A 40,844-nucleotide genomic window follows, 5' to 3' on the forward strand; every position below is an offset into this window, starting at 1 on the left:
CATGCGTGAGGCACCAACCACCGCTTCGCGCTCACTTTTAGCTGAGGCACCTCGCGTGGCTGAAGCCGCTAGACCCAAGCTCCGAACAGCCCGCGTACGGTTGCCAAGACTCGGCAGCGCATCGGCGGCTCCCGACAGGCACTCACGGTGCGAGCTGGACATGGCCCCGTGGTGGAGACCCGGGTGAAGGGTCCTCTGGCTGGGGCGAAGGGTCATCTGGTTGCGGATCCGGTCCATCCTGGTGCGGAGCGGGTCCCTCCTGCCGGGGCGGGGATGGCCGTTCTTCGGACGGCGGTGGTGGCGCGACCCGGGGACGACTCGGCTCGATCGCCGGTTCCGGGATTGGCGGCGGCTCGGGCGCTGGGATCTCTCCCGAAGCAGCGTGGGTGTCAGCGCCCGATTCCCGACGGAACATGCCCCCGATGGTCGCGGCCGGCTTCGACACATCGTTTGCCGAGGACGCTGCATCGTGCGCGTCGGCAATGACTTGGCGCACGTCCGTCGTCGTCCACGCCGGTACAGCGCCGACCACACTCGCGGCGGTAGTGACCAGGGCGGCGGTGACAGCGCAGCGGGCGGGTGAGTGCAGCTTAGGTATTTTCATCGCCGTAGACGCCAGCCTGCCCTTGTGCTTCGATGCAGTCATGCAATCCTGTCCGACCTGGCGCCAGTGGGTTGCAACCGGTCATCGATCTTTTCTGCCTCACCCTATAACCGGCACACCGCGCACCAAGAAACTGCTCCGACCGTAGCTGCGCCGATGTCCACCGGTATCGGGCGTCTCGCGGGCGTTCTGGTCAGCGCCCCGCTCCTGCTGACCGCCGCAACTGTGTGTGGCGGCGCGGCACGCGCCGACCCGGACCAGGACGAGCGGTTCCTGGCGTTGCTCGATGAGGAACAGATCCCCGCCGCCGACAACGTGCCGGGACTCATCGCGCGAGCCCACGAAATTTGTCGTGAACTCGATGACGGCACTTCGTTTTACACCATTGCACGCGAAGAGATGAACACTATGTACGGGGACAATCCGTCCTTGCGCCTCGTTCCGGCCCGCGTGACCAAAACCGTGGTCAGGTTCGTCGCCGCATCAGTCGACGTCTACTGTCCGAACCACCAAGACATGCTTCCCTAGTGCGCCGATTCGACCGGCCACCGTGCGACCTCTGGTCGCGGCGTTCGCCGACGAAGCAGCACCGGACGTGTTCACTGGGAACCGGCCATCCGTTCATGTCCTGATCAGGTTCTTGTTGCCACGGCGTCACTCGGAGACATCAAGATCCTCCTGACACTGCGACCGTCGCCCCCAACGCTGCGCTCGGTCGGCAGAGTTCGGTCGACAAAAGGGGACGCCAGTGCTGGACTACGCGGCGCAACCGCCGGAGATCACTTCGACCCTGGTGTACTCAGGCCCGGGATCGGGGTCGATGATGGCCGCCGCAAGCGCGTGGGACGCGCTTGCCGAGCAGTTGAATTCGTTTGCCCAAGGCTACTCTTCGGTGATTACGGCCTTGCAGGATCAGGCGTGGACGGGTCCAGCCTCGACGGCGATGGCCGAGGCGGCTGCACCCTATGCCGCCTGGGCGACCGCGACCGCGGCGCAAGCCGAGGCGACGGCCAACCAGGCTCGGGCGGCGGCGGCCGCCTACGAGACGGCGCATGCGACGGTCGTGCCGCCGGCGTTGGTGGCGGCCAATCGCACCCAGTTGATGCAGTTGATCGCGACCAACCTCTTGGGTCAGAACACGACACAGATTGCGGCCGTCGAGGCGGACTACGAACAGATGTGGGCCCAAGACGCCCAAGCGATGTACGGCTACGCCACCTCGGCGGCGACGGCGACGAAGCTCACACCGTTCACGGCGCCGCCGCAGACCACCAACCCGGCCGGCCAATCGGCCCAGGCCGCCACCACCACCGCTCAGGCCGCCGGATCGGGCGCTTCACACGTCAGCACCCTGTCACAGGTTATTTCGTCGGTGCCACAACAGCTCTCGGCAGCAGCTGCACCGTCCTCAGGCACGACGCCGATTTTCGGCATCCCAGTGCCGACCTCGCTAGTGACCAGCATCGGAGACTTCAACACCATCAGCGGACCGGTGAGTTTCGGGGCGGCGTTAACTCGTACCGCCGCCAACTCCAGCGCCGCCGGAATGATCATCGGCCGGCTTCTGGCCGACGGCTACATGTACGCGCCGCTGGTCGGGCTGACCGGCGCGACGTCAACCACCACAGGGCTGACGGCAGGGCTGGCCGGGGCGGCATCGCCGGTGGCAGGTGTGTCGAACGCGGTGCTGGCCAGCGCGGGCCAGGCGGCGGCGATGGGGCCGCTGTCCGTGCCTCCGGCCTGGGCGAGTGCGACTCCGGTGGCTGCCGCCAGCGAACAGCCGCTGTGGCTCTCGGAGACCGAAGCGGCGTGGGAGGCCGACCCGGCGGCGAACATGGCCGGCGCACAACCCACGGCGGGTGTGGGACCGATGGCGGGGATGGCCGGCGCGGCCGCGGCCGGCATGCTCGCGCGTCCCGTGGTGAGCAATATCTTGCGGGTCGCGCCCCGGCGCTTCAAGATGCCCCGTCCCAACTCCGGTGGATAGGCCCTGCCTGCTACCGCCGCTCCATTGTTTTTCAACTGTTTTTCAACGACCAACAGGACCACTCATGCTGGATTTTGGGGCGCTGCCGCCCGAGGTCAATTCGGGCAGAATGTACGCGGGTCCGGGATCGGGGCCGATGATGGCGGCCGCGACGGCCTGGGACGGGCTGGCCGCGCACCTGGAATTGTTCGCGGCTAGCTACGTATCGGAGTTGTCGGCTCTGCAAGGACAACTGTGGTCGGGGCCTGCCTCGGACGCGATGGTCACGGCGGCGGCACCCTATGTCACGTGGGTGAGCGCGGCCGCTGCGCGCGCCGAGAAGACGGCTAACCAGGCGCGGGCGGCGGCGGCCGCCTATGAGACGGCGTTCGCGATGACGGTTCCCCCGCCGGTCATCGAGGCCAATCGGGCGTTGCTCATGACGCTGGTCGCTACCAACTTCTTCGGGCAGAACACGCCGGCGATCGCGGCGACCGAAGCCCATTACGCCGAGATGTGGGCTCAAGACGCCGCCGCCATGTACACCTACGCCGCATCGTCACTGCCGGCGGCAGCCTCGCTGACGCCGTTCGAGGCGCCGCCGCAGACCACCAATCCCGCCGGGCAACCGGCCCAAACCGCTGCGCCAGGTCAGACGGCCGGCACCGCGGCGCAGGCGACCTTGGGGCACGCGCTGGCGGCCGCGTCACACCCTGCCGCTGGCTCCTCTGCTACGTCCACATCGACGTCGGGATTATCGCAATACTTTTACTACATCGACAGTTTTCAATCCTGGCAATATTTTGCCAACCTTTTCCACGAGGCGATCGGTGCGCAATACTACAATTACGGCGTTACCTTTGGCGATCAAAGCGTTTTCAACACGAGTTATCTACTTTTCGGCAACCATCTTTTCCTGCCCCGGAATCCGCCCGCTCTGCTGGGCGATGGCGTGTTCGCGAGTTCGACAAGCACAACCGGCGGGCCGGTGCTCGCCCATACCGGCAGAGCAGCCTCAGTGGGGACATCGGGGGGGACGTTGTCGGTTCCGCAGGGCTGGACCGCGGCAACGCCGCCGGCGAACGCGGGTTACCTGGCCCAGCCGCCGGAACCGCAGTCACCGCAAACAGGTCAGCGTCCCGTTCCCGCGCAACTGGTCAGCGCAACCTCGGCCGCACCCGCCACGGACCAGCCGCCGCTGGGCCTGGGACCGATGGGCGGCGCGGCGCAGCACCAGGGCGGCAATCCCGTCTTCCGTATGCAGGATCGCCGCTTCCGAATGCCCCGGCCCGCGGCCGGCGGATAGCATCAGAAAGGTAATGCGAATGCTGGATTTCGGGCTCTTTCCGCCGGAGATCACCTCGGCCAAGATTTATACGGGACCCGGGGCGGAACCGATGATGGTGGCTGCCTCGGCCTGGGACGCGCTTGCCGCCGAATTGGATTCGTTCGCGAAAGGTTACTCTGTCACGGTTTCGAGCTTGCAGGACGAGGGTTGGCTAGGTCCGGCTTCGAATGCGATGGCTGCTGCGGCTGCGCCGTTTGCCCAGTGGGCGGCCACCACGGCGGGACGAGCGCAGCAGGCGGCCGGCCAGGCCCGGCTGGCGGCAGCCGCCTTCGAAGCCGCACATGCGGCGGTCGTGCCGCCGCCGCTGATAGCGGCCAACCGCACCCAGTTGCTAACTCTGGTGCGGACCAACATCTTGGGTCAGAACACGGCCCAGATCGCGGCAACCGAGGCCGCCTACGACGCGATGTGGGTGCAAGACGCCGCAGCGATGTACGGCTATGCCACGTCGGCGTCGACAGCGACGAGGCTGGCGCCGTTCACCGGGCCGCCGCCCACCACCAACTCCGCCGCCGCGCCCGCGGCGGCCAGCGCCCCCGCGGCCGTAGCAGCTACGCAATCCGTCCTGTCACAGTTCCTTTCGTCAGTGCCGCAGTTGCTCTCGTCCGCGCCGAGTGCGAGCACATCAGCACCGATCGGTATACCGATACCGAAGGCATTGATCACCTACTTCACCAATCTCAACTACATCCAACGAATTCCGGACATCTATGGGCTGGTGCAAGCTCGTAACGTGGGAGCTATGGGTGACGCCATCATCCTCGGCGTCAAGTTCGTTTCCGATGGCGCTCTTTTCTCACCGCCCCCCGCGCTGGCGGGCGCGACATCGCCGGCCGCGACGGTCTCGCCGACCGTTCTGGCTGCTGCAACTGCCGACACCACCGCCAGCAGGGCGGTACTGGCCGGCGTGGGCGAGGCGACCCCGGTCGGGCGGTTGTCGGTGCCCGCAGCCTGGGCGCACGCGACCCCGGCCGCCGCCGCGACCCAGCAGTGGCTGGCAGCGGGGGCCGCGGAGTCCTGGGATGCGGCTCCGAGGTTCCACACCGCCGGCACCGGACCGGCGGCGGCCATGGCGCCGATGGCGGCGGCGGCCGGCGCGGGCGCGGCCCGTAAGGTAATGCGTCCCAGTGTCAGTGCCATCTTGCAGGTCACGCCGCCCCGCTACAAGATGCCGCGGCTTCCTTTCGGTGGCTAGGAGCGTGGGTCAGTAACACGCCGGGCGGGATGGGCGGTTTATCGGCCGGTAGCACGCGATGACGGGGTGTGCCTGATGATCTCGCGGGCCGTTCGAAGTTGAGCCCGTCAAGTGGGTAGGATTCTGCGGCCGCGAAGCCGCCAGTGGACACGAGCACCTGCACCTGTCGAGAATCCACGCCGCGTACACCGAGGGGCGCGGCGGGCCTGCCGTGGGGCCGCGAGTATGCATCCCCGGCGTCGAGTGTGTATTCCGGGCGGCGACACGCCGACGGCCGTCACCCTCAGCGCACAGTGAAACTCGATCATGGTCTGCGCGCACCACCAGACCCGCACAAACTCTCACTGACCCACGCCGCTGGGTGCCCAGACGGCTGGTTCTGCCGTGACCGCGGTGTCGGTCATGGCGGAGCGACGATCACCAACCTGAGCTATTGGGGCAGTACAACGCTCGTGCGACCGCCACGAAGTGAGCGCCCTTGAGAAGGGGCAAGCCGGGGTAGGTGTCTCTGACTACGTCCACGGCTTCGCGTATGCTGTGGCCCTCTTGGATATAGGCGCAGACTGCTCTGGCGGTGTTGGGCGCCTCGGGACCGCTCGAGTAGTCGATGCCCAGGCCGTCGAGGGAGCGAAGGAAGGTATCGTCTGTCGCGCTGTCGATGTACTTATACGGATCGGCCGGCTCGGCGCCCGCCAGCGCGGCCATGCCGACCACAGCTGATGCCCAGGCTGACATCACGAGCAGTTTGGCTGCGCGCGACCCCACCCGTAAGCGCGAACGGGGCTGGCGAAGTGCTGCCTTTCCCGGCAGCGAGTCCGCGATCGGCATCGCTCATCTCCTCACAATTCGAATGCCTGAATGTCGTGGTGTTGACTGGCGGCACAACGGATTTCCAGCTGTGCCGACTTAGCATTAAGTTAGCTGTCTCGGCCGGATCCGGATAGACTCATGCACTGGTCTTTGCAAGTGTTTTAAGCCAATTCATCTACTGCACCCCCTGTTTACTAATCGTTCACTTCCGCGTGGATAGACGGTGCGCTGCCGTCGGCCATCAAGCGCTGCAGGTGTTGCGGATGCGCCCGGCGGACCAAATCGCCGCACGCTCTGCCGTCGGTCCAAGACCATTGCTACTAACAGGCGAATGAGGCAACGATGTCAGCGGCTGGAGCAGTCCGGGCGGAAGCGAATCGGGTTCCGGCCCACAAACTCATCCCATGGGGGTCTTCAACGGCGGCCGCTGCCCGGCGGATCGGTAACGTCATATGGTCGACCTCCGGATATCCCGGCGGCGCCAGGTGGTCGAGCAGCCGGGTGAAGTCATTCTCTAGACAACGCGCATACCGTCCCGAGAAGGCCCTGGTGACCACGGTCGTGGCGAACTGCGGGTTTTGCAGCGCCGCGTGGTGCGTGGCGTTGGTGCCGGCTTCCTCGGCCAGCAGCAACGCGGTGCCGACCTGGGCGGCCACCGCTCCCCGACGCAAGACCTCAACGACATCGGCTTGCGTACTCAGGCCGCCGGCGGCGATGAGCGGCACCTGATGCACGGCGCCGATACAGTCCAACAGCTCGCCGAGCGATTCCGTGCCGGGTTCCTGGTCCGGCGCGAATGTGCCGCGATGACCACCGGCTTCCGGTGCCTGCACAACCAAACCGTCCGCACCCGCGGCAATGGCCACGCTGGCCTCGTAGGCCGACGTCACCGTAACGAACAACAACATGCCCAGCGCGCCCAGCCGCCGGAACGCATTGACGGTGTCCCAAACGTGAAAGACACCACTTCGGGTCGCACATCCGCGACCGCTTCGAGCTTGCGCTTCCAGTCGTCGTCGTCACCGAAGCGCGGCTGGCCCACTTCCACCTGGTAGTGCTGAGCAAGCGGATCGAGTTGCTCGGCGTAGTGGTTCAGTTGCACGATGTCTGCAGCGCTGTGTTGCGGCACAAAAAGGTTTGCCCCGATGGGACCATTCGTCTCGGCACGCGCGGCGGCCATGTCGTCGACGAACTGTTCCGCACTCAGGTATCCACCCGCCACGAACCCCATGCCGCCCGCGTTGCTGACTGCGGCCGCCAGCGTCGGCGTCCCCGGACCACCAGCCATGGGCGCACCGACGATGGGAACCTCGAGATCCCAAAACCCCAAAACCACTTTGCTACCCCCCATCGCCCGAAGTTGTTGCCGTATCATGCTTTTCCGCAGGGCTCAGGCCCAGGGCAGTCGCACCGAAAAGCAAACACACCATGTCGAGGTGGTCGATGTTGCCGGCCACCGAACCGTGCACTCAGGCCGCCTCGACGCTGAGACATTCAACCAGCTGACCGCGTCATCGTGTTCATGAACGGGCAACAGGTAGAAATGTCAGTAGATCCCGATATGGGTTTGTGCTTTATGCTTACCGTGACACTCTTTCGAAACCGGGAGACACTATGCGCCCAGCAAAGCTGCTACTGGCTATGACCTGCACGACGACTTTGATCGGCACGGCCAACACCGCCTACGCCGACAGCGGCAACGATGACGCTTTTCTGGAAGCGCTCAACGAAGTCGGAATCGAATACCCGAACGCGGATCAAGTGATTTCCAGCGGCAAGGCCGTCTGCTCCTACATCATTGCCGGGCGACACACCGAAAACGAAACCATTGAAATGGTGGCAGAACAAAACCCCAAACTCTCGCCGGTTCAGGCCATTCAATTTGTGAATCTCGCCCGCGGCGCCTACTGCCCGCTGCCGCCCATGGGCGGTGGCGGCGGCGGCTAGCCCGCGCAGCCGGGGGTTATGACTGCTCGCCGCCCGTGACGGACTGCTCGCCACCAGTGGCGGTCTGATCGACAGCGGCGATGGGCTGATTGCAGTACGTCGCCCGGGCGATCGCCACGAAATGGGAGGCGTGCGTCATCGACAAATCGGGGTTGGCGTTTTTGAGCCCGCGGGCAGCCTGCGCCGAGGTGTGTCCGTCTGCAATGTAGGCGCACACCTCGCGGGCGGCGGCTACGGCTGCCGGCGGATTCGGAAACTCGATCCCAGCCTGGCCGAGCGCATTGAGAAAAGCCGAGTCGTCGGCGTGGGCCGGTGCGGGCCCGCCAATAAAGGCAGCGATTGCGGCTGCGGCCAACAACGGTTTGACGAATGCCATTGTCATAGTTCCCTCCATAACGACGTGTATCCGGTTCGCTCCCTGGCAGCGAACACAATGTTCTCGTGAAAAAGTCCCACGGTGCTTAACCCTTGGCGTCAGCAGCAGCTAACTGAGCGGGGCAGTATGTCTCGCCGGAGATCACCACGAATTGAAGCGCGTTATTCACCGATAGGTGGTGATTGCGGATCTTCAGGGCGCGGGCGATAACGTTTGCCGGGCGACCCTCCGCGAGATAGCCACAGATACCCTTGCCTGCGGATATGGCATCCTGCGCATCGGCGTACTCGATGCCGGCTCGATCGAGCTCATCGAGGAAAACGGCGTCGGTGCCGTCGGCATGAGCAGGCGCGGCCAGGCCGATCGCCGTCACTACACCGGCTGCGGTCAACAACCATCTCAAATGCTTCATAGTTCCGGCAGCGTTGTCGGCCCTGGTTAACTACGTCTGAACACACGCCCACCTGAGAGTGAACGCTGATCGTCAGCTTCGTGCGCTGCGCGCCACCTGTTCACCGGCTGCTACCAGCACCGACGCCGGTTTGCCAGGTGAGAGCGCCGGCGTCGGCCGGTCGGCCGATCGCACCTAACTGTTCACTTTCGCGGCGGGTTTCGACCATCCGTCCTTAACCTTCGGTTAACCATGGCGGGTTTATATCGACGCATATCGATATAAGGTCGCCGCGGGCTTTAGACACCCGATCTGACAACTGGAGGCTTGAGATGAGAACTGACGAGACGGCGAGGGCGTTCCCGAAAATCCGCCGCACCACCCAAGTATCAGCCGGGTAGCACCGGATCGAACCAAACTGAACGGATCTGACGTGAGAACAGGAGATCGCAATGTTTCTTGACTACAGCTTGTTGCCGCCGGAGATCAACTCGGGACGGATGTATGCCGGTCCCGGAGCGGGATCGCTCGTGACCGCCGCGGCGGCCTGGGACACGCTGTCCGCCGAGTTGCACTCCGCGGCGGGTCAATACAGTTCGGTGATCTCCGGATTGACCGCCGCACGGTGGACCGGCCCGTCGGCGACGGCGATGGCGGCCGCCGCCCAGACGTATGTGACCTGGTTGCACAACACCGCGGCGCTGGCCGAACAGACAGCCGTCCAAGCCAAAGCGGCCGCGAGCGCCCACGCGACCGCGCTGGCCGCCCACGTGCCCCCGCCGGCGATCGCCGCCAACCGGTCCTTGTTGGCGGCGCTCGTCGCGCACAACTACTTCGGGCAATACACCGCGGCGATCGGGGAGACCGAGCGCCAGTACGCCCAGATGTGGGCCCAAGACGCTGCCGCGATGCACGGCTATGCCCGCTCGTCGGCGGCCGCGTCGGGACTCACCCCGTTCAGCCAGCCCACGCAGAACACCAACCCGGCCGGGCAGGCCGCCCAGTCCGTCGCGGTCTCCCAGGCCACCGGCAACAGCGCCGGGTCGAGCCTGCCGTCGTGGCTGCAACAGATACTCGGAAACGGTGATCTCGTTAACGGGGACGGCTTGCTCAACCAGACGGCCGGGTATGGGGCACAAGCGTTCGGCAACGGCACCGCCTCCTGGGCCGACATGGCGAATGCGCTCAGCAACGCCAACAACGGGGTCGGTTTGTTGACCTGGGTTGCCGAAAACCCCGCGGGCCTGGCCGAAACGCTCAACCCGCCGTTCGTGGGTCCGGCGGCGCTGAGCTTCGGCGGTGGGGCGCTGCGCGCCGCGGGGGCGGCCGGGGCGGCCGCGAGCGCAGGCCAGGCCCTCAAGATCGGCGCGTTGTCGGTGCCGCCGGGCTGGGCGATGCCCGCCTCGGCGATCACTCCCGCGTCCTTCACCCTGCCGGTCAGCACTGCGCCCGCCGCCCCGGCCGTCGTCGGAGGCTTTCCGGGCGGAGCATTCGGCGAGACCATGCTGGGCACCCTGGCCGGCCGGGGTCTCGGTGGCGCGACGGCCCGGGCGGTCACGCGTCGCCGCAGCGTGGTGTCCCGTTCACCCGTGGGCGGCTGAGCACCCCATGGATTTCGGATTGCTTCCACCGGAGGTCAACTCCGCGCGGATGTACACCGGCCCCGGGGCGGGGCCGATGCTGGCGGCCGCCGCGTCCTGGGACGCGCTGGCGGCCGAACTGGAGTCGGCCGCGGCCGGTTACGCCTCGGTGGTCTCCGAGCTGACCGGCGTGGCGTGGACCGGTCCGGCGTCGGCGGCGATGGCGGGCGCGGCCGCACCGTTCGTCGAGTGGTTGCAGACCAGCTCCGCCCAGGCCGAGCGGACCGCGATGCAGGCCAAGGCGGCCGCGGCGGCCTACGAGGCCGCGTTTACCGCCACCGTGCCGCCACCGGTGATCGCCGCCAACCGGGCATTGCTGGCGACCCTCGTCGCCACGAATTTCTTCGGGCAGAACACCCCCGCGATCATGGCCACCGAAGCGCACTACGCCGAGATGTGGGCCCAAGACGCCGCCGCGATGTACACCTACGCCGGCGCCTCGTCGTCGGCGAGCACGCTGCCGCCGTTCCGCGAGCCGCCACCGACCACCAACCCGGCCGGGCTGCACGCCCAGGCCCATACGGTCGCCCAGGCTGCCGCCAGCACCGCGACCCACGGCCAGACCCTCGCGTCGCTCTGGTCGAAGCTGATGGCGTTTCTAGACACGCCTGAGGGCGGTCTCACCGTCCAGGGCCTGGGTTGGATCAACCAGGCGTCGGCAGACGGCCCGTCCGGCAGCTTAGGCGCCTTCACGGCGTTCTACACCATCGGCACGATCGCGTTCGGTTATTTCCGTGAAGGCCTGGTGCGCGGCGGGCTCGCCGGCTACACCTGGTTCGAAGGTCTGGGCGGGTGGAACAACCTGTTCGGCGTCGGCGGGGCGCTCGGTGGCCTGGGTAAAACAGCCATGCTCGGGCCGGGCGTGGCCCCGCTCTTGCCCGACGCGGGCATGGGTCAGGCACTCTCGATCGGAGCGCTGTCGGTGCCGCCCAGCTGGGCCACCGCCGCAGGCGCCGAACCGGTGGCGCTGTCGCTGACGGCCAGCGGCACCGGCGCCGCCCCGACAGCCGCCGTCGCTCTGCCACCGGGCATGACGATGCAAGAGGCGATGATGGGCACGATGTCCGGGCGGGGCGCGGTCTCCGGCGTAGCGGACAATCACGACGAGGATCGCGACGGCAAGAACCGGAACGGCAAAAACGACAAGGAAAAAGAAGGGGAGCGGCCGGCCGCTGCCCTGGTCATGGCCAGCGGCTGGCTGGCGGCAACCCTGGCCTACAACTCCCGCAGACGGGCGGAGCCCGCACCGGACCCGCTACCGCTCCCGCCGCAATGGCAAGAGGAGTTGGCCGCAGGCCAGTCCGCCTGGGGATAATGGCACGGTGCGCCTACGATTGCCACTCGTGGCCGGCGCGGTGTCGGGTGCCGGGCTGCTGCTGGCCGCAACGGCCGGCGCCGCCGATCCGGTCCAGCTGAAAAGCCGAATGGGCAACTGGTGTTTGGACGCCCCGAACGGGACCAACACGGCAACCGTGGTCAATGCCTGCAACGGGTCGAAATCGCAGCTCTGGGTTTTCGGCCCGGCCGGTCACCTGCAGAGCGTGGCCTTTGGGCAGTGCGTCACGATCAGCAACCCGGCCGATGACACATCGGTGGTTCTTGCTCCCTGCCAAAGCGATGCCGCCAACCAGCACTGGGATCGCCAGCCCACCGGCCAGATCACCAGCGCACTCGGCCCGTGCCTCAACATCGCCGGCGGCGTGGCGCAACCGGAGAATCCGGTGATCGCCTACCACTGCATCGCCGACGTCGACGACGAGCAGTGGGACACCGTCTCGTGACCGGCCTGGCCGGGCACGCTCGCCTCACGTCGATGCGCCGGTGTCTTTGGCGCCGCCGGATTGGGGCAGCAGCGACGCCAGCGCCGAACCGGTGATCCGCCGAAACGCCCGCCGCGGCCGGCTCGCGTCGAGGATCGCCACCTCGAGATTGGCCACCCCGAGGCTGGGCTGGCCCCCGTTGGAACTACCGGAGCCGTCGCCGCTACCGGCCTTGAGCGCGGCGACCGCGACACGCACCGCGTCGCCCAGATCTGCGTTCTCGGTGTAGGAGTCCTTGAGCGCGGTAACGACCGGTTCGGTCGTGCCGCCCATCACCACGAAATGGGGCTCGTCGTTGATCGAGCCGTCGTAGGTGATCCGGTACAGCTCGGGCGGTTTGGTTTCGCCGTAGTGGGCTACCTCGGCCACACACAGCTCGACCTCATAGGGTTTGGCCTGCTCGGTGAAGATGGTGCCCAGCGCCTGGGCGTACGCGTTGGCCAACTGCCGGCCGGTGACGTCGCGGCGGTCATAGGCGTAGCCGCGGGTGTCGGCGAACTGGATCCCGCTGCGGCGCAGGTTGTCGAACTCGTTGTACTTGCCCGCCGCGGCGAAGCCCACCCGGTCGTAGAGCTCGCTGATCTTCTGCAGCGACCGCGACGGATTCTCGGCGACGAACAACACCCCGCCGGCATAGGCCAGCGCCACCAGGCTCTTGCCCCGGGCGATGCCCTTGCGGGCGATCTCGGCGCGCTCGCGCATCGCCTGCTCCGGCGAGATGAAATACGGGAAACTCATGAGTCAGCCCGCCTGCCCGCCGGGCCGAATGTGTCGGCGCGGGAGCGACTTTCGATGACTTGCCGGGCCAACTCGGCGATACGCTGCTCGGGCACGTCCGCCGCGCCGTGCGCATCGATGGCCACCGCTGTGGGGAAAATGCCGCGGACCAGATCCGGCCCGCCGGTGGCCGAATCGTCGTCGGCCGCGTCGTAGAGCGCCTCGAGCGCGATCCGCAGCGCCGAATCGGCGTCGCTCACCTGCGAATACAGCTTCTTCATCGACGACTTGGCAAAGACCGACCCAGAACCCACCGACTGGTAGCCCTCTTCCTCGAGATTCCACCCGCCGGCCGCGTCGAATGACACGATCCGGCCGGCTTTTTCCGGGTCGGCGTCATCGAGGTCGTAGCCCACCAGCAGCGGCAGCGCCACCAATCCCTGCATCGCGGCGCCCAGATTGCCGCGCACCATGATCGCCAGGCGGTTGACCTTGCCGGCGAAGGTCAGCGGCACGCCCTCCAGCTTCTCGTAGTGCTCGAGTTCGACGGCGTAGAGCCGGGCGAATTCCACGGCGATCGCCGCGGTGCCGGCGATCCCGGTCGCGGTGTAGTCGTCGGTGATGTAGACCTTGCGCACGTCGCGGCCGGCGATCACGTTGCCCTGCGTCGAGCGTCGGTCACCGGCGATCAGGACCCCGCCGGGGTATTTCAGCGCGACGATGGTCGTGCCGTGCGGCAGCTGATCGCCGAGACCGCCGGCGACCGTCGGCAACAGCTCGGGCGCGGTCCGCCGCAGAAAATCGGCGAACGAGGACAGGTCAGCCCCAGTAAGCGGTAGTGGCGAAATTGCTGAATTGATGGCCCGGCGATCACGAAACGGCCAGGTCACTGGCCGCCCTTTTGGACATACGCCCGCACGAAGTCCTCGGCGTTCTCTTCGAGAACGTCATCGATCTCGTCGAGCAGATCGTCGGTTTCCTCGGCCAGCTTCTCGCGACGCTCCTGGCCGGCGGCCACGCCGGCGGTCAGGTCGTCGTCATCGCCGCCGCCGCCACCGCGCTTGGTCTGCTCCTGAGCCATCGCTGCCTCCTGCTTGCTCATCGGCGGCACACACCCACCCGCCGCTCGTCCTAGCCTACCGGTCGATGCCGGTTTTCCCCGCCCCCAGGTCGGCGGCGCCCGCTCAGGTCGTCAGTTGTTCCACCAGTTCGACGGCGCTGTCCACCGAGTCCAGCAGCGCACCGACGTGGGCTTTGCTGCCCCGCAGCGGCTCCAGCGTGGGAATACGCACCAGCGAGTCCCCGCCCAAGTCGAAGATCACCGAGTCCCAGCTGGCCGCCGCGATGTCAGCCCCGAACCGGCGCAGACACTCGCCGCGGAAGTAGGCCCGGGTGTCGGTCGGCGGGTTGTCCACCGCGGAGAGCACCTGCTGTTCGCTGACCAGCCGTTTCATCGAGCCGCGGGCGACCAGCCGGTTGTAGAGGCCTTTGTCGAGCCGCACATCGGAATATTGCAGGTCGACCAGATGCAGCCGCGGCGCCGACCAACTCAGGTTCTCCCGGTGCCGGAACCCCTCCAGCAGCCGCAGCTTGGCCGGCCAGTCCAGCAACTCGGCGCACTCCATCGGGTCACGCTCGAGCAGGTCGAGCACATGCGCCCAGGTCTCGACGATATCGGCGGCGCGCGGGTCGGGGTCGCGGCTGTCGACCAACTTGGCCACCCGGTCCAGGTAAGCCCGTTGCAGCGCCAGAGCGGTCATTTCCCGGCCGTCGGCCAGCGCGACCGTCGTGCGCAGCGACGGGTCGCGGCTGATGGCGTGCACGGCATGCACCGGGCGGGCCAGCGCCAGGTCGGTCAGGTCCAGGTTGTGGTGGGGACCCTCCTCGATCAGGTCGAGCACCAGCGCGGTGGTGCCGAGCTTGAGGTAGGTCGACGTTTCGGCCAGGTTGGCATCGCCGATGATGACGTGCAGCCGCCGATACCGGTCGGCGTCGGCGTGCGGCTCGTCGCGGGTGTTGATGATGCCCCGCTTGAGCGTGGTCTCCAGACCGACCTCGACCTCGATGTAGTCGGCGCGCTGAGAGAGCTGAAACCCCGGCTCGTCACCGGCGGGCCCGATGCCGACCCGGCCCGCGCCCGTGATCACCTGGCGCGACACCAGAAACGAGGTGAGCCCGGCGATGACGGCCGAAAACGGCGTCTGGCGGCTCATCAGGTAGTTCTCGTGCGCGCCGTAGGAGGCGCCCTTGCCGTCGACGTTGTTCTTGTACAACTGCAGCTTGACAGCGCCGGGCACGCTGGCCACGTGGCGGGCGGCGGCCTCCATCACCCGCTCGCCGGCTTTGTCCCAGATCACCGCGTCGAGCGGGTCGGTGCACTCCGGCGCGGAGTACTCCGGGTGCGCATGGTCGACATAGAGCCGGGCCCCGTTGGTCAGGATCATGTTGGCCGCACCCACCTCGTCGGCGTCGACCACCGGCGGCGGGCCGGCCGAGCGACTCAAGTCGAACCCCCGCGCGTCGCGCAGCGGCGACTCCACCTCGTAGTCCCAGCGAGTACGCTTGGCGCGCTGGATACCAGTGGCGGCCGCGTAGGCCAAGACCGCCTGGGTCGACGTCAGGATCGGGTTCGCGGTCGGGTCCGACGGCGAGGAAATGCCGTATTCGACCTCAGTCCCGATAATCCGTTGCATAACTTCAAGCCTAGGCGCGCGCCGCGGCGCGCAGATTTCGGCGCGAACGCGCCGCGGCGGCGCTCAACCGACTCAGAGATACTGGCCCAGATTGGACTCGGTGTCGATGGCCCGGCTGGTACTCGAGCTCTTGCCGGTGACCAGGGTGCGGATGTAGACGATCCGCTCGCCCTTCTTGCCCGAGATCCGCGCCCAGTCGTCGGGATTGGTGGTGTTGGGCAGGTCCTCGTTCTCGGCGAACTCGTCGACGATCGAATCGAGCAGATGCTGGATGCGCAGACCGGGCTGGCCGGTTTCCAGCACCGATTTGATCGCGTTCTTCTTGGCCCGGTCCACCACGTTTTGGATCATGGCCCCGGAATTGAAGTCCTTGAAGTACATCACTTCCTTGTCGCCGTTGGCGTAGGTGACTTCCAGGAACCGGTTGTCGTCGATCTCGGCGTACATCCGGTCGACGACCTTCTCGATCATCGCCTTGATGCAGGCGGCGCGGTCGCCGTCGAACTCGGCCAGATCGTCGGCGTGCACCGGCAGGTCTTCGGTCAGGTACTTGGAGAATATGTCCTGGGCCGACTCGGCGTCCGGGCGCTCGATCTTGATCTTGACGTCGAGGCGGCCGGGCCGCAAGATCGCCGGGTCGATCATGTCCTCGCGGTTGGAGGCGCCGATCACGATGACGTTTTCCAGCCCCTCCACCCCGTCGATCTCACTGAGCAGCTGCGGGACGACCGTCGTCTCGACGTCCGAGCTCACCCCGGTGCCGCGGGTGCGGAAGATCGAGTCCATCTCGTCGAAGAACACGATCACCGGCGTGCCCTCGGAGGCCTTCTCACGGGCCCGCTGAAAGATCAACCGGATGTGACGCTCGGTCTCGCCGACGAACTTGTTGAGCAGCTCGGGGCCCTTGATGTTGAGGAAGTAGGACTTCGCCTCGCGGGAGTCGTCGCCGCGCACCTCGGCCATCTTCTTGGCCAGCGAGTTGGCCACCGCCTTGGCGATCAACGTCTTGCCGCAGCCGGGCGGGCCGTACAGCAGCACCCCCTTGGGTGGGCGCAGCGCGTATTCCTTGTAGAGCTCCTTGTGCAGGAACGGCAGCTCCACCGCGTCGCGAATCTGCTCGATCTGCCGGCCCAGCCCGCCGATGTCGTCGTAGCTGACGTCGGGCACCTCTTCGAGCACCAGATCCTCGACCTCGGCCTTGGGGATGCGTTCGAACGCGTACCCGGCCTTGGTGTCGACCAGCAGCGAATCACCGGGGCGCAGCTTGCGCGGCCGGGTGTCGTCGTGCGAGGAGTCCGACTTGCCGTCGGGCAGGTTCTCGGCGACCAACGGCTCGGCCAGCCAGACGATGCGCTCCTCGTCGGCATGCCCGACCACGAGGGCACGGTGACCGTCGGCCAGGATCTCGCGCAGCGTCGAGATCTCCCCGACCGATTCGTAGCTTCCGGCCTCGACGACCGTCAGCGCCTCGTTAAGCCGCACCGTTTGACCTTTTTTCAGCGCGGCGACGTCGATATTCGGCGAGCAGGTGAGACGCATCTTGCGACCCGAGGTGAACACGTCGACAGTGCCGTCGTCATGCGCGGCCAACAGCACGCCGTAGCCGCTGGGCGGCTGCCCGAGGCGGTCGACCTCTTCGCGCAGCGCCAACAGTTGCTGGCGGGCTTCCTTGAGGGTTTCCATTAATTTTGAATTACGTGCGGCCAGCGAGTCGATTCGGGCCTCGAGTTGGTGCACATCGCGAGCGCTGCGGACAGGGTTCTGCGGACCTGCAGCATGCTCCAGCTGCTCGCGCAGCATCGCCGCTTCCCGCCGCAACTCTTCCAACTCGGCGACATCCTCGCTGGACAGGCCCGTGTCGCGGCGGGTTTCGAACGCTTCACGCTCTGACTCACCCATGTTGCGCTCCTTTCCCACGCCGAAGCGTGGCACCGCGGATACTCCAACGCTACCGGCGATTTCGGATTCGTGCGGGAACTACAAACAGCACCCGCCTAAGCCGTGGCTACCATTGACGCCGAATCGGTCGAGTCGACAGGACAGCTATGAGCGCGAAATCCCCCGCCGGGTGGGTGGCGGCCGGCGATCTTGGATGCACCGCCGTTGGTCGAGAGCGGGCTGGAGGGCCGCCTCGCGCGACACGGCCGCCGGCCGCGGGCGTCCACTATGTCGAACATCACACAGGCGCCGGCCAGGCGAAACCTGGCAGCGGGCTGACGTCGCCGATGTCTGGACAGCTTGTCTCAGCACTGATCGCCGCCGCGGTGGTAGCGCTTGGAGTATCGGGGTGTTCGAAGGGCGCTCTGTCGGCTGCTGCGTCCCCGCCGCCCGCGCCGGCCGCTGCTCCGATTGCCCCGGTCGCGCCCGCGCCGCCGCCGCCGGAAGTCCTCACCGACGTGCTGTACCGGCTCGCCGACCCCGCCGTCCCGGGCACCGCGAAGCTGAGCCTCATCGAAGGTGCCACCCTTGACAACGCCGCAGTACTGGACAGGTTTGCCACGGCGCTGCGCGACGGGGGCTACGCGCCGATGACGTTCACGGCACGCGATGTCGCCTGGTCGGATCGGCACCCGGCCCACGCGGTAGCCACCGTCGATGTCAGCACACCCAACCCCGCCGTGAGCACGTTCACCTTCCCGATGGAGTTCAAGGCCCACCACGGGGGCTGGCAGCTCTCGCAACAGACCGCCGAGCTGCTGCTGGCGTTCCCGGCCGGGCCACCCGTCCGCTAGCCGCCCGGATGTGGATCGGTTGGCTCGAGTTCGACCTGCTGTTCGGTGACGTGCGCTCGCTGAAGCAAAAGCGGTCGCTGGTGCGCCCGGTGGTCGCCGAGTTGCAGCGCAAGTTCGGTGTCGCGGCCGCCGAGAGCGGGTTCCACGACCGTTACCGGCGGGCCGGCATCGGGGTGGCCGTCGTGTCGGCCGATCGCGGCCACGCCGTCGAGGTGTTGGACGCGGCCGAGCGGCTGATGGCCGCACATCCGGAGTTCGAACTGCTCTCGGTGCGTCGCGGGCTGCACCGCAGTGACGACTACTGAGCGGGCTGGCGTTTGCGGCGTAGCAGGGTCGGCGCGACGGTACCCGGAGCCAGCCGGCGCGCCGACACCAAAAACCCGGTGTGGCCCCGCATCGTGTGCTGCGGCCGCACGGCCAGCCCCACGACGTTCCAGCCGCGCACCAGGGTCTCCCAGGCCCGCGGCTCGGTCCAGCACTGCTGGTCGCGCAGCGCCTCCACGGTCGTGGACAGCTGAGTGACCGTCGCCAGGTAGATGATCAGCACCCCGCCGGCCACCAGCACCCGTGCCACCGCGTCCAGCACGTCCCACGGCGCCAGCATGTCGAGCACGACGCGGTCGATCGAATCGTCGGCCAGATCGCAATCCGCCAGGTCACCCAGAACCAGTCGCCAGTTCTGCGGCGGGTGGCCGACAAAGGCCGCCACGTTGCGGCGGGCGTGTTCGGCATGGTCGGCGCGAGTCTCGTAGGAAATCACCTGCCCGTCGCGGCCCACCGCGCGCAGCAGCGAGCAGGTCAGGGCACCCGATCCGGCGCCGGCCTCCAGGACGCGGGCGCCCGGAAAGATGTCCCCCTCGTGCACGATCTGGGCGGCGTCTTTGGGATAGACCACCTGGGCCCCCCGCGGCATCGACATGACGTAGTCGACCAGCAGCGGCCGCAGCACCAAAAACGGGTTTCCGCTGCCGGACTTCACCACGCTGCCCTCAGGCAGGCCGATCATCGCGTCGTGGGCGATCACGCCGCGATGGGTGTGAAACTCCGCACCCGCTGTGAGCACCACCGTGTAGTGCCGGCCCTTGGCGTCGGTGAGCTGGACACGGTCACCGACGGCTAACGGCCCGGGTGCTGACACAGTCGATTAGCCTGCCAGCCGACGCGCCGGGGCCGCTGCGCGGGGTTGTCGGAGCGCGCTTCTAGGCTGCCGGTATGAGCAGCGTGGCCGAGGACGTCAACCGACCGGCGTTGTCCCCGTCGCGGGCCGCCGACTTCAAACAGTGCCCGCTGCTGTACCGGTTCCGGGCCATCGACCGGCTACCGGAGCCGCCGTCGGCTGCGCAGCTGCGCGGCTCGGTGGTGCATGCCACGCTGGAGCAGCTCTATGCCCTGCCGGCCGCCCAGCGCATCCCCGAGACCGCGCGGGCGCTGGCGGGCCCGGCGTTCGAGCAGCTGCTGGCCGGGGAGCCTGCGTTGGCCGCCGGCTTGGATCCGCAGCAGCGCACCCAGCTGCTCGACGAGGCTCGGGCGTTGCTGTCGGGCTACTACCGGCTGGAAGATCCGACCCGGTTCGATCCGCAAAGCTGCGAACAGCGCGTCGAAGTAGAACTGGCCGACGGGACGCTGCTGCGCGGCTTCATCGACCGGATCGACGTCGCGCCCACCGGAGAGCTCCGCGTGGTCGACTACAAGACCGGCAAGGCACCGCTGGAGGCACGAGCCTTCGCCGAGTTCAAGGCGCTGTTCCAGCTGAAGTTCTACGCGGTGGCGCTGCTGCGCTCTCGCGACGTGCTGCCCACCCGGCTACGGCTCATTTACCTGGCCGACGGCCAGCTGCTCGACTACTCCCCCGATCATGACGAGCTGCTGCGTTTCGAGAAGACGTTGATGGCGATCTGGCGGGCCATCCAGGCGGCGGGCGAAACCGGTGACTTCCGGCCCCGCCCCTCGAAGCTCTGCGACTGGTGTCCGCACCAGCCGTGTTGCCCTGCCTCCGGCGGCACCGCACCGCCCTACCCCGGGTGGCCGACGCAGCTGCGTCCGCCCGGTGACTCACCCGCCTGACCGGCGGAACCCCGGCGCATGCCGCTAAACGTACGGTCACACAACCGCGGTCATCGCGGCGACGGCGAACCCACCCAGCACCGCCACCATGTCCTCGAGCAGCGCGATCGGCAAGTCGTGGCCGCCGCGCGCGGCGGTCAACCGGGTCCGGGCCGTGTGCCCGCCCCAGGTGCCCGAAGCCGCGCCGATCACGCCGGCGCCCAGTCCGCCCCAGGGGTAGCCCCATGCGGTGCCGACGACGGCGCCGGCGAATGCGCCCACGACGAGCCGGGTGAGGAACGACCCGGTGGCGACCCGGCCGGGCGTCACGGGCAGTTTGTCGGCGACCAGCTCGAGCACCGCCAGCGCGGTGAGGACGGTGACCAGCAGCGGATGGTCGAGCCACGACACCCACGTGCCGCGCAGGTTGATCCAGTGCAGCAGCGCTGCCCATGCGATCACGGCGGGGGCCGTCGCCGAGCGCAAGCCGGCGACGACGCCGATCAGCAGCGCGAGCAACAGGACGAGCAAATGCGTCATGGCGGCCTTCCGGGCAATCGGATCACTCGGGACGCTAACACGGCCGCCACGCCCGCCGGGATCAGAACCGGCAGAACCTGATCTCCGAAGCCAAGATGGCCTTGGCGCCGATCGCCGCGAGCCGGTCCATGGTCGCGTTGACGTCGCGGCGCGGCACCAGCGCCCGAACCGCCACCCAATCCGGTTCGGCGAGCGGGGCGATGGTCGGTGACTCCAGCCCCGGGGTGATCGCCGTGGCGGCGTCGAGCACCGAACGCGGGCAATCGTAGTCGAGCATCAAGTATTGCTGGCCGAACACTACGCCCTGCACCCGGGCGACCAACTGTTCACGAGCAGCTTTGGATTCGTCCGCCGCCGAGCCGGCCCGTTCGACCAGCACCGCCTCCGAGTCGCACAACGGCTCACCGAACGCGACGAGGTTGTGCAGGCTCAGGGTCCGGCCCGAGCCCACCACGTCGGCGATCGCGTCGGCCACGCCCAGCTGCACCGAGATCTCCACCGCGCCGTCGAGACGGATTACAGTGGCGTCAATCCCTCTGGTCGCCAGATCTTTTCGTACCAAGTTCGGGTAGGCGGTGGCGATCCGGCGCCCGGTCAAATCGGCCACGGTCCAGTCCCGGCCGACGGGCGCCGCGTACCGGAAACTCGACGACCCGAAGCCCAGCGCCAACCGTTCGGCCACCGGCGCTTGCGATTCGCGGGCAAGATCACGCCCGGTGATTCCGAAGTCGAGCTCCCCGGAGCCCACATAGATGGCAATGTCTTTGGGCCGCAGAAAGAAAAACTCGACGTCGTTGACCGGGTCGAGGACGGTCAGATCCTTGGGATCGGTGCGACGGCGGTACCCGGCCTCGGCGAGGATCTCGGCGGCCGGTTCACTTAATGCACCCTTGTTGGGCACCGCGACGCGCAGCATCTAGAGCTTCCGATACACGTCGTCGAGTGTGAGTCCGCGAAAGATCATCAGTACCTGCGTCCAGTACAGCAATTGGCTGATCTCCTCGGCGAGCGCGTCGTCGGTTTCGTGTTCGGCGGCCAGCCATACCTCCCCCGCCTCCTCCAGGATCTTCTTGCCCAGCGCGTGCACTCCGCCGTCCAGTGCGGCCACGGTAGCACTGCCGGAGGGCCGGGTGCGGGCACGTTCGCCCAGTTCGGCGAACAGATCCTCGAACGTCTTCACGGGCAGCGATTGTCGCACGGGTGGGCCGGCAAAGTCACGGCGGTTTCACCGCGCCACTTCCGCGGGCATGTCCTCCAGCGCGATGCCGTTGGTCTCGCGGACCCATCGCCACACGAACACCAACGACAGCGCAGCAAAGAGCGTGTAGCAGCCGTAGGCGAAACCCGGCCGCAAGACCGGAAACGTCACGGTCACCGTCCAGTTGGCCAGCCATTGGGCGGCCGCGGCCAGTCCCAGGGCAGCCGGGCGAATGCGGTTGGGGAACATCTCGCCCAGCTCCACCCACAGCACCGGCCCCCACGAAATGCCGAACGCGACGACGAACGCGTTGGCGGCAACCAGCGCGATCGGCGCCGCCGCGCCGACCAGGTGGGGGCGGCCGCCGACGATCGGCGCCGTGCCGAAGACGACGGCCAGCGTCGCCTGCGTCAGCGTCATGCCCACCGAACCGGCCAGCAACAGCGGACGGCGACCGACCCGGTCGATCAGCACGATTGCCACGCACGTCACGACCACATTGACCACCGAGGTGACCAAGGCGACGGTGAACGACGACTGCTCGCCGAATCCGGCCTGCTGCCAGAGCACGTCGGAGTAGTAGAAGATCACCGTGACACCGACGAGCTGTTGAAGGACGGCCAGCCCCAAACCGACCCAGACGATGCCGTAGAGGCCGCCACCCGGCTTGCGGAGATCACGCCACGACGGCGGGGTGTGCCGTTTCAGTGTCTCGGAGATGCGTTCCACGGTGGCGTCCACCTCGGCGCCCAGCATCGCAAGCACCCGGCGAGCCTCCGGAACCCGTTGCCTTGAAACAAGATAGCGTGGTGATTCGGGGATAGTGAAGACCAGTAGGCCGTAGATCAGGGCGGGAATCGCCTCGGCGAGGAATGTCGCGCGCCAGGCGGCCAGGCCCAGCCACAGTTCGCCGTCCGGGTTACCGGCCAGATGAAACGGCAGCCAGTTCACCGCCAGCGATCCGCAGATCCCGCACACGACACCGAGTTGCTGCAATGAGCCGAGCCGGCCGCGGATGCGCGGCGGCGACACTTCGGCGATGTATTCCGGGCCGACGACCGACGACACCCCGATGCCGACGCCGGCGATGCCGCGAAAGACGACGAACGCCCAAATCCCGCCCGCAAGGCCGGCACCCAGCCCGCCGACAATGAACAGCCCAGCCGCCAGCTTCATCATCGTCAGCCGACCCCTCCGGTCGGCGATCCGCCCGGTGACCACCGCCCCGGTCGCCGCGCCCAGCAGCGCCGCGGCCGCCACGAAACCCAGCACGGCGTTGTCGAGCCGAAAGTGACTCTGCAGTGCTTTGACTGCGACGTTGACCACCGAAATGTCGTATCCGAACATCACCCCGCCCAGCGCGGCCACCGCCGCGTACCGCGCGGCGGCCCACGGCGAAGCGGCGGTGGTCATCGAACTCAGACGTTGAAGTACTTGGCTTCCCGATGGTGCAGGATGAACGCGTCGGTGGACTGCTCGGGATGCAGCTGCATTTCCTCCGACAGGCTCACTCCGATGCGCTCGGGCGCCAGCAACGCCATCGTCTTGACCCGGTCCTCCAGGTCGGGGCAGGCACCGTAGCCGAACGAGAACCGCGCACCGCGGTAGCCCAACTTGAAGTAGTCCTCCTTGGCCCGCGGATCCTCGGCCGACATCGCCCGGTCGCCGGAGAACCGCAGCTCGTCGCGAATCCGCCGGTGCCAGTATTCGGCCAGCGCCTCGGTGAGCTGCACACCGATGCCGTGCACCTCGAGATAGTCCCGATAGGCGTCCGACGCGAAAAGCTCGTTGGCGAAGTCGGCGATCTGCTCGCCCATCGTCACCAACTGGAACGGCACCACGTCGACCTCGCCCCGCTCGGTGGCCAGCGCCCGGGACCGCACGAAATCGGCGATGCACAAGAACCGGCCGCGCCGCTGACGCGGGAAACTGAACCGGAAACGCTCGGCCGCGTCGGGCTCTGGCCGCTCGAGCACGATGACGTCATTACCTGACGAAACCGCCGGGAAGTAGCCGTAGACCACCGCCGCGTGCGCCAGCACGCCGTCGGTGGACAGCCGCTCCAGCCAGTAGCGCAACCGCGGCCGCCCCTCGGTCTCCACCAGCTCCTGGTAGGACGGGCCCGCACCGCCCCGGGCTCCGCGCAAGCCCCATTGGCCCAAGAACAGCGCACGCTCGTCGAGCAGCTCGGTGTAGTCGGCCACCGCCAGGCCTTTGACGACCCGGGATCCCCAGAACGGCGGCGCCGGCACCTCCACATCGGCGGCGACATCGGAACGGTCCGGCACGGTGACCGGTTCCTCGGCGGCTTTGCGCTGCGCGGCAATGCGTTTGGATCGCTCATGGCGGGCCTTGCGCTGGGCTTGCTTGACGCGCGCAGCTTCCCTGGCCGGACCGTCGGTATCGACTGACTGCCCCCGCTTGGCGCTCATGATGGTGTCCATCAACTTCAAACCCTCGAAAGCGTCGCGCGCGTAATGCACTTCGCCCTCGTAGATCTCGGCGAGGTCGTCTTCGACATAGCTGCGGGTCAACGCCGCGCCGCCGAGCAGCACCGGGAACTTGCGGGCCACCCCGCGGGCATTCATCTCCTGCAGGTTCTCCTTCATCACCACAGTCGATTTCACCAGCAGCCCCGACATGCCGACCACGTCAGCGCGCTTGTCCTCGGCCGCTTCCAGGATGTTGGCGATCGGCTGCTTGATCCCGAGGTTGACCACCTCGTAGCCGTTGTTGCTCAAGATGATGTCGACCAGGTTCTTGCCGATGTCGTGCACGTCGCCCTTGACGGTGGCCAGCACGATGCGGCCCTTACCCGCCGCGTTTTCAGCCGCATCGGTTTTTTCCATATACGGTTCTAAGTAGGCGACGGCGGTCTTCATCACCTCGGCTGACTGCAGCACGAACGGCAATTGCATTTGCCCCGAGCCGAACAGCTCGCCGACAACCTTCATGCCGGCCAGCAGATCCTCGTTGATGATCGCCAGCGGCGACTTCTGGCCCATCGCCTCGTCGAGGTCGTCTTCGAGCCCGTTGCGTTCGCCGTCGACGATGCGCCGCGCCAGGCGCTCGAACAGCGGCAGCTTGGCCAGCTCGGCCGCCCGGCTCTCCCGCGACGACGCCGCCGACACACCCTCGAACATGGCCATGAGTTCGGCCAGCGGGTCATAACCCTCACGGCGACGGTCGTAGACCAAATCCAGAGCGACGTCACGCTGCCGGGGCTCAATCCGGTTGATCGGCAAGATTTTCGACGCATGGACAATGGCCGAATCCAGCCCGGCCTCCCGGCATTCGTGCAAAAACACCGAGTTGAGCACCTGACGGGCAGCCGGATTGAGACCGAACGAGATGTTGGACAACCCCAGGGTGGTCTGCACGTTGGGATGGCGCTTCTTGAGCTCACGGATCGCCTCGATGGTTTCGATGCCGTCGCGGCGCGATTCCTCCTGCCCGGTGGCAATGGTGAAGGTCAAACAGTCGACCAGGATCGACGATTCCTCCACTCCCCAGTTGCCGGTGATGTCGGCGATCAGCCGCTCGGCGATTTCCACCTTCTTCGCGGCGGTGCGGGCCTGTCCCTCCTCGTCGATGGTCAACGCCACCACCGCCGCCCCGTGCTCGGCCACCAGCTGCATCGTCTTGGCGAAGCGCGACTCGGGGCCGTCGCCGTCCTCGTAGTTGACCGAATTGATCGCGCAGCGCCCGCCGAGGTGTTCTAAACCGGCCTGCAGCACCGCGGTCTCGGTGGAGTCGAGCATGATCGGCAATGTCGACGCCGTCGCGAGCCGGCTGGCCAGCGCGGCCATGTCGGCGACACCGTCGCGGCCGACGTAGTCCACGCACAAATCCAGCACATGTGCACCGTCGCGGGTCTGGTCTTTGGCGATCTCCAGACACTTCTGGTAGTCCTCGGCGATCATCGCCTCGCGGAACGCCTTGGAGCCGTTGGCGTTCGTCCGTTCGCCGATCATCAGCACCGATGCTTCCTGAGCGAAGGGCGTTGCGGTGTACAGCGAAGACACCGACGGCTCGTGACTGACGTGGCGCTCCGCGCGCTTGGCCTTGCGCACGGCCCGGGCAACCTGGCGGATGTGTTCGGCAGTGGTGCCGCAGCAGCCGCCGACCAGCGACAGTCCGAATTCCTCGACGAAGCCGACCAGCGCCTCCGCGAGTTCCTCGGGCTGCAGCGGGTATACAGCGCCGTCGGCACCCAGCACCGGCAATCCGGCGTTGGGCATCACCGACACCGGAATGCGAGCGTGCCGCGACAGGTGCCGCAGGTGTTCGCTCATCTCCGCGGGCCCTGTCGCACAGTTCAAGCCGATTACGTCGACGCCGAGCGGCTCGATGGCGGTCAGCGCTGCGCCGATCTCGCTGCCCAGCAACATGGTGCCGGTCGTTTCGACGGTGACGTGGGTGATCACCGGGATGTACCGTCCCGCCTGCGCCATCGCCCGCCGCGACCCCAGCACCGCCGCCTTGAGCTGCAGCAAATCCTGACAGGTCTCGACGAGGATGGCGTCCGCGCCGCCGTCTAACATCCCGAGCGCGGCCTGGCCGTAGGCGTCGCGGATCAGCGCGAAGGACGTGTGTCCCAGCGTCGGCAGCTTAGTGCCCGGCCCCATCGACCCCAGTACGTAGCGTCGGCGCGCCGGCGTGCTCAGCTCGTCGGCCACCCGGCGGGCGATCGCGGTGCCTTTTTCGGACAGTTCCCGGATCTTGTCGGCGATGTCGTAGTCGCCCAGGTTGGACAGGTTGCAGCCGAAGGTGTTGGTCTCCACGGCGTCGGCGCCCGCCTCGAAGTAGGCGCGGTGGATCGTCTCCACCACGTCCGGGCGGGTCTCGTTGAGGATCTCGTTGCAGCCCTCCAGACCGCGGAAGTCGTCGAGGGCAAGGTTCGCGGCCTGCAGCTGGGTTCCCATGGCGCCGTCGCCCACCAAGACCCGCTGCGCTAAGGAGTCCAGCAGATCTGTGTCGTAGGCGTGCTCGGTGGACGTCACCCGGGCAAGGATAGCTGATCTATGGAAAAGCGCCCGCTACCCTGGGCGCGAGCAGGCCCGCCGGGCCGTACGCTGAAGCTGTGACCACGCCGGATTCGGGCGCTGCGCTGCCCGAACTGCACCACACGATCGCCGTGGCGGCCTTCGAGGGCTGGAACGACGCCGGCGAGGCGGCCAGCGGTGCCGTCGAACATCTGGACGCCGTCTGGGAGGCCGATCCGATCCTGGAGATCGACGACGAGGCCTACTACGACTACCAGGTCAACCGCCCGGTGATCCGCTTAGTCGACGGCGTCACCCGGGAGCTGGTGTGGCCGTCGATGCGGATCTCGCACTGCCGCCCGCCCGGCAGCGACCGCGACGTCGTGTTGATGCACGGCGTGGAGCCGAACATGCGCTGGCGCACGTTCTGTGCCGAACTGCTGGCCCTGGTCGACAAGCTCAACGTCGACACCGTCGTGATACTGGGTGCGCTGCTGGCCGACACGCCGCACACCCGTCCCGTGCCCGTCTCCGGAGCGGCCTACTCGCCGGACTCCGCGCAGCGCTTCGGCCTCACCGAGACCCGCTACGAGGGTCCGACCGGCATCGCCGGGGTATTCCAGGACGCCTGCGTGGCCGCCGGGATCCCGGCGGTGACGTTCTGGGCGGCGGTGCCGCACTATGTGTCGCAGCCGCCCAGCCCGAAGGCGACTGTGGCGCTGTTGCGCCGCGTCGAGGATGTGCTCGACATCGAGGTGCCGCTGGGCGACTTACCCGCGCAGGCCGAGGAGTGGGAGCAGGCGGTCAGCGAGATGATCAGCGAGGACGACGAGGTCGCCGCGTACGTGGCCGCGTTGGAAGAGCGCGGCGACGCCGAGGTCGACATGCACGAGGCGCTGGGCAAGATCGACGGCGACGCGCTGGCGGCGGAGTTCGAGCGCTATCTGCGCCGCCGGCGGCCCGGCTTCGGCCGGTAGCGCGCCGAGGGTGAACCTCGGCGCGGCTAAGGACCCGGCGCAGTCATCTCGTCGTCCATCCGGGCCAGCAGATCGGCCACGAACCGGCGGACCAGCAGCTCGGCGGGCCGGCTGGCGAGCGCCGGCTTGAGCCAGCGCACCAGGCCCACCCAGGCCGGGCTGTAGATGCGCCGCTTGCGCCGCTCGATGCCCCTGACGAAGGCCCGCGCGCACTGCTGCACCGAGGTCGTGCGGTTGAGCGGATAGGGCAACCTGGCGACCATCTCGGTGAAGTTGTCCGCGACCAGTGCCGTGTCGATCCACGACATATGCGCCGAGCCGACGTCGACGCCCAGGTTCGCCACCTCCAACCGCAGCACGTCGGCGAACTGCTCGACCGCGGCCTTGGAGGCGTGGTAGGCGGCCATCCCCGGCGCGGCGGTGTAGGCGGCCAGCGACGACACGATCAGCACATAACCACGGCGGGCGATCACCGTGGGCAGTGCGGCGCGCACCGTGTGATACACCCCGAGCACGTTGACGTCGATGAGCCGGCGAAATTCGTCGGGGTCGACCTGCAGCACCGACCCGAAGCTGCCGATCCCGGCATTGGCCACCACGGTGTCGATGCCGCCGAAGCGGGCGATCGCCTGCTCGGCGGCCGATTGCATGGCCGCCCGGTCCCGCACATCGGCGGTGACGGCCAGGACGCGCTGCTCCGACAACTCGTCGACCAGCCTCGCCAGCCGCTGCTCGTCGAGATCGGTCAGCACCAATGCGGCGCCTCTGGCGTGCAGGCGACGGGCCAGCTCGGCGCCGATGCCATTGGCGCCGCCGGTGATCAGCACAACCTGCGAATCGAGGGGAGTCATCACGAAAACCCTACCGCGGTCACAGGTCGACTCCGAGCAACGCATCCATCGCGGTTGCCACCGCCGACGGCGCGGCCGGGTCGTGGCCGCCGTATTCGAGCGCGTCGGTCGCCCAACCGTCTACCGCGGCCAGCGCTTTGGGCGTGTTGAGGTCGTCGGCCAGGTAGCCGCGCACCCGGGCGATAGTGTCGGCGGCATCAGGGCCGGCGGGCAGCGCGGTCGCGCTGCGCCAGCGGTGTAACCGCGCGGTGGCCTCGGCGAGCGTTGCCGCGTCCCAGAACCGGTCGGCGCGGTAGTGGCCCGCCAGCAAACCCAGCCGGATCGCCGACGGCTCGACGCCCTGCCGGCGCAGCGTCGACACCAGCACCAGGTTTCCGCGGCTCTTGGACATCTTGTGCCCGTCCCAGCCGATCATCCCGGCGTGCACGTAGTGGCGGGCGAACCGCCGCGTGCCGCTGACGGCTTCGGCGTGGGCCGCGGTGAACTCGTGATGGGGAAAGATCAGGTCGGTGCCGCCGCCCTGGATGTCCAGGCCCACACCGATACGGCTCAGCGCAATCGCCGCGCACTCGACGTGCCAGCCCGGCCGTCCGGCGCCGAACGGCGCCGGCCAGCTGGGCTCATCGGGCCGCGCGGCTCGCCACAGCAGCGCATCGAGCCGGTCGGTTTTGCCGGGCCGGTCCGGGTCACCGCCCCGCTCGGCGGACAGCGCCAGCATGGTGTCCCGGTCGTAGCCCGATTCGTAGCCGAACTGGCCGGTGGCGTCGGCGCGGAAATACACGTCGGGGTGCTCGGCGTCGTCGACGATGTAGGCCACCCCGGACGCCAGCATCTTTTCCACCAGCTCCACGACCTCGTCCATGGCCTCGGTGGCTGCCACGTACTCCTGCGGCGGCAACACCCGCAGTGCGGTCATATCGGTGCAGAACCGCGGGGCCCCGCCGGGCGCGGGGGGGCGCCAGTCCTCGCCGTCGCGGCTCGCGCGGTCGAACAGCGGGTCGTCGACATCGGTGACGTTCTGCACGTAGTGCACGTCATGGCCCAGGTCCAGCAGCAGCCGGTGGACCAGGTCGAACGTCAAGTAGGTGGCGGCATGACCCAGATGGGTGGCGTCATAGGGGGTGATGCCGCAGACGTACATGCTGGCGGTGGACCCGGCCGCCACCGGACGAACCTGCCGGTCCGACGTGTCGTAGAGGCGCAGCTGCGGGCCGCGGCCCGGCAGGACCGGTGGCGGTGACAGGGGCCAGGGCTGCATACGTCGACTGTAGAGCCGGTCTAGACGGCCACCCGGATGGCACCCAGCAGCACGCCGGCCAGCTCGCGGCGGCACATCAGGAAATCGGGCAGATAAGGATCCGGGCGGTTGTAGACCAGCTCGGAACCGTCCAGCCGGGACGCGTGCATGCCTGCCGCCATCAGCACGCCGGCCGGCGCGGCCGAATCCCACTCCCACTGCCCTCCGGCATGGATGTAGGCGTCGGCATCGCCGCGCACCACCGACATCGCTTTGGCGCCGGCCGATCCGATCCGCACGAACTCGATGTCGAGCCGCTCGACCAACCGGTACAACACCGCCGGCGGGCGGTGGGCGCTGGCGGTGATCCGGATCGGCCCGGAATGCACCGACGCGACCGCGCGCACGGTGTCGCTGCGGTACACCTCCCCCGTCGCGGGCAACGCGACGGCGGCATCGGTGATAGCGCCGTGCGGGCCGCCGTCGCGCCGCCACAACGCCACGTGCACGGCCCAGTCGTCGCGGCCGGGTGTGGAGAACTCGTGGGTGCCGTCCACCGGGTCGACGATCCACACCCGCTCGGCGGTCAACCGGTCCAGGTCGTCGTAGGCCTCCTCGGAGAGCACGGCGTCGCCGGGCCGCTCGGCGCCCAGCCGCTGCAGCAACAGCGCGTTGGCCCGGCTGTCGCCCGCCCGGCCCAGCAGCCAGGGGTCGTCGAAGCCCAGCCGGTCCCGGATCGCCAGCAGCAGCCTTCCCGCGTCGACGGCCAGGTCGGCGGCCAATGCCGCGTCCGTCAGATCTGGGCTCACCTGATTGAGTATTGCCGAGTATTGCCGAGACCGTCAGAACGCGGGCCAGGGAATCGGCCGAGGCCGGTCCGGACTGGGCATCACCGGGTTGTCCAGCAGCGCGCGCCCGCGGGCACGCAGTGCCGCGATCTCCACGGCGCTGATGTGGCCGGTCAGCGCCTCGGCGAGCGGGCCGTCCAACGCATCGACGAGCCGGGCCACCACATCCAGTGTTTCGTCGTCGACCGGCTTGCCGGCCCAGCCCCACAGCACGGTGCGCAGCTTGTCCTGAGCGTGCAGACACACACCGTGGTCGACGCCGTAGACCCGACCGTCGACGCCGGCCAGGATATGGCCGCCCTTGCGGTCGGCGTTGTTGATCAGCACGTCGAACACCGCCATCCGCCACAGCCTGGCGTCGTCGGCGTGCATCAACATGACCTCGCAGCCGGCATAGTCGTAGGCCCGCAGCACGGGTAGATAACCCGGCGGGGGCTTGGCGACAGGGAACACGTCGACGAGGTCGGGGTCGGCGCGCGCGTCGTCAGGCCCGGCTTGTGGGCCGATCATGTCACCCGGTTGATCCACCCACTGCTGCAGCATGCCGCGACCCGCCGGACCGTCGCGAATGATCGTGTAGGGCACGATATTCCAGCCCAGCTGCGCCGACACCAGATATGCGCCCAACTCGCGGCCGGCCAATGTGCCCTCGGGAAAGTCCCACAGCGGCTGTTCGCCGGCGATCGGCTTGTACACACAGTGCACACTGCGTCGGTCAAGCGTTGACTCGCACAGATACGTCGCGTTGCTCGCCGAGCGTATCCGCCCAAGAATAGTCAGCTCGCCGCGCCGCAACACCGCACGATCGTCAATCCTCGAGGTCATCGTCGGATCCGAGCGCCGCGCTGCGCCGGTAGCCGTTGGTGCGCGCGCAGATGTGACCGTCGGGGTCCAGCGGTTCGTCGCACAGCGGGCAGGGCGGACGTCCCGCCGAGATGACGCGGTAGGAGCGGGTCGCGAACTGCCGTGCCGACTCCGGTGTCAGAAACACCCGCACCGCGTCGGGTCCCTCGTCGGTGTCGTCAAGCACTACCGACGCGTCGAATTCGGTGTCGGTGACGGCCAGCAGTTCGACCACCACGGTCTGGGCCTCGGAATCCCAGCCCAGGCCCATGGTGCCGACCCGAAACTCGGCGTCGACCGGCGTGATCAGCGGGCTGAGGTCCTCGACCTCGGTGGTCTCCGGCGGAACCGGCGTGCCGAATCGGCGGTTCACCTCGTGCAGCAACGCGCCGATGCGCTCGGCGAGCACTGCCACCTGCTGCTTTTCCAGCACCACCGACACCACCCGGGAATCGTGCACGGCCTGCAGGTAGAAGGTGCGGTTTCCGGGCTGGCCAACAGTCCCGGCGACGAAGCGGTCGGGTGTCCGGAAGACGTGGATTGCGCGAGGCATGGTATCTCCAAAGTACCGGCTACTGCCGCTGCGGCGTACTGGCTTAGCGGTCCCCTGTCGCTCACTCAGTCAGTGGACCCGCCGACCATCGCATCGCCGGACGGCGCGGCATTTGGCTCACCGTCGGCCGACGGAGCGGCCGTCAGCGCCGACGTCAGCCGCTCACCGGTGTGGTTGACGTGCAGCACAAATGGGCGCACTGCAGTATAGCGGATCACGCTCATCGAAGCCGGGTCGGCAATAAGCCGCTGAAAGCCATCCAGGTGCAGGCCCAACGCGTCGGCGACAACCGATTTGATGACGTCGCCGTGGGTGCAGGCCAGCCACAGCACGTCGGCGCCGTGCTGGTCGGCCAGCCGCCGGTCGTGATCGCGGACGGCGGCCACCGCGCGCGCCTGCACCTGCGCCAACCCCTCACCACCCGGAAACACCGCCGCGCTGGGATGCGCCTGGACCACCGCCCACAACGGCTCCTTAGCCAGGTCGGCGATCCTGCGACCGGTCCAGTCGCCGTAGTCCACCTCGGCCAGCCGCTCGTCGGCGAACGGCTGCAGCCCCAACGCGGTGGCCAGCGGTTCGATCGTGCGCCGACACCGTAGCAGCGGTGAGTGCACCACCGCCTGGATCGGCAGGTCGCCGAGGCGCCCGATCAGGTCCGCGGCTTGCCGGCGACCCTGGTCGTCGAGGTCGACTCCACCTGTACGACCGGCCAAGATCTGGGCGGCGTTGGAGACCGACCGCCCGTGCCGCAACAGGATGACGGTCATTTACGCCGCTTTCGCCCGGACGTCGTCACTGGCGGCATTGTCGCGCCGCTCCTCCTCATCGCTTCGCTCTGCATCGTCGCCGGCGCAGCTCATCGGCGCCGCTCCTCCTCATCGCTTCGCTCTGCATCGTCGCCGGCGCGGGTCATCGGCGCCGCTCCTCCTCATCGCTTCGCTCTGCATCGTCGCCGGCGCGGGTCATCCCGGGCTCAGCGCCCCGGTCGCCAGCAGGATCAAAACCCCGGTCCCGGCGATTACCCGGTAGCCGACAAACCAGTACATCCGATGATGCAGCAGAAACCGCAGCAACCACGCCACCGCCGCCCAGCCCACCGCCAACGCGATCACGGCGGCAACTATCAGTTGCGGGCCCGTCGCGCTCATCCCCGCATCGACCGGGTGCAACGCGTCGGGCAGCGAAAACAACCCCGACGCGGCCACCGCCGGAATGGCCAGCAGGAACCCGAACCGGGCGGCCAGCTCGCGATCGAGCCCGATGAGCAGGCCGGCGCTGATCGTGGCTCCGGAGCGTGAGACGCCGGGAACCAACGCCAGGGTCTGGGCAATCCCCACGACGACGGCGTCGTGCCAGGTTAGTTGGTCGAGGTGGCGGTTCTGCCGGCCCAGGTACTCCGCAGCCGCGATCACCGCCGAAAACACCACCAGCGCGGTGCCCACCACCCAGAGATTGCGTGCCCCGGTGCGGATCTGTTCGGTAAGCAGCAAACCCAGCATGCTGATCGGGATCGTCCCGATGATGACATACCAGCCCAGCCGGTAGTCCACGGTGCGATGCGCGGCGACGACCAACCCGAGCAGCCACGCCGTGGCGATGCGCCCGATATCGCGCGCGAAGTAGACCACGATGGCGAGCTCGGTGCCCAGCTGGGTCACCGCGGTGAACGAGGCGCCGGCGTCATGGCCGAACACGAGCTTGGAGACGATCGCCAAGTGGCCCGACGACGACACCGGCAGGAATTCGGTCAGGCCCTGCACCGCGGCCAATACGACGACCTGCCACCAAGACATCACCGGTGCCGCAGTCACGACGATGACCGTACCGGCACCCGACTGCGGGGTGGGTGGTGGTGGCCCGGCGCGAGTGCGTTCCTGTCTGGGGGTCGGGTCACTCGTCTCGACGTTTGGGTGTAGCGGTGCGCGTGCGGGTCTATTCGTGCTTTGCTCGGTAGCGTTCGGGGTGGTGGTAGTTCGGCTAGGTCGTTGTCGCAGTGGCAGGCCAGGGTGAGGTTGTCGGCAAGTCGATAATCTGCCCGCATTCCATTACGGGATGATTTCTGCACGTGCGTGACTTCGAGTTTGGTCCTGCCACGAGTGCGGTAAACCTGGCCAAACACGGCATCGACTTCGACGCTGCACAGTCCATTCGGTCGGATCCGCGCCTGGATCACACCGCAGCGGTGTCGAGATTGCGTCTAGGGTCGTGAATCTGGGGGCAGGCGCAGCCCTGGATGCAATCTCAATACCGTTCGGCCTACCGACTGCGCTGATGAGGCGATTTTCGCCTCTGCGACGCGTTCCCCGGAACCGCCAGGGCTGATCCCGCGGGGTGTGCCACCGCGCGCGTCGTATGAGGGCCGACTCGTGTTCTGTCGGGGCTTGTCCATCGGGAAGGCCCTCGTCTGCGCAGTCGCGGCCCGACCAGTTCTGGCCGGTCAGCGTCATCCGCGCGGCCAGTTACCGGGCGTCACGCAGCCGGCGGCGCGCATCAGCACAGCTGATCCGCAGCCAGTCGGCGACGACCGACCGGGCCACCGATATCGGCGCGATCCTCCTCGGCCAGCCCGGCGATCAACTCGTGACCGGTCACGCTCTGGTCTCTAGCTGCGCCAGCGCGCGCAGCCGCACCGCCGGGTCGCAGGCGGCCCAATCGAGCGCGTCGAGGGCCGCCACCGCCACATCGAGCGCATCAAGAGCGGCCACCACCCCCGACGGCGCCACCATCCACTGGCGCCGAAAATCGGGCGGTGTCTGCGGTCTGTGAACGTTCGAGCCAGCCGACGGTACCGCAACGACAACCGTGACCCGCAAACTCCACCAGGCGCAAGCGCACCAGCCCCCAGGGTGAACAGGCTCTACTGCAACGCCAGCGCCACCAAGTCCCGCACGGCCGCAGCCAGGCTGCGTTCGTCGCCGACATCGATGTCGACCACACTGCGGCGCTCGGTCGCCACCACATCCTCGGCCTGCGGGACCGGTCCGCTCAGCCGGGTCCGATACACCTCAACGAGCAGCCACTGACCTTCGATACGGAACGCGAAACTGCGCCCATCGCCGACCCGGCCGAACCCACTGGCGAGCACCGCGCCCCCGAAAACGCCGGTCCACATGTCCTCGATGGCGAAATCGGGAACAGTCCGCTGGTGGCCTTCGGCGAGCGTCATGCGGTGACCCTACCTCGGTCCGGCCGCGGCGCCGGCACAATCGGGCCGCGTCGCACCCGACAACCTTGCCTACAATCGATGCCCAATCCGACCCTGCGCTGCATAGCCGAAAGATTCCCTTTGCCGCCAACCGCCGAACTCGCGCAACTGCCAGCTCACCGGCGTGTCGCTGGTTTGCTGCTTGTGCTGGCGGTGGTCACGGCATGTGCCTCGACCACACCGCGGAACTCACCACCGAGCGTCCAGCCCGCACAGCCGGCCGATTCGCCGCCGGTTTCAGGCCCACCGGCCGGCGTGGTGCACCCGCTGAGCGGGCGCCCGCAGGCGGCGATCTTCGATCGCCGCACCGCTGCGCTGGCGGTACTGGTTCCCGGAGCGAACCCGGCGGCGCCCCCGAACCTGGCGGTGCTAAGTGGCGGGCAACCGTCGCCGCGCATCATCGCCCTGCCCGGACCGGCGAGCGCGCTGGCCGGTGACGACGCCGGCACCGCCTACCTGTCCACCCGCGGCGGCTACTTCGCCGTGGATCTGTCCGACGGCCACCTCGCCCGTGTCGGGGTCGACGAAGCGCCGAACACCGCGTTCACCGCGATCACCCGGCGCGGCGACGCCGCCATTGTGCTGGGCGCCGGCGACGGCACGGTGTACCTGCTCGCCCCCGGTGCTGCCCCTGCCCGGACGAAGACCGACTTCGCGGTCGATGTCCTCTCGACGCAGGGAAATACCGTGGTGGCCTTGGACCGCGCGCAGACCTCGCTGACCACGATCGGCGCCGACGGCAAAGTCGGACAGACCCTGCGCGCCGGCCTGGGTGCCACCACGATGGCTGCCGATCCGGCGGGCCGCGTCCTGGTCGTCGACACCCGCGGCGGCGAACTGCTGGTGTATGGACTGGATGCCAGGGCGAGCGCGCTGATCCTGCGCCAGGCCTACCCGGTGCGGCAGGCCCCCTACGGCCTGGCCGGGTCGAAACGGTTGGTCTGGGTGTCGCAAACCGCCGCCAATAGGGTGATTGGTTACGATCTCAGCACCGGAATCCCCGTGGAAAAGGTACGGTACCCAACCGTGCGGCAACCCAACACGCTGGCCGTCGACGAGATCTCCGACACGCTGTACGTGGTGTCGGGTTGCGGCGCGGGCGTCCAGGTGATCGAACACGCGGCGGGTCGGCGTTGACAGCGGCACGGCGGAGCCGGTTGCCGGCGGAGTGGGACAGCGAGATGTCCGACGAGTACGAGTGGGCGCCACTGCGGCTGCCGCCGGAGGTGACCAGGCTCAGCGTCTCGACCCGGTTGTCCATCGAAGCCGAATACCGCGGCTGGGAGCTGACCAGGGTGCGGCTCTACACCGACGGAAGTCGGCGAATCCTATTGCGCCGCAATAAATCCCGCTTGGATACCAATGGTCCGGCCGACCAGCCGGGACTGTGAGCCAGGCGGTGTACGGCGCGGCGCGCCGGATGCTGTTTCAGCTGCCACCCGAACGCGCCCACTTGCTGGTGTTCGCGGCGCTGCGGGCGGCCACCGCCGTCGCTCCGCTACGCCGGTCCCTGCGACGGTTGCTGGCGCCGACCGACCCGGTGCTGGCCAGCACCGTGTTCGGTGTGCACTTCCCCGGACCGGTGGGCCTGGCCGCAGGCTTCGACAAGGACGGCCTCGGGCTGCGCAGCTGGGGTGCGCTGGGTTTCGGCTACGCCGAGGTCGGTACCGTCACCGCGCATCCGCAACCAGGCAACCCGGCCCCACGGCTGTTCCGACTACCCGCCGACCGGGCCCTGCTCAACCGGATGGGGTTCAACAACTGCGGTGCCGGCACACTCGCGTCCCGCCTCGACCGACACCGCCCCGACGTGCCGATCGGGGTCAACATCGGCAAGTCCGGTTGCACCCCACCCGAGCGGGCCGCCGACGACTACCGGACCAGCGCCCGGCTGCTCGGCCCGCTGGCGTCCTACCTGGTGGTCAACGTCAGCTCGCCGAATACGCCGGGACTACGTGACCTGCAGGCCACCGCCGCGCTGCGGCCCATCCTGTCCGCGGTGCTCGCGGAGACCTCGACGCCGGTGCTGGTCAAGATCGCGCCGGAGCTGGCCGACGCCGACATCGACGATGTCGCCGACCTGGCGGTCGAGCTGGGTCTGGCCGGCATCGTCGCCACCAACACCACGGTCTCACGAGAGGCGCTGATGACGCCCGGGGTCGACGCGCTGGGACCCGGCGGCATCTCCGGGCCTCCGCTGGCGCGCCGGGCCACCGAGGTGCTGCGGCGGCTCTACGACCGGGTCGGTGATCGGTTGGTGCTCGTCAGCGTCGGCGGCATCGAGACCGCCGCCGATGCCTGGGAGCGCATCACCGCGGGCGCGTCGTTGCTGCAGGGCTACACCGGCTTCGTCTACGGCGGTGGGCTGTGGGCAAAGCATCTGCACGACGGCATCGCTCGCCGGCTGCACGCCGGCGGCTTCGCGTCGCTGAGCGAGGCGGTCGGCTCGGCGGCGCGCAGAAATTAACTAGCTACCGTTGCTCGTAGGTGCCGTAGATGACGGCCCGGGCGATGGCGTGCTGGAACAAGTTGAACCCGAGATAGGCCGGACTGGCGTTCTCGGGGAGGTCGAGCCTGTCGACGTCGACCGCATGCACCGCGACGTAGTAGCGGTGCGGGCCGTGGCCCGGGGGCGGCGCGGCACCGACGTAGCGGCGCATCCCGGCGTCGTTGACCAGGGTGATCGCACCGCCCGGCAGCGCGCGGCCGTCGCCGACGCCCTCCGGCAACTCGGTGACGTCGGCGGGCAGATTGGCCACCGCCCAGTGCCAGAACCCCGACAGCGTGGGCGCGTCCGGGTCGTAGACGGTGACCGCGAAGCTGCGGGTCTCTGCGGGAAAGCCCGACCAACTCAGCTGCGGGCTCACGTCCGCGCCGCCGGCGCCCAGGATGCCGCTGATCTGGGCGGTGGCCAGCGGCTGGCCGTCGGTGATGGACCGAGACTCCAGCTGAAACGACGGCAGCTTGGGCAGCCGGTCATACGGGTCGGGTGGTGCGATCATGGTCAGTCCTCTCCGGCCAGCGTCAGCAATGTGTCAAAAAGTGTGCCAGCACTCCGGTACCGAACCTCAGCGCGTCAACGGGCACCCGCTCATCGACGCCGTGGAACAACGCGGCGAAATCCAGGTCCGGGGGCAACCGCAGCGGAGTAAACCCGAAACAGCGAATACCCAGCCGCGCAAAGGCTTTCGCGTCCGTCCCGCCGGAAAGCATGTACGGCACGGTCCGCGCCTGCGGGTCGTTGGCCAGCAGGGCGGCATTCATCGCATCGACCAGGTCGCCGTCGAAGCCGGTCTCGTAGGGCGGCTGGCAGCTGATCCATTCCCGGGTCACGTCAGGCCCGATCAGCTCGTCGACCTCGGCCTCGAACGCCGCCAACCGCCCGGGCAGCACCCGGCAGTCCAGCACCGCCTCGGCGATCGCCGGAACGACGTTGGCCTTGTAGCCGGCCCGCAGCATCGTCGGGTTGGCGGTGTCCTGCAGGGTGGCCTTGAGAATCGGGGCGATCGATCCCATCTTGTCGACAACGCCCTCCAGGTCGGCGACATCGAAGCGGTACCCGGTCTCCTCGCCGACCGCGGCCAAAAGCTGCGCGACAGTATCGGTCAGCACCAGCGGAAAACGGTGGCGGCCGAGCCGCGCGGCGGCCTCGGCAACGGCGGTGACGGCGTTGTGGTCATGCACCATCGAACCGTGCCCGGCCCGGCCGTGCGCGGTCAGCCGCATCCACTGCAGCCCCTTTTCAGCGGTCTGGATCACATAGAGCCGGCGCTCCCCGCCGTCGCGTCGCGGCACCGTGACCGAGAAGCCGCCGACTTCGCCGACCGCCTCGGTGACGCCGTCGAACAGGTCGGGCCTGTTGTCGACCAGCCAGTGCGACCCGTACGTGCCGCCGTTCTCCTCGTCGGCGACGAAGGCGAACACCAGATCGCGCGGTGGCACGATCCCGGCGCGGCGCAACTGGCGGGCCACCACGATCATCATGGCGACCATGTCTTTCATGTCGACGGCGCCGCGGCCCCAGACGTAGCCGTCCTCGACTGCCCCGGAGAACGGGTGCACGCTCCAGTCGGCGGCCTCGGCGGGCACCACGTCGAGGTGTCCGTGGATCAGCAGCGCCCCGCGGGAGCGGTCCGCGCCCGCGAGCCGGGCGAATACGTTGCCGCGTCCGGGCGCGCCGGACTCGACGTACTCGACCTCATAGCCGACGTCCTGCAGTTGGTCGGCGACCCACTGGGCGCACTCGGCTTCCCCTTTGGTGGTCGCCGCATCGCCGGTGTTGGTGGTGTCGAACCGGATCAGCGTGCTGACGACGTCCACCACGTCGTCGGCGGGATCGGCGACTACCGGGGTTGGCACAGTCACAGTCCTCTTTCCTACCACTGCATGCGGCCGGAAGGTCGATCCGATAGCCTTAGCTGCCACATTGGTTGGCGTTGTCCGAGTGGCGGAATGGCAGACGCGCTAGCTTGAGGTGCTAGTGCCCTATTACTGGGCGTGGGGGTTCAAGTCCCCCCTCGGACACATTTTGTTAGCTAAATTATGGAAAATCCGCTCTGAACTTGATCGGAGAGGATTTTCTGGATTTGCTGATACCGCTTGGGCATCGCGTTGATGTCCTGAATCTGCCCTACGGCGGGAACGGCGAATATCCCATTGCGGTGCTATGCCGCCTCTTGACCACGAACACGGGTGTGCGGCGGGTTGAGAGCAGCTGGCGGTTTTGTTGGTCAGTGTTGGATGAGCGGATTTGTCGGACTTGTCGAGGAGAATGTCGCGGTATGACCGCCGGGAGGTTGCGCGGGTGGCGTGGGGTCAAACCGGTCGCCTCCCCAACTGGGGTGGCGATCACCGCGCGGCTGCGCACATCTGCTGACGACGAGTTCGTGCTCGATCAGGTTGCCGCTCATCTCGGTGGCCTGCGTCGCGCGGATCTGGTGGCGACGGCACACCGGCCGCCGGCGGATCCCGCGTTGAACGCCGAACAGCGTAGGCAGGTCCGCCGTGATGAGCTCAACGGACGCAAGAAGGCGTTGACCGCGCAGTCGTCGTCGCGGTGGGCTAATGCGATCATCGCCGGCAATGATGACCAGTACCGGTTGGCGCGTGACGCCCAGTACCGCCACATGATCGGGTTGCGGGCGGCGATCACCACCATCGAGAAACGCCTGGCTGCCCCCACCGACGACACGCTCACCGTGGCTCAGCGCAGAGCACGCCGGAAAGCCGGCGCACCGAAAGGCTATGCCAGTCAGGCGGAACGCTTCGCCAAGCAGCGCCGGTTGCAGCACCTGCGGGCCGAACTCGCCCAAGTCCACCCGCGAC

At 67.9% G+C, this 40,844-nt stretch carries 40 protein-coding genes, 1 tRNA gene and 2 pseudogenes; 17 read left to right on the top strand and 26 right to left on the bottom strand.

Annotated elements, in window-relative coordinates; all coding sequences use genetic code 11:
- Window positions 1-760 precede the first annotated feature (760 nt).
- From F6Q13_RS08865 to F6Q13_RS08880, 4 genes are all read left to right on the top strand, one after another.
- On the top strand, window positions 761-1,132 hold the full coding sequence (locus tag F6Q13_RS08865) for a DUF732 domain-containing protein (RefSeq protein ID WP_293055222.1): 372 nt from the start codon (window positions 761-763) through the stop codon (window positions 1,130-1,132).
- A gap of 220 nt (window positions 1,133-1,352) precedes the next feature.
- Window positions 1,353-2,591, top strand: a complete 1,239-nt coding sequence (locus tag F6Q13_RS08870) for a PPE family protein (RefSeq protein ID WP_293055224.1) — start codon at window positions 1,353-1,355, stop codon at window positions 2,589-2,591.
- 64 nt (window positions 2,592-2,655) lie between these two features.
- The gene (locus tag F6Q13_RS08875; RefSeq protein WP_293055225.1) at window positions 2,656-3,876 is read left to right on the top strand and encodes a PPE family protein; all 1,221 of its coding nucleotides are present in this window, start codon (window positions 2,656-2,658) and stop codon (window positions 3,874-3,876) included.
- A 19-nt stretch (window positions 3,877-3,895) separates the two neighbouring features.
- The gene (locus F6Q13_RS08880) at window positions 3,896-5,113 is read left to right on the top strand and encodes a PPE family protein (protein ID WP_293055226.1); all 1,218 of its coding nucleotides are present in this window, start codon (window positions 3,896-3,898) and stop codon (window positions 5,111-5,113) included.
- Window positions 5,114-5,530: 417 nt separating this feature from the next.
- Here F6Q13_RS08880 and F6Q13_RS08885 read toward each other — a convergent pair whose 3' ends face one another.
- Together F6Q13_RS08885 and F6Q13_RS08890 are read right to left on the bottom strand one after the other, a co-directional pair.
- Window positions 5,531-5,848 (bottom strand): DUF732 domain-containing protein, encoded by a 318-nt coding sequence (locus F6Q13_RS08885; protein ID WP_293055228.1) that lies wholly within the window; start codon window positions 5,846-5,848, stop codon window positions 5,531-5,533.
- Window positions 5,849-6,243: 395 nt separating this feature from the next.
- A pseudogene (locus F6Q13_RS08890) lies at window positions 6,244-7,259 on the bottom strand (nitronate monooxygenase).
- A gap of 305 nt (window positions 7,260-7,564) precedes the next feature.
- Here F6Q13_RS08890 and F6Q13_RS08895 point away from each other — a divergent pair.
- Window positions 7,565-7,870: a DUF732 domain-containing protein gene (locus tag F6Q13_RS08895; RefSeq protein ID WP_293055230.1), complete on the top strand. Its 306-nt coding sequence runs from the start codon at window positions 7,565-7,567 to the stop codon at window positions 7,868-7,870.
- A gap of 16 nt (window positions 7,871-7,886) precedes the next feature.
- Here the strand turns inward: F6Q13_RS08895 and F6Q13_RS08900 are convergent, their stop codons facing one another.
- A complete protein-coding gene (locus tag F6Q13_RS08900) occupies window positions 7,887-8,252 on the bottom strand; it encodes a DUF732 domain-containing protein (RefSeq protein WP_293055232.1) in 366 nt (121 codons plus the stop codon).
- Between the two features lie 79 nt (window positions 8,253-8,331).
- Window positions 8,332-8,658, bottom strand: coding sequence for a DUF732 domain-containing protein (locus tag F6Q13_RS08905; protein WP_293055234.1), 327 nt, complete (start codon window positions 8,656-8,658; stop codon window positions 8,332-8,334).
- Window positions 8,659-9,089: 431 nt separating this feature from the next.
- On the opposite strand from F6Q13_RS08905, the gene F6Q13_RS08910 reads away from it, so the two are divergent.
- Genes F6Q13_RS08910 through F6Q13_RS08920 form a run of 3 tightly spaced genes read left to right on the top strand, consistent with a single transcriptional unit; the run spans window position 9,090 to window position 12,058 of the window.
- Complete coding sequence (locus F6Q13_RS08910; RefSeq protein WP_293055236.1) at window positions 9,090-10,238, top strand: PPE family protein; 1,149 nt, start codon at window positions 9,090-9,092, stop codon at window positions 10,236-10,238.
- A 7-nt stretch (window positions 10,239-10,245) separates the two neighbouring features.
- Window positions 10,246-11,592: a PPE family protein gene (locus F6Q13_RS08915; protein ID WP_293055238.1), complete on the top strand. Its 1,347-nt coding sequence runs from the start codon at window positions 10,246-10,248 to the stop codon at window positions 11,590-11,592.
- 28 nt (window positions 11,593-11,620) lie between these two features.
- Complete coding sequence (locus F6Q13_RS08920; RefSeq protein ID WP_293055240.1) at window positions 11,621-12,058, top strand: RICIN domain-containing protein; 438 nt, start codon at window positions 11,621-11,623, stop codon at window positions 12,056-12,058.
- Between the two features lie 24 nt (window positions 12,059-12,082).
- Here the strand turns inward: F6Q13_RS08920 and prcA are convergent, their stop codons facing one another.
- From prcA to arc, 5 genes are all read right to left on the bottom strand, one after another.
- The gene (gene prcA, locus F6Q13_RS08925) at window positions 12,083-12,835 is read right to left on the bottom strand and encodes a proteasome subunit alpha (RefSeq protein ID WP_293055242.1); all 753 of its coding nucleotides are present in this window, start codon (window positions 12,833-12,835) and stop codon (window positions 12,083-12,085) included.
- On the bottom strand, window positions 12,832-13,704 hold the full coding sequence (gene prcB, locus F6Q13_RS08930) for a proteasome subunit beta (protein ID WP_293055244.1): 873 nt from the start codon (window positions 13,702-13,704) through the stop codon (window positions 12,832-12,834). Before prcB ends, prcA begins: the two co-directional genes overlap by 4 nt.
- On the bottom strand, window positions 13,701-13,895 hold the full coding sequence (locus F6Q13_RS08935; protein WP_293055290.1) for a ubiquitin-like protein Pup: 195 nt from the start codon (window positions 13,893-13,895) through the stop codon (window positions 13,701-13,703). The genes prcB and F6Q13_RS08935 overlap by 4 nt, the downstream gene beginning before the upstream one ends.
- Window positions 13,896-13,998: 103 nt before the next feature.
- Window positions 13,999-15,507 (bottom strand): pup deamidase/depupylase, encoded by a 1,509-nt coding sequence (gene dop / locus F6Q13_RS08940; RefSeq protein ID WP_293055246.1) that lies wholly within the window; start codon window positions 15,505-15,507, stop codon window positions 13,999-14,001.
- A 72-nt stretch (window positions 15,508-15,579) separates the two neighbouring features.
- Window positions 15,580-17,406, bottom strand: coding sequence for a proteasome ATPase (gene arc / locus F6Q13_RS08945; protein ID WP_293055247.1), 1,827 nt, complete (start codon window positions 17,404-17,406; stop codon window positions 15,580-15,582).
- A gap of 326 nt (window positions 17,407-17,732) precedes the next feature.
- Here arc and F6Q13_RS08950 point away from each other — a divergent pair, with 326 nt between their 5' ends.
- Both F6Q13_RS08950 and F6Q13_RS08955 read left to right on the top strand, forming a co-directional pair.
- Entirely contained in the window at window positions 17,733-18,239 is a 507-nt protein-coding gene (locus tag F6Q13_RS08950) for a hypothetical protein (RefSeq protein WP_293055249.1), read from the top strand.
- Between the two features lie 8 nt (window positions 18,240-18,247).
- Entirely contained in the window at window positions 18,248-18,544 is a 297-nt protein-coding gene (locus F6Q13_RS08955) for a DUF503 family protein (RefSeq protein ID WP_293055251.1), read from the top strand.
- On the opposite strand, the gene F6Q13_RS08960 is transcribed toward F6Q13_RS08955, so the two are convergent.
- Window positions 18,538-19,377, bottom strand: a complete 840-nt coding sequence (locus F6Q13_RS08960; RefSeq protein WP_293055253.1) for a tRNA (adenine-N1)-methyltransferase — start codon at window positions 19,375-19,377, stop codon at window positions 18,538-18,540. The two genes, F6Q13_RS08955 and F6Q13_RS08960, sit on opposite strands and share 7 nt — an antisense overlap.
- Before the next feature lie 74 nt (window positions 19,378-19,451).
- On the opposite strand from F6Q13_RS08960, the gene F6Q13_RS08965 reads away from it, so the two are divergent.
- Window positions 19,452-20,303, top strand: a complete 852-nt coding sequence (locus tag F6Q13_RS08965) for a RecB family exonuclease (RefSeq protein ID WP_293055254.1) — start codon at window positions 19,452-19,454, stop codon at window positions 20,301-20,303.
- 36 nt (window positions 20,304-20,339) lie between these two features.
- Here the strand turns inward: F6Q13_RS08965 and F6Q13_RS08970 are convergent, their stop codons facing one another.
- The 5 genes from F6Q13_RS08970 to metH all read right to left on the bottom strand — a co-directional run bounded on the left by F6Q13_RS08970 (window position 20,340) and on the right by metH (window position 27,023).
- Window positions 20,340-20,822: a DUF4126 family protein gene (locus tag F6Q13_RS08970; protein WP_293055256.1), complete on the bottom strand. Its 483-nt coding sequence runs from the start codon at window positions 20,820-20,822 to the stop codon at window positions 20,340-20,342.
- A gap of 61 nt (window positions 20,823-20,883) precedes the next feature.
- On the bottom strand, window positions 20,884-21,738 hold the full coding sequence (hisG, locus tag F6Q13_RS08975) for an ATP phosphoribosyltransferase (protein WP_293055258.1): 855 nt from the start codon (window positions 21,736-21,738) through the stop codon (window positions 20,884-20,886).
- On the bottom strand, window positions 21,739-22,020 hold the full coding sequence (locus tag F6Q13_RS08980) for a phosphoribosyl-ATP diphosphatase (RefSeq protein WP_293055260.1): 282 nt from the start codon (window positions 22,018-22,020) through the stop codon (window positions 21,739-21,741). It lies immediately after the preceding gene.
- Between the two features lie 27 nt (window positions 22,021-22,047).
- Window positions 22,048-23,433: a sugar porter family MFS transporter gene (locus F6Q13_RS08985; protein ID WP_293055262.1), complete on the bottom strand. Its 1,386-nt coding sequence runs from the start codon at window positions 23,431-23,433 to the stop codon at window positions 22,048-22,050.
- 5 nt (window positions 23,434-23,438) lie between these two features.
- Window positions 23,439-27,023: a methionine synthase gene (metH, locus tag F6Q13_RS08990; protein WP_293055264.1), complete on the bottom strand. Its 3,585-nt coding sequence runs from the start codon at window positions 27,021-27,023 to the stop codon at window positions 23,439-23,441.
- Window positions 27,024-27,103: 80 nt separating this feature from the next.
- Between metH and F6Q13_RS08995 the strand changes: the two genes are divergently transcribed.
- Window positions 27,104-27,982 carry a PAC2 family protein gene (locus F6Q13_RS08995; RefSeq protein ID WP_293055266.1) on the top strand — a complete coding sequence of 293 codons (879 nt, stop codon included), beginning with the start codon at window positions 27,104-27,106 and terminating at the stop codon, window positions 27,980-27,982.
- Between the two features lie 26 nt (window positions 27,983-28,008).
- On the opposite strand, the gene F6Q13_RS09000 is transcribed toward F6Q13_RS08995, so the two are convergent.
- The 9 genes and pseudogenes from F6Q13_RS09000 to F6Q13_RS09035 form a co-directional block, all read right to left on the bottom strand.
- Window positions 28,009-28,833, bottom strand: a complete 825-nt coding sequence (locus F6Q13_RS09000) for an SDR family oxidoreductase (protein WP_293055268.1) — start codon at window positions 28,831-28,833, stop codon at window positions 28,009-28,011.
- A gap of 19 nt (window positions 28,834-28,852) precedes the next feature.
- Complete coding sequence (gene mshC / locus F6Q13_RS09005) at window positions 28,853-30,091, bottom strand: cysteine--1-D-myo-inosityl 2-amino-2-deoxy-alpha-D-glucopyranoside ligase (protein WP_293055270.1); 1,239 nt, start codon at window positions 30,089-30,091, stop codon at window positions 28,853-28,855.
- Window positions 30,092-30,111: 20 nt separating this feature from the next.
- Window positions 30,112-30,879, bottom strand: coding sequence for a 3'(2'),5'-bisphosphate nucleotidase CysQ (locus F6Q13_RS09010; protein ID WP_293055272.1), 768 nt, complete (start codon window positions 30,877-30,879; stop codon window positions 30,112-30,114).
- Between the two features lie 33 nt (window positions 30,880-30,912).
- Window positions 30,913-31,743 (bottom strand): SCO1664 family protein, encoded by an 831-nt coding sequence (locus tag F6Q13_RS09015; RefSeq protein WP_367141269.1) that lies wholly within the window; start codon window positions 31,741-31,743, stop codon window positions 30,913-30,915.
- Window positions 31,727-32,314: a DUF3090 domain-containing protein gene (locus F6Q13_RS09020; RefSeq protein WP_293055274.1), complete on the bottom strand. Its 588-nt coding sequence runs from the start codon at window positions 32,312-32,314 to the stop codon at window positions 31,727-31,729. The genes F6Q13_RS09015 and F6Q13_RS09020 overlap by 17 nt, the downstream gene beginning before the upstream one ends.
- 65 nt (window positions 32,315-32,379) lie before the next feature.
- Window positions 32,380-33,081, bottom strand: a complete 702-nt coding sequence (locus F6Q13_RS09025) for a histidine phosphatase family protein (RefSeq protein WP_293055276.1) — start codon at window positions 33,079-33,081, stop codon at window positions 32,380-32,382.
- Window positions 33,082-33,276: 195 nt separating this feature from the next.
- Window positions 33,277-34,107: an undecaprenyl-diphosphate phosphatase gene (locus F6Q13_RS09030; RefSeq protein ID WP_293055293.1), complete on the bottom strand. Its 831-nt coding sequence runs from the start codon at window positions 34,105-34,107 to the stop codon at window positions 33,277-33,279.
- A 669-nt stretch (window positions 34,108-34,776) separates the two neighbouring features.
- Window positions 34,777-35,040: pseudogene (locus F6Q13_RS20290) on the bottom strand (HNH endonuclease); the annotation flags it as partial.
- A gap of 131 nt (window positions 35,041-35,171) precedes the next feature.
- Window positions 35,172-35,480 carry a hypothetical protein gene (locus F6Q13_RS09035; RefSeq protein ID WP_293055278.1) on the bottom strand — a complete coding sequence of 103 codons (309 nt, stop codon included), beginning with the start codon at window positions 35,478-35,480 and terminating at the stop codon, window positions 35,172-35,174.
- Window positions 35,481-35,654: 174 nt separating this feature from the next.
- Between F6Q13_RS09035 and F6Q13_RS09040 the strand changes: the two genes are divergently transcribed.
- Genes F6Q13_RS09040 through F6Q13_RS09050 form a run of 3 tightly spaced genes read left to right on the top strand, consistent with a single transcriptional unit; the run spans window position 35,655 to window position 37,986 of the window.
- On the top strand, window positions 35,655-36,656 hold the full coding sequence (locus F6Q13_RS09040) for a hypothetical protein (protein ID WP_293055280.1): 1,002 nt from the start codon (window positions 35,655-35,657) through the stop codon (window positions 36,654-36,656).
- A complete protein-coding gene (locus F6Q13_RS09045; protein WP_293055282.1) occupies window positions 36,653-36,910 on the top strand; it encodes a DUF5703 family protein in 258 nt (85 codons plus the stop codon). Before F6Q13_RS09040 ends, F6Q13_RS09045 begins: the two co-directional genes overlap by 4 nt.
- An 8-nt stretch (window positions 36,911-36,918) precedes the next feature.
- Window positions 36,919-37,986 (top strand): quinone-dependent dihydroorotate dehydrogenase, encoded by a 1,068-nt coding sequence (locus F6Q13_RS09050; protein ID WP_293055295.1) that lies wholly within the window; start codon window positions 36,919-36,921, stop codon window positions 37,984-37,986.
- A gap of 4 nt (window positions 37,987-37,990) precedes the next feature.
- Here the strand turns inward: F6Q13_RS09050 and F6Q13_RS09055 are convergent, their stop codons facing one another.
- Window positions 37,991-38,521, bottom strand: coding sequence for a YbhB/YbcL family Raf kinase inhibitor-like protein (locus F6Q13_RS09055; RefSeq protein ID WP_293055284.1), 531 nt, complete (start codon window positions 38,519-38,521; stop codon window positions 37,991-37,993).
- Window positions 38,522-38,543: 22 nt separating this feature from the next.
- Complete coding sequence (locus F6Q13_RS09060) at window positions 38,544-39,884, bottom strand: M20/M25/M40 family metallo-hydrolase (RefSeq protein ID WP_293055286.1); 1,341 nt, start codon at window positions 39,882-39,884, stop codon at window positions 38,544-38,546.
- A gap of 73 nt (window positions 39,885-39,957) precedes the next feature.
- On the opposite strand from F6Q13_RS09060, the gene F6Q13_RS09065 reads away from it, so the two are divergent.
- Window positions 39,958-40,043 (top strand) — tRNA-Leu (locus F6Q13_RS09065).
- Window positions 40,044-40,300: 257 nt separating this feature from the next.
- Window positions 40,301-40,844 (top strand): hypothetical protein (locus tag F6Q13_RS09070; RefSeq protein ID WP_293055288.1); only part of this gene is annotated, 544 nt, incomplete at its 3' end.

Source organism: Mycobacterium sp. (assembly GCF_008709575.1).
Classification (GTDB): domain Bacteria; phylum Actinomycetota; class Actinomycetes; order Mycobacteriales; family Mycobacteriaceae; genus Mycobacterium.

Coding starts and splice junctions, on each gene's coding strand:
- F6Q13_RS08885 (WP_293055228.1), bottom strand. CDS start 5,848: ATGTCAGCCTGGGCATCAGCTGTGGTCGGCATGGCCGCGCTGGCGGGC.
- F6Q13_RS09030 (WP_293055293.1), bottom strand. CDS start 34,107: ATGTCTTGGTGGCAGGTCGTCGTATTGGCCGCGGTGCAGGGCCTGACC.
- F6Q13_RS08970 (WP_293055256.1), bottom strand. CDS start 20,822: ATGACGCATTTGCTCGTCCTGTTGCTCGCGCTGCTGATCGGCGTCGTC.
- F6Q13_RS08880 (WP_293055226.1), top strand. CDS start 3,896: ATGCTGGATTTCGGGCTCTTTCCGCCGGAGATCACCTCGGCCAAGATT.
- F6Q13_RS09015 (WP_367141269.1), bottom strand. CDS start 31,743: ATGACCTCGAGGATTGACGATCGTGCGGTGTTGCGGCGCGGCGAGCTG.
- F6Q13_RS09020 (WP_293055274.1), bottom strand. CDS start 32,314: ATGCCTCGCGCAATCCACGTCTTCCGGACACCCGACCGCTTCGTCGCC.
- dop (WP_293055246.1), bottom strand. CDS start 15,507: ATGCAACGGATTATCGGGACTGAGGTCGAATACGGCATTTCCTCGCCG.
- F6Q13_RS09025 (WP_293055276.1), bottom strand. CDS start 33,081: ATGACCGTCATCCTGTTGCGGCACGGGCGGTCGGTCTCCAACGCCGCC.
- F6Q13_RS08900 (WP_293055232.1), bottom strand. CDS start 8,252: ATGACAATGGCATTCGTCAAACCGTTGTTGGCCGCAGCCGCAATCGCT.
- F6Q13_RS08875 (WP_293055225.1), top strand. CDS start 2,656: ATGCTGGATTTTGGGGCGCTGCCGCCCGAGGTCAATTCGGGCAGAATG.
- F6Q13_RS08915 (WP_293055238.1), top strand. CDS start 10,246: ATGGATTTCGGATTGCTTCCACCGGAGGTCAACTCCGCGCGGATGTAC.
- F6Q13_RS09000 (WP_293055268.1), bottom strand. CDS start 28,833: ATGACTCCCCTCGATTCGCAGGTTGTGCTGATCACCGGCGGCGCCAAT.
- F6Q13_RS08865 (WP_293055222.1), top strand. CDS start 761: ATGTCCACCGGTATCGGGCGTCTCGCGGGCGTTCTGGTCAGCGCCCCG.
- hisG (WP_293055258.1), bottom strand. CDS start 21,738: ATGCTGCGCGTCGCGGTGCCCAACAAGGGTGCATTAAGTGAACCGGCC.
- F6Q13_RS08935 (WP_293055290.1), bottom strand. CDS start 13,895: ATGGCTCAGGAGCAGACCAAGCGCGGTGGCGGCGGCGGCGATGACGAC.
- prcA (WP_293055242.1), bottom strand. CDS start 12,835: ATGAGTTTCCCGTATTTCATCTCGCCGGAGCAGGCGATGCGCGAGCGC.
- F6Q13_RS08910 (WP_293055236.1), top strand. CDS start 9,090: ATGTTTCTTGACTACAGCTTGTTGCCGCCGGAGATCAACTCGGGACGG.
- F6Q13_RS09035 (WP_293055278.1), bottom strand. CDS start 35,480: ATGACGCTCGCCGAAGGCCACCAGCGGACTGTTCCCGATTTCGCCATC.
- F6Q13_RS08955 (WP_293055251.1), top strand. CDS start 18,248: ATGTGGATCGGTTGGCTCGAGTTCGACCTGCTGTTCGGTGACGTGCGC.
- F6Q13_RS08950 (WP_293055249.1), top strand. CDS start 17,733: ATGTCTGGACAGCTTGTCTCAGCACTGATCGCCGCCGCGGTGGTAGCG.
- F6Q13_RS08985 (WP_293055262.1), bottom strand. CDS start 23,433: ATGACCACCGCCGCTTCGCCGTGGGCCGCCGCGCGGTACGCGGCGGTG.
- F6Q13_RS08895 (WP_293055230.1), top strand. CDS start 7,565: ATGACCTGCACGACGACTTTGATCGGCACGGCCAACACCGCCTACGCC.
- F6Q13_RS08905 (WP_293055234.1), bottom strand. CDS start 8,658: ATGAAGCATTTGAGATGGTTGTTGACCGCAGCCGGTGTAGTGACGGCG.
- F6Q13_RS09055 (WP_293055284.1), bottom strand. CDS start 38,521: ATGATCGCACCACCCGACCCGTATGACCGGCTGCCCAAGCTGCCGTCG.
- mshC (WP_293055270.1), bottom strand. CDS start 30,091: ATGCAGCCCTGGCCCCTGTCACCGCCACCGGTCCTGCCGGGCCGCGGC.
- F6Q13_RS08965 (WP_293055254.1), top strand. CDS start 19,452: ATGAGCAGCGTGGCCGAGGACGTCAACCGACCGGCGTTGTCCCCGTCG.
- arc (WP_293055247.1), bottom strand. CDS start 17,406: ATGGGTGAGTCAGAGCGTGAAGCGTTCGAAACCCGCCGCGACACGGGC.